The 57,671-nt window shown below is 59.8% G+C and carries 42 protein-coding genes (1 of these 42 cut by a window edge); 15 read left to right on the forward strand and 27 right to left on the reverse strand.

All coding sequences use genetic code 11. The features are described 5' to 3' along the window. Window positions 1–219 carry the 3' portion of an efflux RND transporter periplasmic adaptor subunit gene (locus HY962_15600; GenBank protein ID MBI5648355.1) on the forward strand. It extends 1,023 nt beyond the left edge of the window, so the window shows 219 of its 1,242 coding nt (coding positions 1,024–1,242); its start codon lies beyond the left edge, outside the window; it ends in the stop codon at window positions 217–219. Window positions 220–227: 8 nt separating this feature from the next. Next, on the forward strand, window positions 228–2,342 hold the full coding sequence (locus HY962_15605) for a cation-translocating P-type ATPase (protein MBI5648356.1): 2,115 nt from the start codon (window positions 228–230) through the stop codon (window positions 2,340–2,342). A gap of 355 nt (window positions 2,343–2,697) precedes the next feature. On the opposite strand, the gene HY962_15610 is transcribed toward HY962_15605, so the two are convergent. Next, complete coding sequence (locus tag HY962_15610; GenBank protein MBI5648357.1) at window positions 2,698–3,744, reverse strand: hypothetical protein; 1,047 nt, start codon at window positions 3,742–3,744, stop codon at window positions 2,698–2,700. Here HY962_15610 and HY962_15615 point away from each other — a divergent pair. The 8 genes from HY962_15615 (at window position 3,743) to HY962_15650 (ending at window position 14,822) form a co-directional block, all read left to right on the forward strand. After that, entirely contained in the window at window positions 3,743–4,882 is a 1,140-nt protein-coding gene (locus HY962_15615) for an Omp28-related outer membrane protein (protein ID MBI5648358.1), read from the forward strand. The genes HY962_15610 and HY962_15615 overlap by 2 nt on opposite strands. A gap of 367 nt (window positions 4,883–5,249) precedes the next feature. After that, window positions 5,250–6,350 carry a hypothetical protein gene (locus HY962_15620; GenBank protein MBI5648359.1) on the forward strand — a complete coding sequence of 367 codons (1,101 nt, stop codon included), beginning with the start codon at window positions 5,250–5,252 and terminating at the stop codon, window positions 6,348–6,350. 466 nt (window positions 6,351–6,816) lie between these two features. After that, window positions 6,817–8,103, forward strand: coding sequence for a hypothetical protein (locus HY962_15625; protein ID MBI5648360.1), 1,287 nt, complete (start codon window positions 6,817–6,819; stop codon window positions 8,101–8,103). A gap of 178 nt (window positions 8,104–8,281) precedes the next feature. After that, a complete protein-coding gene (gatB, locus tag HY962_15630; protein MBI5648361.1) occupies window positions 8,282–9,736 on the forward strand; it encodes an Asp-tRNA(Asn)/Glu-tRNA(Gln) amidotransferase subunit GatB in 1,455 nt (484 codons plus the stop codon). Continuing rightward, complete coding sequence (locus HY962_15635) at window positions 9,726–10,916, forward strand: glycosyltransferase (protein ID MBI5648362.1); 1,191 nt, start codon at window positions 9,726–9,728, stop codon at window positions 10,914–10,916. Before gatB ends, HY962_15635 begins: the two co-directional genes overlap by 11 nt. Window positions 10,917–10,918: 2 nt before the next feature. Next, window positions 10,919–11,755, forward strand: coding sequence for a methyltransferase domain-containing protein (locus tag HY962_15640; protein ID MBI5648363.1), 837 nt, complete (start codon window positions 10,919–10,921; stop codon window positions 11,753–11,755). Next, window positions 11,752–12,759 (forward strand): SPASM domain-containing protein, encoded by a 1,008-nt coding sequence (locus tag HY962_15645; GenBank protein ID MBI5648364.1) that lies wholly within the window; start codon window positions 11,752–11,754, stop codon window positions 12,757–12,759. Before HY962_15640 ends, HY962_15645 begins: the two co-directional genes overlap by 4 nt. 278 nt (window positions 12,760–13,037) lie before the next feature. Next, window positions 13,038–14,822, forward strand: a complete 1,785-nt coding sequence (locus tag HY962_15650; protein ID MBI5648365.1) for a SpoIIE family protein phosphatase — start codon at window positions 13,038–13,040, stop codon at window positions 14,820–14,822. Between the two features lie 259 nt (window positions 14,823–15,081). Here the strand turns inward: HY962_15650 and HY962_15655 are convergent, their stop codons facing one another. Together HY962_15655 and HY962_15660 are read right to left on the reverse strand one after the other, a co-directional pair. After that, window positions 15,082–16,428: an MFS transporter gene (locus HY962_15655; protein MBI5648366.1), complete on the reverse strand. Its 1,347-nt coding sequence runs from the start codon at window positions 16,426–16,428 to the stop codon at window positions 15,082–15,084. A 218-nt stretch (window positions 16,429–16,646) separates the two neighbouring features. Further along, window positions 16,647–17,003 (reverse strand): PqqD family protein, encoded by a 357-nt coding sequence (locus HY962_15660; protein ID MBI5648367.1) that lies wholly within the window; start codon window positions 17,001–17,003, stop codon window positions 16,647–16,649. Between the two features lie 145 nt (window positions 17,004–17,148). Here HY962_15660 and HY962_15665 point away from each other — a divergent pair, with 145 nt between their 5' ends. Beyond that, a complete protein-coding gene (locus tag HY962_15665; protein ID MBI5648368.1) occupies window positions 17,149–17,505 on the forward strand; it encodes a four helix bundle protein in 357 nt (118 codons plus the stop codon). Between the two features lie 126 nt (window positions 17,506–17,631). On the opposite strand, the gene HY962_15670 is transcribed toward HY962_15665, so the two are convergent. The 5 genes from HY962_15670 to apbC all read right to left on the reverse strand — a co-directional run bounded on the left by HY962_15670 (window position 17,632) and on the right by apbC (window position 22,907). Continuing rightward, window positions 17,632–19,689 (reverse strand): oligopeptide transporter, OPT family, encoded by a 2,058-nt coding sequence (locus HY962_15670; protein ID MBI5648369.1) that lies wholly within the window; start codon window positions 19,687–19,689, stop codon window positions 17,632–17,634. A 161-nt stretch (window positions 19,690–19,850) separates the two neighbouring features. Then, window positions 19,851–20,498 (reverse strand): thioredoxin family protein, encoded by a 648-nt coding sequence (locus HY962_15675; protein MBI5648370.1) that lies wholly within the window; start codon window positions 20,496–20,498, stop codon window positions 19,851–19,853. Then, window positions 20,495–21,448: an NAD(+)/NADH kinase gene (locus HY962_15680; protein ID MBI5648371.1), complete on the reverse strand. Its 954-nt coding sequence runs from the start codon at window positions 21,446–21,448 to the stop codon at window positions 20,495–20,497. Before HY962_15680 ends, HY962_15675 begins: the two co-directional genes overlap by 4 nt. An 89-nt stretch (window positions 21,449–21,537) precedes the next feature. Then, window positions 21,538–21,792 carry a NifU family protein gene (locus HY962_15685; protein ID MBI5648372.1) on the reverse strand — a complete coding sequence of 85 codons (255 nt, stop codon included), beginning with the start codon at window positions 21,790–21,792 and terminating at the stop codon, window positions 21,538–21,540. Between the two features lie 5 nt (window positions 21,793–21,797). After that, window positions 21,798–22,907 carry an iron-sulfur cluster carrier protein ApbC gene (gene apbC, locus HY962_15690; protein ID MBI5648373.1) on the reverse strand — a complete coding sequence of 370 codons (1,110 nt, stop codon included), beginning with the start codon at window positions 22,905–22,907 and terminating at the stop codon, window positions 21,798–21,800. Between the two features lie 160 nt (window positions 22,908–23,067). Between apbC and HY962_15695 the strand changes: the two genes are divergently transcribed. From HY962_15695 to HY962_15705, 3 genes are all read left to right on the forward strand, one after another. Then, entirely contained in the window at window positions 23,068–23,883 is an 816-nt protein-coding gene (locus HY962_15695; GenBank protein MBI5648374.1) for an SDR family NAD(P)-dependent oxidoreductase, read from the forward strand. After that, complete coding sequence (locus HY962_15700; protein MBI5648375.1) at window positions 23,870–24,580, forward strand: HAD hydrolase-like protein; 711 nt, start codon at window positions 23,870–23,872, stop codon at window positions 24,578–24,580. The genes HY962_15695 and HY962_15700 overlap by 14 nt, the downstream gene beginning before the upstream one ends. A gap of 112 nt (window positions 24,581–24,692) precedes the next feature. Next, a complete protein-coding gene (locus HY962_15705) occupies window positions 24,693–26,747 on the forward strand; it encodes a choice-of-anchor D domain-containing protein (GenBank protein MBI5648376.1) in 2,055 nt (684 codons plus the stop codon). Window positions 26,748–27,058: 311 nt separating this feature from the next. On the opposite strand, the gene HY962_15710 is transcribed toward HY962_15705, so the two are convergent. The 17 genes from HY962_15710 to HY962_15790 all read right to left on the reverse strand — a co-directional run bounded on the left by HY962_15710 (window position 27,059) and on the right by HY962_15790 (window position 53,143). Beyond that, complete coding sequence (locus HY962_15710; GenBank protein MBI5648377.1) at window positions 27,059–28,027, reverse strand: hypothetical protein; 969 nt, start codon at window positions 28,025–28,027, stop codon at window positions 27,059–27,061. 81 nt (window positions 28,028–28,108) lie between these two features. Continuing rightward, complete coding sequence (locus HY962_15715) at window positions 28,109–32,374, reverse strand: M6 family metalloprotease domain-containing protein (GenBank protein ID MBI5648378.1); 4,266 nt, start codon at window positions 32,372–32,374, stop codon at window positions 28,109–28,111. Between the two features lie 328 nt (window positions 32,375–32,702). Next, window positions 32,703–34,775 (reverse strand): SDR family NAD(P)-dependent oxidoreductase, encoded by a 2,073-nt coding sequence (locus HY962_15720; protein ID MBI5648379.1) that lies wholly within the window; start codon window positions 34,773–34,775, stop codon window positions 32,703–32,705. 243 nt (window positions 34,776–35,018) lie between these two features. Next, entirely contained in the window at window positions 35,019–35,723 is a 705-nt protein-coding gene (locus HY962_15725) for a noncanonical pyrimidine nucleotidase, YjjG family (protein MBI5648380.1), read from the reverse strand. A 184-nt stretch (window positions 35,724–35,907) separates the two neighbouring features. Continuing rightward, window positions 35,908–36,462: a GNAT family N-acetyltransferase gene (locus HY962_15730; protein ID MBI5648381.1), complete on the reverse strand. Its 555-nt coding sequence runs from the start codon at window positions 36,460–36,462 to the stop codon at window positions 35,908–35,910. A 205-nt stretch (window positions 36,463–36,667) separates the two neighbouring features. Continuing rightward, window positions 36,668–37,621: a pyridoxal-phosphate dependent enzyme gene (locus HY962_15735; GenBank protein MBI5648382.1), complete on the reverse strand. Its 954-nt coding sequence runs from the start codon at window positions 37,619–37,621 to the stop codon at window positions 36,668–36,670. An 85-nt stretch (window positions 37,622–37,706) separates the two neighbouring features. Beyond that, complete coding sequence (locus HY962_15740; protein ID MBI5648383.1) at window positions 37,707–38,201, reverse strand: NUDIX hydrolase; 495 nt, start codon at window positions 38,199–38,201, stop codon at window positions 37,707–37,709. Window positions 38,202–38,327: 126 nt separating this feature from the next. Beyond that, window positions 38,328–44,366: a right-handed parallel beta-helix repeat-containing protein gene (locus HY962_15745; GenBank protein ID MBI5648384.1), complete on the reverse strand. Its 6,039-nt coding sequence runs from the start codon at window positions 44,364–44,366 to the stop codon at window positions 38,328–38,330. Window positions 44,367–44,703: 337 nt separating this feature from the next. Continuing rightward, on the reverse strand, window positions 44,704–45,537 hold the full coding sequence (locus tag HY962_15750) for an FAD/NAD(P)-binding protein (GenBank protein ID MBI5648385.1): 834 nt from the start codon (window positions 45,535–45,537) through the stop codon (window positions 44,704–44,706). 64 nt (window positions 45,538–45,601) lie between these two features. Continuing rightward, a complete protein-coding gene (locus HY962_15755) occupies window positions 45,602–45,967 on the reverse strand; it encodes a four helix bundle protein (protein ID MBI5648386.1) in 366 nt (121 codons plus the stop codon). Window positions 45,968–46,010: 43 nt separating this feature from the next. Continuing rightward, window positions 46,011–47,030 (reverse strand): 4Fe-4S dicluster domain-containing protein, encoded by a 1,020-nt coding sequence (locus tag HY962_15760; protein ID MBI5648387.1) that lies wholly within the window; start codon window positions 47,028–47,030, stop codon window positions 46,011–46,013. Window positions 47,031–47,035: 5 nt separating this feature from the next. Continuing rightward, window positions 47,036–47,899, reverse strand: a complete 864-nt coding sequence (locus HY962_15765) for a 4Fe-4S dicluster domain-containing protein (protein MBI5648388.1) — start codon at window positions 47,897–47,899, stop codon at window positions 47,036–47,038. Next, window positions 47,892–48,380: a hydrogenase iron-sulfur subunit gene (locus tag HY962_15770; protein MBI5648389.1), complete on the reverse strand. Its 489-nt coding sequence runs from the start codon at window positions 48,378–48,380 to the stop codon at window positions 47,892–47,894. The genes HY962_15765 and HY962_15770 overlap by 8 nt, the downstream gene beginning before the upstream one ends. Window positions 48,381–48,572: 192 nt before the next feature. Beyond that, window positions 48,573–50,573 (reverse strand): CoB--CoM heterodisulfide reductase iron-sulfur subunit A family protein, encoded by a 2,001-nt coding sequence (locus tag HY962_15775; GenBank protein MBI5648390.1) that lies wholly within the window; start codon window positions 50,571–50,573, stop codon window positions 48,573–48,575. After that, a complete protein-coding gene (locus tag HY962_15780) occupies window positions 50,570–51,451 on the reverse strand; it encodes a CoB--CoM heterodisulfide reductase iron-sulfur subunit B family protein (protein MBI5648391.1) in 882 nt (293 codons plus the stop codon). Before HY962_15780 ends, HY962_15775 begins: the two co-directional genes overlap by 4 nt. Continuing rightward, window positions 51,448–51,999 carry a 4Fe-4S dicluster domain-containing protein gene (locus tag HY962_15785; GenBank protein MBI5648392.1) on the reverse strand — a complete coding sequence of 184 codons (552 nt, stop codon included), beginning with the start codon at window positions 51,997–51,999 and terminating at the stop codon, window positions 51,448–51,450. Before HY962_15785 ends, HY962_15780 begins: the two co-directional genes overlap by 4 nt. Before the next feature lie 772 nt (window positions 52,000–52,771). Further along, complete coding sequence (locus tag HY962_15790) at window positions 52,772–53,143, reverse strand: DUF4440 domain-containing protein (protein MBI5648393.1); 372 nt, start codon at window positions 53,141–53,143, stop codon at window positions 52,772–52,774. Window positions 53,144–53,503: 360 nt separating this feature from the next. Between HY962_15790 and HY962_15795 the strand changes: the two genes are divergently transcribed. Next, complete coding sequence (locus tag HY962_15795) at window positions 53,504–53,704, forward strand: cold-shock protein (protein ID MBI5648394.1); 201 nt, start codon at window positions 53,504–53,506, stop codon at window positions 53,702–53,704. A gap of 149 nt (window positions 53,705–53,853) precedes the next feature. Here HY962_15795 and HY962_15800 read toward each other — a convergent pair whose 3' ends face one another. Together HY962_15800 and HY962_15805 are read right to left on the reverse strand one after the other, a co-directional pair. Next, window positions 53,854–56,202, reverse strand: a complete 2,349-nt coding sequence (locus HY962_15800) for a putative Ig domain-containing protein (GenBank protein ID MBI5648395.1) — start codon at window positions 56,200–56,202, stop codon at window positions 53,854–53,856. Between the two features lie 346 nt (window positions 56,203–56,548). Further along, window positions 56,549–57,406 (reverse strand): hypothetical protein, encoded by an 858-nt coding sequence (locus HY962_15805; protein MBI5648396.1) that lies wholly within the window; start codon window positions 57,404–57,406, stop codon window positions 56,549–56,551. Between the last annotated feature and the right edge of the window lie 265 nt (window positions 57,407–57,671).

Below are 57,671 nucleotides of genomic sequence, written 5' to 3' on the forward strand. Positions count from 1 at the left end.
GTTTCGTACGTACTGGTATTCGAACGGCAGAAAAGTGAGAATGGAAAACCGTTCACAGAATACCGGTTCATCAAAATCCGTGCAGGCGCCTCCCGCGAAGGTTTGATTGAGATATCTCCGCTTGAAGAGGTCGATCTCCAACAAGCGAAACTTGTCATCAAGGGCGCATACGCACTCCTGTCCGCGAAAAGGAATGCGGGCGAAATGACATGCGGATGAGGTAGCGAATGACAACGAAGCTGAGCGATAGGATCACATGGCGCGTTGCCAATCTCGACTGCGAGAATGAGGCGCGTACTATTGAGAAGAGGCTCTCTGCATTTCCCGGACTCTCTGAACTATTAGTGTATCCACAAACGGCCAAGGTCTCGTTCATCGTGGGCACTGGCGCCCCCGAACTTGAATCGATCAAGGAAACACTATCAGAGCTGGGCTTTCCGATTCTGCATGAGGGAGCGGCGCCTGTGTACCCTCCCGTGTGGCGAAACAACAAGGTGATTGTCTCGGCTGGTTCAGGTGTGCTTTTGGGTGTTACCTACCTCCTTGAGTCGATTGTGCTGCCCCCATCACTGCTCTCTACGGTTCTTTACGGCATTGGCATGCTGCTCGGTGGCTGGTATTTCTTTCGCGAGGCAATCACCGACTTTGTCCGTGAGAGAATTGTCGGGATAGAGTTGCTTATGATGGTGGCCGCCATCGGAGCATTTTTGCTGGGACAGCATGTTCAAGCATTGATTTTGGTGTTCCTGTACTCAATTTCGGAGGCGCTTGAGGGTTACACGGTCGATAAAACACGAAATGCCGTTCGTGCATTGATGAACCTGGCGCCAGGCATGGCAACCGTGCTACGGGATTCTGTCGAGGTTGACATCCCTGTCGAGCAATTGGCAGTTGGTGATGTTTTTCTACTACGATCCGGCCAATCGATTCCGACCGACGGTGTGATAGTTGATGGAACCTCGCATGTGAATGAAGCCACACTCACTGGAGAGTCTCGGCCTGTATTAAAAACTATCGATGATCCTGTTTTTGCAGGCACGAACAATGTCGAGGGCATGCTTTCGATCAAGGCGACTCGTACGACAAGCGACAATACCCTGAGTAGAATCATCAAGCTGGTCGAGGATGCTCAGGAAAAAAAGGCGAATTCAGAACTGATGATTCGCCGATTCGGGCGTTGGTATAGTCCGGGTGTTCTCCTCGCCGGGTTACTTCTCGCTGCCGTTCCCGGACTGTTAACTGGGGACTGGAGTGAATGGACCGCAAGAGCAATGGTGTTTATCGTTTCAGCCTCACCCTGCGCTTTGATCATTTCGATTCCAATCACGATGGTGGCGGCGATTGGTACTGGGGCGCGGATGGGAATATTATTGAAGGGCGGGAACGTTCTCGAACAGCTTGCGGGAGTGCGTGCACTCGCTTTCGACAAAACCGGCACTCTCACAGTCGGCAAACCGAAAGTCACCCGCGTCATTTCCGTTGACGGCACCTCTGAAGATCTCTTGATAGAAATTGCTGCCTCGGTCGAGCGTTTTTCAAAACATCCGCTCGCAGAGGCAATTGTCAATGAAGGGCAACTACGTGGGATCATTCCAGGGACTGTGCGAGATGCGACGTCCATCACCGGGAACGGGATTTTCGCGCGATACCGTGATTTGGAAGTGTTCATCGGAAAGAAGGAATGGGTGGCTGCATCATGTGAAACGAGCATTGATGCGATATCAAGTTCTGTGTCGCAATCTGGTCATGAGGAGGATTCAGTAGTCTACATTGCCACGAGGGCTGCCCTGCTGGGAGCGATTCTCATTGGAGACGAAGTTCGACCGAATGCCGCTGAGACAATCAAGAACCTCAATCGCTGCGGCATCACGCATACTGCTCTGCTTACTGGAGATCATTTGGATGCTGCCAGTGCTATTGCCCATTTGACTGGAATTCGAGAGTTCCATGCTAATCTGTCCCCTGAGGATAAAATGGCGGTGATTGCTAACCTGCAAAGCACCTACGGCGCCACAGCTATGATCGGTGATGGTGTGAATGACGCACCGGCGCTAGCGAGTGCGACCGTCGGCATAGCCATGGGGGCGGCCGGCAGTGATGTCGCTTTGGAAACCGCGGATGTTGCGCTTCTGGCTGATGATCTATCCAAGATTTCTCAGTCCCTTCTGCTGGCAAAAAAAGCCCGCCGTGTTGTTCGTCAGAATCTGGTGCTCTCCATGGTAGTGATTACAGCGTTGATCACAGCCTCTTTCTTCGGGGCGACCCTACCGATCGCAGTGGTCGCGCATGAAGCGAGTGAATTCATCGTCATCCTCAATGGACTGCGCTTGCTACGCGATTGATAATAGCTGTGCAGCCTTCACGGCTTCTTCTTGAACAGAGAACGCTTCAACATTTCGGGTTCCTAGCGCTGATTCACGGCTCGGATACAGCGCTATCTTATCCGCAATCAGTATTTTTATCCTCCTCACATTCAATGTTGGGTTCGCGTGCAAGTCAGGTCATCCCGCACCTTATGAGGTTCACCTTAAGCGTCACCCAAGCAGGTTGCGACATCCACATTTCCAAATGACCATACCCCCGGCAGAATTGTGAAAGCATGCTTGGTCATCCGATCTCGCCCTTCATAGTGAGGTTAAATAAGGGGCGGGTTTTTGTCTCATCAATATAGGCAGGAAGGGCGGAAGGGTATCCGTGCTACGGCTGTCGATGTGCGGCGAGGAGTTCCAGAATCTGCGTCGAATACCGGTTGTTCTTTAGATTCCGTTCGTCATAAATGCCTAAACCATTCGCACGCTTGCGCTTTGCAGATGAAACTATACGCGTGGTGAGGTACGCTCTGGAATCGTCCTTCGTCACGTATGGTCCAAGCGATATCGTGACCATCTCTGCGCTGGGCCCTTTGAAACCGAATGATTGCAGGTAGCCATTGATTTGTAGATTGTACGCAGGGTACACACCCGTGCTGTCAAGAGTAGCAAGTTTTCGATCTGTGGCTTCATCCCACAATTCCATGACCCAGGTAAGTGTGTCCGGTACGGTGACCAGGCCGTTGATATCCTCGCTCCACATTTCGATCATCTTGAACATATGTAACTCCAATCCGGGCGAGAGTGAAAAGGGTTTCGAACGTGTGTTTTGATTCACGTAGTCATATGAAGTCTCGAAAGACCCCTCGGAAGTGTTCAGCCGTTCGTCACGCACCGGGCACTGTCCTCCCGGCAGCGAAAACAGCGTCTGCCATTCCACATCATCGTCACGGTCCTGACTGCCGGACTTGTGCAGTTGCAGTTCTCCGTACAGGCACGACACACGCACGTGCGGATACGTTGCAAGAAGGCGTCGATAGTAGAAGTGCATATCATCCTTCGGAAGAGAAGCAGTCTCGTTATCGTCGCTGATTTCATGCAGTGCTGCCATGTTCATTGATTCGATTCGAAGGTGAAGCAAAACAAAAAACACACATGCGACAGTGCCTAGCGCCACAATTCGAGCTACGATCTGCCTGAATACCGGGGCCGGGAGATTCATACCAGGTGCTCCTGTGAAATATTCCGCGATGTGAACTGTACACCCTGATAAGGTGCCATCACCTTTCGATGCGTCGAAGTGTGGCTCACGACTGGATGCGTGAATGAAGCCGCCGAACCCTGTCCGGAAGCAACACTCGTTTATTGTCGAAAAACTACTCACATTAAAGCCTGTTGTCAAAAACTTTTGTGACATCTGTGCGGCGGATGACATGAACACGACTCGTTTACTATCGGCAATGGGGCTCTGCCTGCTTCTGGCAACCATGCCACTCGCACGAGTGAAGGCGCAGGATGGCAATCGCAGTGCGGCGGTGGAGAGGATGGTGCTCTTCGAGGAGTTTACCGGCGAATGGTGCTCGCTCTGTCCTGCGGGCACGATCGAGATGGAAAACGCGCTGCATGCATATGCGGGTCGGGTGGTCCCCGTCGTGTATCACGACAACGATCCGCTCGAGATACCGGAACTGAACACGATGCTGGGAAGCATTCCCATCGATCCACTGTACCCGGGCGGAACCTTCGATCGTGTGCCGTTCGGTATCAGGAATCCGAAACACAAAATGTCCGTCGACCGTGTGGAATTCCTCACAACGCTCGGGGCGGCGGCGGCACGACCTGCCCATACATCCATCGAGGCGTCCGTGACCATCGACCCGGCTGCCCGCCTTCTCACGGTATCGCCGCGTATCGAATTTTTCGCCGCCGACACGGGCGACTTCCGCGTGCAATGTGTGGTGACTGAAAGCGGCATACGCCGCGACAATGTGCAGCGCAACGCGTATGACAAGGACTCGACCAGCTACCCCACCCTGTTCGGGGCGGGCGATCCGCTTCGCAGTTACAGACACAATCATGTGGCGCGCGCGCTGCTGGGCGGCGCGACGGGCAGATCGGGAGTGATTCCGGCACTGCCTCTTGCAGGCGGTGTGTATCAGACGACGTTCACGTACACCGTCCCGCAACAGTACGCACTCGACAGAATCGGCGTGGTGGTGTTTGCCTCACACTTTACGGCAGGGAGTCTCACCGGCAACGAGGTGCTGAACGCACGCGGGTATCTCGCGAGTGTCATCACCTCGCTGCCCTCTCACGCGTCTGCCGGGGACGACGGAATAACCCTCCACCCGAATCCCAGCGACGGCATGGTGTACGTCCGCTTTTCCTCCGCGCGGCCTCACACGCCGACGGTGGAGCTATTCGACATGATGGGCAGGCGCATGAATGTTCCACAGTACCGGCATTCGGATGGAATCCTGATGGTGGATCTTCACACCGTTCCTTCGGGAGTGTATATGCTGCAGTGTTATGACACAGGGCGGCTCAGCACGCGGCTCGTGTGTCGTCGCTGAGTTTCGCTGCACAACGACAATCCTTGCCGCTCTCGCGGCAGGAAAAGCACATGTAGAGGAGTAGTAAGTAGTTGGTAGATAGTAGATCGGTCTACTCTGTCCGCGTCAGGAGACAGGATACAGGAGGAAGGAGACACAGATTGTTTCAATGCCTGTCTCCTGTCTCCATTCTCCTGTATCCTCACACGAGCATAAGGAGACAGGATACAGGAGGCAGGAGACACGAATTGTGTCGATGCCTGTCTCCTGTCTCCTTTTTCCTGTATCCTCACACGAGCGTAAGGAGACAGGATACAGGAGGAAGGAGACACGAATTGTGTCGATGCCTGTCTCCTGTATCCTCACACGAGCATAACCCGGTAACAACATGACACGAACATTGATGATCCTGGTTCTCCTGTGCGGCACACCTGCACTTCCTGTGTTTGCACAAGTGACAGTGGCGGTATATAACGACGAGGGCGCGTGGAGCGACGGCATCACCGCCTTCGAAAAGTTTCTGGATTGGAAGGGCCTTACCCACCAACGGGTGAGCGCGGCCGACATCAACACAACAGCGCTCGATGGTACGTACAAGGTTGTATATTTTCCCGGGGGCTATGCGTACGACTATAAGCGCAAACTCACGGCGCGGGGGGAACAGCACATCCGTGATTTCGTAAACAACGGCGGCGCGTATATCGGGATATGCGCGGGCGCATTTTTTGCCGCGGACCGTGTGGATTGGGAGGGCGGATCGTATCCCTACACGCTGGGCCTGTTCAAGGGCACGGCGCGCGGAGCCCTGGATGTGATCACACCCTGGCCGGGTTGGGCAATGACATCGATCACCATGAGGCCGGACCATCCGATCACCGCAGGCAGGCGGTCGTCGTATACAACGCTCTACTACGGCGGACCCTCCTTCCATCCCGCCAGCGGCACACTGATCGACACACTCGCCACGTGGGACGCCGATGCCGCGTCACCCGCCATCATCACATTGACATACGGCAGCGGACGCGTGTTGCTTATCGGCCCGCATCCCGAGATCGAGGAGAACGACACACGCGACGGAACGGCCTTCGCCAGCGACCTGACCGACCCCGAGTCGGAATGGGGGATGCTGTGGACATCGATGGACTGGCTATTACAACGTCCTATCAGCGATACAACGGTGACCGGCATTGAAGCGGGCGCGGAACCAACCACGCCGGACGTCATCACCGTCTTTCCGAATCCCGCGGGGGCGTCCGCGACTGTCACACTCACGCAGCGTGTAACAACGACGGGGCGTCTCAGTCTCGTCGACGCGCTGGGACGTGAATGTATGGTGCTTCACGATGGTCCGGTGCTTCAGGGGCCTGCACATTTCCGCGTATCCATGCGAACGCCGGACGGAACAGCACTGCCTGCGGGGGTGTATCACGTTGTGCTTCGTGTTGGTGACGGGGTACGAACGGCGCGTGTGGTAGTTGGTAGATGGTAGTTAGTAGATAGTAGATCGGTCTACTGTGCCCCAGTGAGGAGACAGGAGACAGGAGACAGGAGACACGGATTGTTTCGATGCCTGTCTCCTGTCTCCTTCCTCCTGTATCCTCACACGAGCGTAAGGAGACAGAATACAGGAGGAAGGAGGCCATCGAGTCAAGGCCTGTCTCCTGTCTCCTTCCTCCTGTGTCCTCACGGGAGTGTGAGGACCGCAGGGAGTTTTGGTGGCGCTGAATGCAACCGGGTCGGTTACACAACTCCCCCTTCCCCCTCTTAAAAAGAGGGGGTTGTCCGATAATATTTTCAAACACGCGACTCCTGTCTCCTTCCTCCTGTATCCTCACACTCCTTGAATAGATCGATCTACCCATCTACCAACTACCATCTACCACCTACCACTTACCATCTACCAACCACCCTCGCCCTACGTGGAACGTTCCCAGACGGAACGTATTTTACGCTCCATGAACTCCCGCCCCATTTTCCGGCAATGGCTGCCGTTGGCGACAACGTGGCTGATGATGTCGGCCGAGGGACCGTTTCTGGCGGCGGTGATTGCGCGGCTGGTGGATCCGAAGGAGAATCTGGCAGCGTATGGAGTGGCCTTTTCCTTTGCGCTGATCATGGAGGCGCCCATCATCATGATGATGAGCGCGGCGACGGCGCTGGTAAAGGACGGACGGTCGTACAGGCGGCTGCGTAACTTTTCCTATGCGCTGAACGGGCTCATCACGCTGGTCATGCTGCTGTTCCTGCTGCCGCCGGTGTTCGACACCGTGGCAATCCGCCTCATCGATCTGCCCGAACATGTCGCGCGCCTGACACACATGGCGACACTCGCGCTGCTGCCCTGGCCCGCCGCCATCGGCTTCCGGCGTTTCTATCAGGGCATACTGATCAGCCGGCGGCTCACAAAATATGTGGCGTACGGCACCGTGGTGCGTATCAGCACCATGGGCGGCGCGGCCCTGCTGCTCGCACAAGCCACAGAACTGCCCGGTGCAGCACTGGGCGGACTCGCGCTCAGCAGCGCGGTGGTGATTGAGGCCGTGCTGAGCCGTTTCATCACGGCGCGGTCCATCCGCGACCTCCGCGTCTCGCCCGACACGGTCGATCCTTCCACGATCACCTATCCCGCCATCGCGCGTTTCTACATTCCCCTCGCACTGACGTCGCTGCTCGCTCTCGGTGTACAACCGATGATCACATTTTTTATCGGCCAAAGCCGTATGGCGCTCGAATCGCTCGCGGTGCTGCCCGTCATCAACGCGCTCGTTTTTGTGTTCCGCAGTTTCGGTCTCTCGTTCCAGGAAGTCGCCATTGCAAACATCGGCGCGAGGCATGAGGGTCTGCCCGCTCTGCGCCGCTTTGCGACAGTGCTCGCCCTCTCAGCCGCGGGCGGACTCTCGCTCATCGCCTTCACACCGCTCGCATCCTGGTGGCTCGGAAACGTGTCGGGCCTCCCGCCCGATCTCGCGGCCTTCGCCCTGATTCCGCTGCGCATTCAAACGCTCATACCCGCGGCCTCGGTGCTGCTCGCCTTTCAACACGCGCTGCTTGTACATGCGCGCACCACCACACCCATCACCTGGGGCACAGGCATAGAAGTGACCGGCATCATACTCATCCTTGTCGTCGCCGTGCCCTTCCTCGATCTCCCGGGCGCCGTCGCCGCCGCCTGCGCCCTGCTCATCGGCCGCGCCGCCGCAAACGTGTTCTTGATTCGGCCCAGTGCTGTTGCGGCTGCGTGAAGATTGGGTGTTTCACGCGTCATTGCGTCGCACGGTGTAGCAAGGTAGCAAAGTGGTAAGGTAGCAACGTGGAATGTCGCCATCTTTTACTTTGCCACCTTGCTACTTTGCTACACGACTTGTCACGTTCACACGTGGAACGTTCAAACTGACCGGCATTGATCCGTATATTGACGCTATGACAACGACGTACGAATCCGTGATAGGCCTCGAGGTCCATGCGCAGTTGCGCACGCGCAGCAAGGCGTTTTGCGCTTGTCCGAACGAGGCGGGGGCGGCTCCGAACTCCCGCACGTGTCCCGTCTGCCTCGGCCATCCGGGCACACTGCCGGTGCTGAACCGCGAGGCGGTGGATATGACCGTGTCGCTCGGCCTGGCCCTCGGTTGTTCCATACGCACCGTGTCGGGTTTTGCACGCAAGAATTATTTCTATCCGGATCTGCCCAAGGGGTATCAGATCACGCAGTACGAGGATCCGATCTGTCACAATGGCACCCTCGAGATAGAAACGGAGCAGGGAGTCCGAAAATCCGTTGGCATCATCCGCATCCATCTGGAAGAGGACGCGGGCAAGTCCATACACGACATCGGACGTGAAACACTCATCGATCTGAATCGCAGCGGTGTGCCGCTGGCGGAAATCGTGAGTGCGCCCGATCTGCGCAGTCCCGCCGAGGCGCACGCCTATCTCACCCTGCTGCGGCAGACGGTGATGTACCTCGGCATCTGCGACGGCAACCTCGAGGACGGCTCCTTGCGCTGCGATGCAAATATCTCGGTGCGCCTCCGCGGCGACACGTCGTTCGGCACACGCACGGAATTGAAGAACCTGAATTCCTTCCGCAACGTGGAACGCGCGCTCGCCTTCGAAATCGAGCGGCACATCGCCGTGCTCGACGCGGGCGGCACAATCGTGCAACAGACGCTGCTGTGGGACGCGGGACGCGGCGAGACCGTGCCCATGCGCGGCAAGGAGGATGCGCACGATTACCGCTACTTCCCCGAACCGGATCTGCCCGCCGTCGCCGTCGCACCCGAGCGCATCACGGCTCTGCGTGAACACCTGCCGGAGCTGCCTCTCGCGCTCCGCGACCGCCTCGCCGCACAGTACGGCATCCCGCTCTACGACGCGGGGGTGCTGACGGCCGAGCGTCCGATGGCCATGTATTTCGAACAGGTGGCGCGGGCGCTGAAAAGTCCCTCGCGGGAAACCTGGAAAATGGCCGCCAACTGGGTGATGGGTGATGTGTTGCGCGTGATGAAGGAGGAGCGCCGCGGCTTCGAGAATCCCGTCGTGCCCGCCGCGGCGATCGCCGATCTCATCGACCGCGTGCACGAGGGTGCCATTAGCGGAAAAATCGCGAAGGACGTATTCGAGGAAATGCGGACGAGCGGCGATTCGCCCGCCGTGGTGATAGAACGCAAGGGACTCGCGCAGGTGTCGGACGAAAGCGCGCTCGAGGCGCTTGCCCGCGCGGCGCTCGAAACACATCCCGATTCGGTGGCGCTGTACCGCTCGGGACGCACAAATGTGCTCGGATTTTTTGTGGGCGAAGTGATGAAAGCCACACGCGGCCAAGCGAATCCGGCCATCGTGAACCGCCTGCTGAAAGACATGCTGCATGGAGATTGACCTTTTCCTCGCGCTGTGTGTGATCGGCTCGTCCCGATTTTTTGTGGTCCTCGGCATGGGCTGGGCGCGTCTCGAAGGACGGGCGGCGATCTGCGACATCGATACACGGCGCGCAGCCGACACACCGCAATCCGGCGCGGACACACAACACGAGGGTGCGATCGACGCGGATTCGTCCGTTGATGTGACCGTGATCATCGCCGCGCACAACGAGGCGCGGCACATGCCGGCACTGTGCAACGCGCTCGCGCGGCAGACCTGGCCTCTGCATCGTTTCCGTGTGCTCCTCATCGACGACCGCTCCGACGACGGCACCGCCAGTGCCGCGCGCGCCGCCGCGCCGGCTAATCTGTCCCTGCGGATACTGCGCATCGACGCGGTGCCCGCGGGCGTCTCACCAAAAAAGTACGCGCTGCACACCGCCATAGAACACAGCGCAACCGAGAACCTGCTCTTCACCGATGCGGACTGCGAACCGGCGCCGCACTGGATCGAGTCTATGATGCGGCATTTCTCTGCAGGGGCCGATGTGGTGATCGGGCTCTCGCCCGCGAGGGGCGGCAGCGGCGTCGCCGCGCAATACGCCGCCTTCGAAAGTGTGCGAACCGTCCTGCTCTCCTGCGGCGCCGCAGGATGGGAACGTCCCTACATGGCAACCGGACGAAACTGGGGATACCGCGCCTCGGTGTACCGGAATATCGGAGGACTCACTCCTTTGTTCTCACAGCTCGGCGGAGACGACGATCTGCTGTTCCAGCGCTTCACATCCGCTGGTGCACGCGTGCGCGTCAACACCGATCCGGGCGGCATCTGTCCCACCGCCCCGCCGAAATCGCTGCCCGCGCTGCTGCGCGCCAAACTCCGCCACTTCCGCACATCCGCCTCCTACACGCGTTCCTCACAACTGTGGCTCGGGCTGTTCGTCGCCAGTGAACTGCTGGCGCTGGGCGCGGCGCCCGTGTGGTTCGCCGTCGTCCGCGGAGTCCATCCACTGCTGCTTGTGACGGGAGTCGTTGCAAAACTCCTGTACGACACGTCCTTCCTGCTGCCCGCGGCGCGGACTATGGGTTTCAGCCCCGGTCTCACGTTCCGCCTTCGCTTCGTTTTCCTCGAATGGATACACGCGCTATTTTCTCCCTTCGTCGGACTCCTCTCATTCGTTGTACGAAGCCGCTGGTGATCATGTCGACCTCGGACGTCTTTCATAGCGCCTATGCGCTGGATCCCGCGCATCCCAATGCGGAGCGCTGGCAGCGCGCGATCGACGCCGCGCTTGCGCGGGGAGGTCTTGTTGTGCGGCTGCTGGAACACGCGGGTCTCGCCCCCGGCTCCGCTGTGCTGGATCTGGGCGCCGGCGTGGGAGGGACGGCGCAGGCGCTTGCCGTGCGCGGGTATCAGGTCACCGCCCTCGACCGCGATCCCGCGCGTGTCGCGGCGCTGTCGCGTCTCGCGGCATTCCGGGTGGAGACGGGAGATGCCGCGTGTACGGCCTTCGTGGACGCCTCCTTCGATGCGGTGGTATTGCAGGACATGCTGGAACACTGCGCGGATCCGGCCGCGGTGCTGCGCGAAAGCGCACGGCTGCTGCGGCCCGAAGGAGTGTTGTACATCAGCACGCCGAATCGATTCGCCCTGCTGACTCTGGCGGCGGATCCGCACTGGGGCATCCCGCTGCTCGGTCTGCTGCGCAGATCCGCACTGCGCAGGGTGCTACGTCTCCTGCGTCCTCATGACGCCGTGCGTGAAGATCTTGCGCAGCTTCTCTCGTGGTCCGAACTGTCGTCCATGCTCCGCGGCGCGGGACTTCTGCCGACCCTGCACACGCGTGCTGTGACCGACGCGCTGTTCGACCATCCCGGCGAAGTGGTGTGGAGCGATTTCCATCGGACCCTCGTGCGCGGCGCGTCGTTCCTCCGTCTCGACGCCGTTGTGCGCGGAATCGCGCGTGATACGGCGTCACCTCTGCAGCGTCTGCTTGTGCCCTCCTGGCATTGCATCTGCAGGAAGGCGCGGCCGTGACGATCCGCACCCTCCGCAATCTGCTCCGCTGTGTCACGCCGCGACGCCTCTTCAATATGGCGGCCGTGCTGGTGTCGTACACGATATCCGATCTGACAAAACGGAGCTTGGTGTGGGGCATGCCGTACACCGTCACGCTCGAACCGACAAACCGCTGCAATCTGCGCTGCCCCGAATGTCCTTCCGGCAACGGCGAGATGGTGCGTCCGCTCGGCATGATGGACTACGATGCCTTCACGACGCTCATCGACGAACTCGCGCCCGAGACGTTTTACGTGCAGCTTTTTTTCCAGGGCGAGCCCTTCATCAATCCGCGCCTTGCCGACATGATCCGTTACGCGCGCTCGAAGCGGATGTATGTGTCGGTGAGCACCAACGCGCATTACCTGCGCCCCGACACTGTGCGCGCGCTGTTCGCGAGCGGACTAGACCGGCTCATCGTGTCGATCGACGGCATGAGCGAGGCGACGTATCAGGAATACCGAGTGGGCGGTTCCCTTGCGAAAGTACTCGCGGCACTCGATCTGCTCGATGCGGAACGCGCCGCCTCCCCTTCCTCGATGGAAGTGGTGCTGCAATTCCTCATCACACGCGCAAACGAACACGAGATCCCCGCGCTACGCGCCCTTGCGGCGAAACATCGCGCGGCCGTGGCGCTCAAGACGATTCAGGTCTATTCGCTTGAATCGGCAGAGCAGTTCCTGCCACGCGAGGAGAAATACCGCCGCTATACCATCGAGGCGGGCGAGCTGCGGATGAAAGGCGCGCTGCGCAACCGCTGCGTGCGTCTCTGGGAGCGCAGTGTCATCACGTGGGACGGTGTTGTAGTACCCTGCTGTTTCGATAAAAACGCCGCGTATCCCCTCGGCACCGTGAATGGCCGGCGCTTCCGCGACATCTGGCGTTCGGAGGAATATCACGCGTTCCGCCGCCGCATCCTCGCCGGCCGCCGCGAGGTGCCGATGTGTACGAATTGTACGGAGGGGCTGAGGGTGTATCGGTAGGGAGAAGCTAGAATTCAGAAGCTAGAATTCAGAATTCAGAATCCAGAATCCAGAATCCAGAATTCAGAATATCTACGATCAACGAGCATCGTGGGGATGGTACGTGTGCCGGGCGGAACAATCGTTAGACGGGCGTTACCGCAATGCGAATCACACTGCATTCTCGAATGTGATATTCTGGATTCTGAATTCTGGATTCTGGATTCTAGCTTCTTCTTTCGCGACGTTTCCGTTTCGACGGCGTGTCGCGTACTTTGTACCGACCATCATCCACACACATGTCCGACCGTCCGGTGCAATCACATACCGTCCATGGAGGAATCTCCGACAGCGCGGCGCTGCTCGAGCTGAGCGGTGTTTTGAATTCGTCGCAGAGTCTCGACTTCATTTTGGGGAATGTGCTGTTGACGGCGATGGGCAAGCTGCTCATCACCAAGGGTGTGGTGCTTGTGGCGGAGACCGATGGCGGCCGCTACCGCGCGCGCGCGTTGAAGGGTTTGGCCGACACACATTTTGCCGCGATGTATCACATCGAGGGCGACTGGCATGGTCTGCGGCGCGTGGACGACCTCCGCAGCGCCGCCGATGCGGCCCGCGAGGATGCGGGCTCCGCGGATGATACCTGCGCGTTGCTCGATGCCTGCGCCACGGCGGGCCTGACGGCGCTTGCGCCGATGATACTCAACGGCACGATGGTGGGATTGGTGGGAGTCGGTCCGAGCCTGCACGCGCGGCCCTTCGGTCAGCCCGAGACGGAATTTCTGGAATCGCTCGCGGCCATCGCCGCAACGGCCGTAAACAATGCCGTGACCATCGAGCGCCTGCGCGGCGCGAACCGCCGTCTCGACACAAAAGTGCAGGAGATGAACACGCTCTTCGAATTGAGCCGCGAGATGAACGCGTCCTTCGACGACCAGGCCATCCTCCGCACGCTCGGATACGCGCTGATGGGCCAGCTCCGTGCCACGCGGCACCTGGTCTTTGCCTGGGATGGCGCCACGATGCAGCCCGTGCTGGTGCGTGTTCCGGGCTTCACGCCCCGCGTGGAACTCTTCGGCGCAATTACCGACATAACGGATCCTGTTCTCCTGCATGAGGACGACGCTGATGCCGAGGACTTCCGGGCCTGGGCATTTTCGCAGGGCCTGCGTGTGCTCATCCCGATGCGATCGCAGAACGAGACCCGCGGCCTGCTCTGCCTCGGCGAACGGTTTGGTGTGTCGGACTACGGCGCGCAGGACGTCGAATACCTGCTCGCGCTCGCGAACATCACCATCACCGCGCTCGAGAATGCGCGGCTTGTGCGCGAGATGGTCGAGAAGCAGCAGCTCGAACACGAAATCTCGCTGGCGCGCAGCATACAGAAGGGGCTGCTCCCCGCGGTGCTGCCGACACCGCCCGGGTACGAGATTGCCGCGGCGAACGAGTCGTCGCTCCAGGTAGGCGGCGACTATTACGACGCCATCGCGCTATCGAACCACGAGTTCATACTCGCTATCGGCGACGTGTCGGGCAAGGGTATCCCGGCGTCGCTGCTCATGGCCAACGTTCAGGCCGCCTTGCGCGCCATCGCCCCTCTGCGGCTCCCGCTGGCCGAGGCGACCGAGCGTCTCAACGCGATCGTGTTCACCAACACCGACTCCGACAAGTTCATCACCTTTTTCTGGGGCCTGCTCGACACGGAGGCGCACACCTTCACCTACGTCAACGCGGGTCACAATCCGCCCTGGCTCGTCTCGGCGGACGGACGCACGCGTCCGCTCTCCGAGGGCGGCCTGATACTCGGCATACTCGACGAAGTTCCGCCGTACGACATCGAGACCGTTCCGCTCGAACCGGGCGACACCATCGTCACCTACACCGACGGCGTCAACGAGGCGCTCTCCGTGGACCTCGTCGAATACGGCAACGACCGGCTCGAGTCGCAGCTCATCACCCTGCGCGACGAATGCCCCGCCACCATCATCGATCACATCCGCCGCGACATCCTCACCCACACCATCGGCGCCAAACAGAGCGACGATATAACGATGCTCGTCGTGAAGCGGCTGCCAGGGGCGTGACACGTAACACGTATCCACGTTACACGTTGCATGCAGGATGTAGCAAAGTGGAAAGTAGAACCGAGCGGTTTTTCTACTTTGCTACATTCAACGTTGAAAGTGGAAAGTAGCAAAGTGGAAAGTAGAACCGCGCGATTTTTCTACTTTGCTACATTCAACGTTGAAAGTTAAAAGTAGCAAAGTGGAAAGTAGAACCGCGCGATTTTTCCACCTTGCTACTTTGCTACCTTCTACGTTGAACGTGTAACGTGTAACGTCACTACACTGCCGCCCTCTCCAGCCCATGCCCATCCGGCCGGGCGTCCGCGCGGCGGAGGAGCAGGGCAAACAGAAAACCTACCACTCCGAGTGCGGCGAACATGAGTATGGTCCAGGTGTAGTCGTACGACATGGTCCCGGCGGCGAGCGCGTCTTCGGTGATGCCGGGATTGGTGGCGTCGAGAATGGCGCCCGCAAGTATCGGGAAAGCCCAGAGGCCGAGATTCTGCAGCGAGGCCATCACACCGTAGGCGGTGCCGAGACGCTTCTCCTCGACGATGAGGGCGACGGCGGGCCACATCGCGGCGGGCACGAGCGAGAAGGCGATACCGAGTATAAACATCGCCACGTAGGGCGTGATGGACGTGAGAGCGAGGACCAGATGTGTCACGATGAGCAGGAAGGAACCCAGCAGCATGAGCGAGGCGCGGCGCCCGCGTTTATCCACAAACAGCCCGAACATCGGCGTGAACACGATGGTGCCCCAGATGATGAGACTCGAGAGTATCCCGCTCCACTCGATGTCGAGGCCGAATTTGTTGTGCAGCAGATCAGGACAGTACGCCTGGAACGGGAACACCGCGGAATAAAACGTGACACACAGCAGTATCACATACAGAAAGGATTTGTTCTTCAACAGCGCGGTGATGTCGCTGAGATGGAATTCCTCGTCGGCGCCGAGAGCACCGTCGCGCGAGCCCTTCGCGGTAAAGGCGGCGTCGTACATCATGTACACGAGCCACACGAGGAAACCGGCCGACATGGCGATGGCGGCAACCCAGAGCGCCCAGGTCCATCCCGACGGATCCGCGATGAGCTGCGGCGAGAAAATGAGCGCGGCGGCGGTGCCGATACGCGCGATGGCGATGTTCACCGCAAAGGCCAGCGCCAGCTCCCTGCCCTTGAACCATTTCACCATCACCTTGTTGATCACAACGATGCTGGTTTCCGCGCCGAGCCCGAACAGCAGCCGGCCGAGCATCATCATTTTCAACTGCGGCGAGTACGACGGGAATATCGCGGAGATCGCACCGTGGCCGAAGCCGCCCGAAAGGAAGGTCTCACTCGCGCCGTAGGCCGTCACCACCGCGCCGAGCGCGCAGAATAAAAGAAAAAGGAATCCTGTTTTCCGAATCCCCCACTTGTCCAGTATGATGCCGCCCAGTATCGACATGAGCAGGAAGGTGTTCGGGAACGAGTAGAACGAGACGATGAGTCCGTAGTCGACATTGCTGAAGCCGAGTTCGGTCTGCATCACCGACTTGATCGACGACATCGCGTCGTACACGTAGTAGTTCGTCGCGATCACCACACTCACAAGCGCGAGCACGATCCAACGCGTCGACATTTTCACTTCTCTCATTGCTGTAGTCACTTTTTCGGAATCCTATCGCGTGTGTGGGAAGGGGCAAGGGGGAAGGGGGAAGAGAGAAGAGAGAAGGGGGAAGAGGGAAGAGAGAAGGGGGAAGAGGTAGAGGATGAAAGAACTGTTCGATTATCGATTCACTCCATTTACCCCATTCACTCCATTTACCCCATTTACCCCATTCACCCCATTTACTCCATTTACACTACTTCCCCTTCGGCCGTCTTGAGTGTGACAAACGCGCGCCGCTGCAGAAGACGCATGAAGGCCGCCACGCGCGCCTCGTGATCCTCGACGGCATCGCCGAATTCTGCCCGGAGAAGTTCCGCCACTTCCAGCACCGTCCGCACGCCGTCGATCTGTTTCCACACATGTGAACCAAAACGATCGAGCTTCACGCGGATGTACGGATACTTGGCACGCGGCACGAGCAGCCGCTGCATCCACGCCACATGAAAACGCGGCATGTCCACCGTCACCACTCCCTCTTCATCCTCCGACCAGCCGAACGTCCGTGTAGGTATTAAGGTCAGCAGATTTATGTCCTGTTTTTTCATGCGGGAAGATACTGCTGTTTGATGACAGCGTGCAAAGTGGAAAGTAGCAAGGTGGAAAGTACCAGTGGGAATGTGCATGACTGGAACGATGATCAGGATCGGGAACAAACGGAACCCGACATGCGTACAAGGGCGGGAGGGAGGCATGTACGCAAGGCAATTTGAGGAATTGGATGTGTGGCGCAATGCGCGGACGCTCTGCACGGCTATCATCGCAGTATCCCAACGTGGTCGATTTCGAGCGGATGATGTATTACGCAAACAGATCTACCGCGCGGCACTGTCGATAGTGTCGAATATCGCGGAAGGCTTCGAGAGCAGAACCATCGGGCTCAATCGCGAATTTCTCGGCCGGGCAAAGGGTTCAGCGGGAGAAGTTCGCGCACAATTGCATATCGCACGGGATCTTGGGTACCTGGACGATTCTGTTTATGCCGAACTTCTTGCGAAGGTTCGCCACTGCAGCGCTCAACTGCAGCGATACATGGCCCGTTTGCACTGAGACATATTGCTGCATGCGCACCTTGCTACTTTCCCACCTTGCTACTTTCCCACTATCTGTAAAAAAACGGACCCCGCAGCTAACCCACGGGATCCGTTTCATTCCACCGCGTTCAGCGGGTATATATCACGTCATTGCACGCGGGGGTGCGGGATCGTCGGGGTTGCCTGCATTTTTGGTGGGGATGCGGACGAGCAGCCAGCCAACCAGGATGAAGACGAGGATGGACGGGATGAATTCGAGCATGGTGCCGTTCTGCGGGAAGATCGCCCAGTTCTTGTAGGGGATGTTCGCCACGTTGAAGAACGCAAACAGCAGACCGATGAGGGCTTCGCCCGCGATGAGTCCTGCCGCCAGCAGTGTGCCGTTGTTTTCGACACGCGCCGCCTGCGCCTCGTTGAACTTGCGCTTCGCGACAACCTTGTCCATGATGCCGCGGATAAGGCCGCCGATGAAGATCGCGAACGAGGTCTCGAGCGGCAGGTACATGCCCACACACACGAGCATCGGACTCTTCACGCGCAGCAGAATAAATCCGATCGCCATCAGGATACCGACGATGATGAGCGGCCACGCCATGTCGCCACCGACGATGCCGCCGGCGAGGATGGCCATGAGTGACGCCTGCGGTGCCGGGAAGGCCTTGCCGCCGAGTCCGGTGCCGCCAACGTTGATGTCGCCCTGATGGAGGATGTACAAGGGGAAGTACATCACCGCCGCCGAGAGGAACACACCCATAAAATCGCCCATCTGCATCTTCCACGGCGTGCCGCCGAGGATGTGCCCGACCTTCAGATCCTGCAGCATCTCGCCGGCCACGGCCGCCGCGACGCAGATCACCGCCGCCACACCCAGCACGGCCGCAACACCCGCGGTGCCCTTGACGCCGAGCACCACCATGAGGATGGCCGCGACGATGAGTGTGGAAATGGTGAGACCCGAAATCGGGTTGTTGCTCGAGCCGATGAGTCCGACGAGGTAGCCCGACACGGCCGCGAAGAAGAAGCCCGCGATCACCATCACAACGGTGGCCGAGAGGGCGGCGACAACATTGTACTGGCTGAAATACAGGTAGATGAAGAACGTCGCGATCGAGGCCAGGATGATGCCGATGAACACCCACTTGAAGGGCATGTCGCGCTCGGTGCGATCCTCGACCACCGCGCCGCCGGAGGCCGCGCGCTTTACGTCGCCGATGGCGCGGCTGAGGCCGGCGCCAAGGCTCTTGCGCATACGGAACAGCGTGAACGCCGCGCTCATGAGCATGCCGCCGATGGCCACGGGACGCACGATGGAGCGCCATACCTGCACGGCCATGCCTATCATGGAATGGTCGTTGACCGGTGTGTTGCTCGCGATCATGCTCGCTTCGATCTGCGGACCGAGGAAGTACAGAAGCAACGGTACAAACAGACCCCATGCGAGAAGTCCGCCCGTGAAGTTCAAGGCCGCAAGCTGCGGTCCGATGATGTACCCCACGCCCATGTAGGCGGGAGACACACCCGGCGTCGAGATCAACGCGCCGCCGCCGCCCTTTACTTCCACGCTGCCGAGTTTCAACGTCTGCTTCGCAAACGAAATGAACGCCTCGCCCGCGGACGCAAAGAGCTGGAATTCCTTGAAGAACTGAATGGCCGCGCCGATGCCCATGGCGGTGAAGAGGAACTTCGCACCGCTGGTGCCGCTGCGTCCGGCCTTGTGAATTTCAGCAGCCGCGACCGACTCGGGGAACGGCAGTTCGCGGTCCTCCACCATCACGCGGCGGAGAATGGTCACAAAAAGAATACCGATGAAACCGCCGACGAGCATGATCACCGTGGCCTTGAGGTAATTCTCGAAGGACAGGAAGGTGGTGCCCCAGAGCGGAAGACCTTCCGAATCCTTCGCGATGAAGAAGGCCGGAATGGTGAAGATGGCGCCCGCCGCGATCGACTCGCCGATGGAACCCACGGTACGCGTGATGTTCTCTTCGAGGATCGATCCGCGGAACAGACGCAGCGCCGCCATACCGATGACGGCTGCGGGGTACGTCGCCGCGATCGTCATGCCTGCCTTCAGGCCGAGATACGCGTTCGCCGCACCGAGAACAACGGAGAGAACGAGTCCGATCAGGACCGCCTTCACCGTGAACTCGTGCATCTCCATCGTCGGAGGGACGTATGGAACATGTTTGGTTTCAGCCATACACTTCTCCTGCTAGAGTTTCGGAAACAGAATCACTATGAATGTCGGGAACTGCCGAGAAACGGAAACGGAGGGAACGCCGCTCGCGGGTACGACATGCGGCGTATCATGTGAAAATAGGGACGAAGCGGCGCTTTCGCAAAGAAAGCGGCCGGAATTCGTCACTTCGGTTGTGGCGGCTGCACGGTGCCGTCGGCGCCCGGTTTTGCGGTGTCGGGCTTCGCACCATCGGGGGAAATGACGTGCGGGGCCGGCGCCACCACGGGCGGAGGCGGATTGTCGATGATCAAGCTGTTCGGCGCAGGAGCGTTCATATCGACTCCGAGAAGAATGCCCAGCAGATCGCGCTCGAGCATCCCGACGGGTGCCTCGACGATGCGTCCGATCTCTTCGCCCTTTCTCTGAATAATGAAGGTCGGGACCTTCTCGATGTTGTACAGCGCGTGCTCGCCGCCCGGACTCTTCTTGTCCTTCGTCGTACCGATCAACACAAAACGCGCGGGATCGAAGTCGCGCATCGACTGCAGGATGCGCACCATGCGCGGAACCTCGCGGCGGCTGTCCTCGCACCAGGTGCCGAGCACACACACGATCGTGACATCCTTCATCTGCGCGGGCAACTGGTCAAGCTCGGCCTGCGAGGGCGTGTAGCGGATGAATTCGGTGCCGAACCAGCCGCGCAGATCGAGAAGTTGATCGAGCGTCAGCGGACCGACGAGTACTTTTTCTTCGGGCTCGTCCTGCGCGCGGAGTGATCCGGCGAATGGAAGCGCACAGAGGGCGAGTACGAGTGCAAGGCGTCTGATCATGTTGTGTATCCTGCGTTCGTGGGTGTCATGGAATGTGCCTGCCGCTGCGCTTCGGCTTCGAAACGATGATCCTGCGCCCAGCGCAGTTTGCGGCGCAGCATGTCGTAGTAGGTGGGTCCGACGTCCTTGATGAGCCGCAGCGACTTTGATCCGCGGCGCACGGTAAGTGTGACGGACGCGCTGGCTTCGCGCGCCGTCTGCCCGTCGGCCATCACGAGCACGCCGCCGTCGACCGTTGCAGCATGCAGGAATAGGTGGCTCGATGCGGGAAGAATGATGGGACGCGCGGTGAGCGTGTGCGGGCTGATGGGACTCACAACCAGCACGTCGCTGGACGGCACCACGATGGGTCCGCCCGTCGCCAGTGAATACGCGGTCGAACCCGTGGGTGTCGCGATGATGATGCCGTCGGCGTAATACGTGGCGAGGAAGGCGCCGTCGACGTAGGCCTCGACGCGTATCACGCGGGCCGAGCCCGACTTGGAGACCACAACGTCGTTGAGCGCGTGGTGGCGGTCGCGGTCGCCGTCGAGCAAGGCCGTGAGTGTCATGCGTTTTTCGATACGGTACTCGCCGCGTAACACGCGGTCCACCGCGGCGATGGCATCGTCGGCGTCGATGTCGGCGAGAAATCCGAGCTTGCCGAGATTCACGCCGAGTATGGGTGTGTCGGATCCGCGGGCTTCACGCGCGGCGGCGAGCAGTGTGCCGTCGCCGCCATACGTGACGATGAAGCGTGCATCGCGCGCGATGTCGGCTCGATCCGCGATTTGTGGAATACGCACACGCGCCTCGCGCGCTGCGGGAGCGAGCAGCGCCGCCACCTCGGTCTCGACCACGGCGGGCACACGCTTGCGCGCGAGAAAGCGCAGCAGCGGCAGCACGGCCGACAAGGCCGACGGCTTGGTCACATTGGCAAGAATGCCGACAGGGCGCGATTCAGCGGTCATGGTTCCGCCGACGGAATGGGAATGGGATCAGCATAGCGGCGCGATCTTCCGTGTTTGAAAACGGAAAATAGGCAGTTTCCCTCGAATTGTCACTCCCGAACCATCATGACACGGTGCACGCCTGGTACCTCGAGTTTCATCATCGCCTGTATGCCCGCCTGCAAGGTCATGATGTTCAGCGAACAGGTGGCGCATTCGCCGAGGAAACGGATGTACACGATTCCGTCCTCGGCCGACCACGACACAAACTCCACGTCGCCGCCGTCCTGCTGCAGATACGGCCGCGTGACGTCGAGCACCTCGTGGATGCGCCGCTCGCGATCGGCCTTCTCTTCGGGAGTCATGCCGCTCATCCGAGTGAGATGTCGATGGCCGGCGGCGGGGTGGATGTAAGCAGGCGCGCGCTGATCGCGCCGGCCATACTCATCGCCGTCTCCACGAAGCTGCGCGCGAGGGCGCTCTCGGGCTCCTGCTCCACGATCGGCACGCCCGCGTCGCCCGCTTCACGCACACGAGTCACGATGGGGATTTCGCCGAGGAAGGGCACGCCCAGTTCGCCGGCCGCATTCCGTCCGCCGCCGTGGCTGAAGATCTCGTCGCGTTCGCCGCAGTGTGAGCACACGTAGTAGCTCATGTTTTCGACAATGCCGAGTATGGGCACCGAAACTTTCTCGAACATGCGCACGCCCTTGCGCGCATCGGCGAGGGAGATGTCCTGCGGCGTCGTGACGATGACGGCGCCAGTCAGCGGCAGCGTCTGCGAGAGTGTGAGCTGTATGTCGCCCGTGCCGGGAGGCATGTCGAAAAGCAGATAGTCGAGTTCATCCCAGTCCACATCTGTGAGGAACTGCTTGAGTGCGCCGCTGGCCATGGGTCCGCGCCAGATGACAGCGGAATCGGGCTCGATGAGAAAACCGATCGACATGACACCGACGCCATATCGTTCGATGGGAAGCAGGCGTGTCTTGCCGTTCTCCACATATGCGCGGGGCTGTTCCGTGATGCCGAACATCAGCGGCATGCTGGGTCCATAAATATCGGCGTCGACGAGACCCACACGCGCGCCCGAGCGCGCGAGAGCCACTGCGAGATTCACGGCCACGGTGGATTTGCCGACGCCGCCCTTGCCGCTGGCGACGGCGATCGTGTTGCGCACGCCGGGGACCGGTGTGGCCGATTGTGCCTGGCCCAGACCCGGAATGTTCACGCGAGTGGCGATGGACACCGCGCCCAGCACGGGGAAGTGTTTTTCGAGCGCGACGCGGACGTCCGAGAGCAACTGCTCCTCGATTTCCCGCGGCGGAACCTTCAGCTCGAGCGTGAAGGCGAGATTTGCACCGTCGATGACGATGTCGTGAACCATGCCGGCGGAGACGACGTCGAGGTTCATGTATGGGGCCTGCAGAACGCGCAGGGCGTTCAGCACGTCGTTTTCGTTGAAGACAGGTGCGCTGCTCATTATTGCCTCAAAATGGATGCGTCAAAAAGGAAAGCGCCGCCGCTGCGGCGCACAATCATGAAACATATCCAAGCGCGGAAAGATTTCCAATGCCGCATCGCGCGGACACGCGCCCGCGTGGGCCCGCGATTGTGTATATTTCCGCAAGATCCCGACAGCAATGGACCGACCGTCACACACGCGCCGCCTCGCCACCCGCACCGCCCTCATCACCGGGGCGACGCAGGGCATCGGCCGCGCCACGGCCCGGCTCTTCGCGGAGCAGGGCTGCGCGCTCCGCCTGCTCGCGCGCAACCCCGCCCGGCTCGACGAAACCTGCGCCGAACTGCGCGCGGAATACGGCGCCGATGTGCGCGGGGCCGCGGTCGACGTACGCGACATCCCGCTGCTGCACGATACCATCGTTGCGTGGGACGCGGAGACGCCCATCGACATCGCGGTGCTCAACGCGGGAATCGGACAGTTCGGTCCTTTTTACCGCTCGCCCTGGCACGACATCGAGCCGGTGCTGCGCACAAACATCGACGGCGCGCTCGCCGCGGCGCACGCCGTGCTGCCCGGCATGACCGCGCGACGGCGCGGGTCCGTGGTGTTTGTGTCGTCGGTGCTCGGCAAACGCGCGATTCAATGGAATGCCGCGTACTGCGCGAGCAAGTTTGCGCTGAACGGTTTCGCCGATGCGCTGCGCCTCGAAGTGCGCCGCTCGGGCGTGCATGTCGGACTCGTGATGCCCGCGCGCACACGCACCAGTTTTTTCGAGAACATGCGCTACTCGGTGCCGCAGCACAAGCGCCGCGCCGTGCCCGACTCCGATCCCTCCGTCGCCGCGCGGGCCATACTGCGGAACGTGCTGCACAGGCGGCGCGAGACGGTCGTGTCGCTCGGCGGCATCTTGTACGCGCGGCTCGGACTGCATTTCCCACGAATCTCGGACCTCTTCCTCACTCTCGCCGTTCCCGACAATGACAAAACATAACACCCGCGGCCATCTGCGCCTCGTACTCTTCGACATCGACGGCACGCTGCTCAGCACCAACGGCGTCGCCAAACAGACCTTCGCCGAAGCGGTCGACACCGTGTTCGGCCAACGCACCGTCGCGCGCGAGCACGACTTTGCGGGCAAGACCGACACGCAGATCTACCGTGAAATCCTCGTCGCCTCGGGTGTCGACGAGGAACTTATCCAGCAGCGCCAGGATGAAACGCTCGAGCTGTTCCTCGACATGCTCGAAAAACGTGTCACACCGGAATCGTTGACCGTGTTCCCCGGCGTACGCGAACTGCTCGATACACTGAACGAGGAGACGGTCACCACCATCGGACTGCTCACAGGAAATGTGATACGCGGCGCGCGTATCAAACTCGGTCCCGCCGGACTCGGGTCGTATTTCACTTTCGGCGCCTTCGGCAGCGACGCCTACCACCGCCAGGATCTGCCCTCCATCGCGATAGAACGCGCGTATCATCGCACGGGCTACGTCTTTCGCGAGAAGGAGGTCGTGATTGTCGGCGACACGCCGCACGACATTTCCTGCGGCCGCCACCTCAACGTGCGCACCATCGCCGTCGCCACCGGGAAATCGTCGGAGGCCGACCTCGCCCCGCACAATCCCGACTATCTGTTCGCGGATCTGTCCGACACGGCCGCCGTGCTCGAAGCCATCATCGAATAAGGGCGGGAGTGATACCATGGTTGCAACGAGAAATTCCCGCGAATCACACGGAACAATACGGACCCCGGCTCCTCCTCCGCCATCCCGTTCGCTGTTCCCCGCTTCATCCTGGATGCTGACTTCCGGATTCTGGATTCTCCTGCTCTCCGTCACCGCCACAGCACAGATCTCCCTCAACTGGCGCGAGACCGTGTGGAACGACGATTTCACGCGTCCAACACGCGCGCACTACACACTGGGGCGCAACAGCGGTTTCGACACTCTCGCGGGCAATGCGCTGCTGACGCCTTTTGTGGCGGCACAGACAGGGCGCCTGTACTTGATGCGGGAGCGTGACATCGAATATTTCGACGCACGCTTCGACGCATATTTCGGCGTGCGCACCACGCAGAACAATCTTGGCGCCGACGGCATCGTGTTTGCGTTTGCGCGCGAGACGGCATACCCCGAAAGCGGCGGCGGACAGCTCAACTTCAACGGGAGCAATGGACTGGGCATCGAGTTCGACACCTACGAAAACGCCTCGGAGAACGACCAGGGTGAAGAGCATGTGGCGCTGATTGCGCTCTCCACCGCCAATCACGTGCGTGCGGCGCAGCTCCCGCGCGGCACATTAAAAAACGGCGGCTGGCATACCATGTCCGTGAGTTTCGCCGCCGGCGCTCTGCGTGTATCCATCGACGGCGTGGACGCGCTGGTGTATTCACAGACGGGTTTTGTCCCGTATCGCGGTTGGTTCGGTTTTACGGCCTCGAGCGGATTCAGCTTCAACGAACACCGTGTCGACAACGTGACGGTGTCACTCCCCACCGCGCGAGCGGAAAACCTCGGCATATATCCGGCGTGCGACACGGTGCGTGTCGACCGTCTTGTGCGTGTGCGCAACAATCATCCGTCGGGCGCGCCGCTGTCGCTCACGTCCGCGACACTGCGCGAACTCGACGGCAGCGGCGAATTCACCTTCCCGGTCAATCCCCTGCCGATGGTTGTCGGCCCGGGCGACAGCATCGCAATTCCCATCCGTTTCATCGGCACCGGTGCGGGATTGCGCCGCGCCGTGCTCGAGATCAACTCGTCGATCGGAGAACGGATAGTCGACACGCTGTTCCTCGACCTTGTCCTTCCCGTGGCGCAGGCCCTGCCCGCCGCGCTCGACTTCCCCGGCACGCAGGTGGGCGCGGCCAACGATCTCGCCGTGACGATTCGTAATACGGGAACAGTGCCGTACGTGCTGCGCGCAGCGGCCATCTCGCATCCGGCCTTCGCCTTTGTCGCCGCGCCGTCATTGCCCGCCACTGTGCGCGCGGGCGATTCGCTGCGCCTGCTGCTGCGCTTTGCTCCGACCGCGGCCGGCTCCGTAAGCGGCACGCTTGTACTCACGGAAACGTGCGGCACGCAGATCGTTGTGCCTCTCACTGGCGAGGGAAAAATCACTCCGTGGATCGTGCAGCTCGGTCAGGGAGTGTTCCCGCATCGAATTCAAACGCTGATGCTGCATCCTGGCGGCAGGGGTGATGTCGAGGTGTTTCTCACGACACAAGTGATGGATGTGCAGGCGCGCGGCTTCGACGCGGACATCCGCTACGATGCCTCGATCGTGCGCCCTGTGGGCGCCACGCTGTTGCGCAGCGTGTGGGACGCGGGCGCGTTACTCGTGTACACCACGCCTTCCGCGGGCCTCGTGCGGGTGTCGATACGGTCCGCCGCACCGCTGCAGCAGATGGGACGCCTCTTCACGCTGGAATTTGCCGCGGTCACTTCCGACACCGGTTGCACGGCCGTGGAATGGGATACGGTTGTCTGGAATCCGCAGGGCCCGTCGCCCGGTGTGCCACCGACGATCAATCTCGACGGACGCATTTGCATCAATCCATCATGCCGGACACCCAACGGCGTACGCAGTCTTGTCCTCCCCGATCTGTCCATTCGTCCGAATCCTTCCAACCCCGGCACGACGTTTTTCTTCACCCTCCCCTCCGACTCACGCGTCGGTCTTGCGGTCGTCGATGCGCTGGGACGAGTCGTCGCAAAACTCATCGACGCGGAATATCCCGCGGGTGAACACCGTCTGTACTTCGACGCGCAGGCGCTCGCGAGCGGCTCGTACCTTGTCGTACTCGAAACAAACGCGGGCAGCATCGTTCGACAACTTCTGCTGCTGCGTTGACGAGGCGGGCGATCGGCGGTAAAGGCGTAAAGGGCGTAAAGGGGTAAAGGGGTAAAGGCGTAAAGGGGGAAAGGCGTAAAGGGGTAAAGGGGTAAAGGCGTAAAGGGGTAAAGGGGTAAAGGCGTAAAGGGGTAAAGGGGTAAAGGGGTAAAGTAGTCGTTCGCTCAGCGTGGATACGAAACTCCGTGTGTTGTATCATGGAATGCAGTGATACAACACACGGATTCGTCTCGGACCGTTTTCGGGAGGAGCCGAACTAGATCCTAGCTCCTAGATCCTAGCTCCTAGACCTAGACCTAGCTCCTCGCAAATCAATTCGAATGCTTGTACGGAATCCCCCACACGACGCTCGAGAAGTTCGTTGTGGCGTTGTCGTACAGCGATTCTTTTGTGGTGGCGGAGACCATAAGATTCGCGTATTTCTTTGCGCTGCCGCTGATGGTCCAGGTATGTTCGAAGACGCGCAGGTATTTCGAACCGCTCTGCGTCTCGGACACCATCGTCAGAGGTGTATGGTGCAGCCCGAAGGCGCCCGGGAGTTTGTGTAACGTGACGATATCGGCTTCGGATTTTTCACTCAACACCGTCACTCGCAGCGTCACCTGCAGGTTGTTCAGCACGGGAAGGCCGCGCAGCCAGCGGCGGTTGAACTGCATGAAGTACGTCGTGGGATCCGTGACGGTGAGAGTCTCGTTGGGCAGCACAACGTCCACCTGCTGGATTGCAATATTGCGGATGGTGGGCATCAATGGATCGCCTGTCCCGCCGGAAAGCACGTTGATTGCATCGAGACGCCAGTTCAAACGCGGACGATTGGTGTGGGCGATACGCTCGAAACGCAGACTGCGCGACACGATCTCCGTGTACGGCTTTTGAATCACGACGGTATCAACGCCCGAAAGTGCCTGCACGATGAAGCGCCCGTTGAACGTGGTTTGCACGGTGGCGATGGCGATGGTGTCGCCCTGCTTCACGATGGGACGCAGCAGCACGCGGCGCACGGAATCGATGCGGCGGCCCCAGCGGATCGGTGTCACGGGAGCGGCGGTTGATTTCCGCAAACCGCTGATCAGCGCCTTTAACTCCTGTGTCTCGTCCAACGCCTCCATATCCGTGACAAAGGCGTCCTTTGTGTCGGTCTCGTTCCCGGCGCCATAGCTCAGGAACAGCGCTTCCTCGTTTTCGTTGGCATCAACCGGATCGTCCTTTGAACAGCCCGTTATCAGAAGCATCGCCAGGGCGTTCACGGCAAAAAACGCGGAAAATCGGATGTGTCGCATGGGAGTCCTCGAAATGGTGTAGGATGATGTATTCGATTCGTCCCTTTGATCCGGCACGACGGGAAAAAGTTTAATGCCCTGCTAACGGCGCACGGGAATGAGGCGCTGCGACCGCTGTGGCGTGGTGCCGTCGCTGGGTACAACATCGAGCACGGCGAGATACATGCCAGAGGGAACATTCGCACGCCAATGTGCGAGATAGGTGCCCGCCTCGGCTGTGCGCTCGTCGAGCGTCGTCACGAGCCGTCCATGCAGATCATACACGGCCAGACGTACGGTCGATCGTGTGGCAAGTGCGTACGGAAGCGTGGTGTGTCCCGCGACGGGATTCGGATAATTGGGTCCGAGATATGCGGTACTGGGTGCAGCCCGAACGGGAGCGACATCGAGCGGCACACGCGAGACCCCTGCGTCCTGCAAAATCTCGTACGCAAGACGCGCCGCGTCGGTCTCCTTCAGGAAGTACAGCGGGAAGCCGAGCACGTAGGCAGCGGAGGCCGGTGTGACATGGCGGAGCCCCACAGCCGCCCCGCGGTACGCGGGAAAAGCACTCGCCGGATCGTTGGCGTAGGTGTACAGGATGCTGGTGTTGACGGGAACGCCGGTCATCGTGGTGATCTGCGTCAGGCGGCCGTTATACGGTGCCGGCGATATTTTTCCGGTGTCGACCGATACGGCCGTGAATGGCGCACGCCCGTCGGCGCGCACAAAGTCGCCCGTGTCGGCCACGGATTCGTCGATGCCCGCGAGTCCGAGATACTCGCGCGCAAAGGTTCCCTGCGCAAACGCGCGCGGGAAAGGTTTGCCCCAGTCGAAGGAAGGCAGCGCGCGCCAGCCGCTTACGAGAAGCGTGCCGCCCGCATCCATGTATTCCTCCAGCACATCGGTGATCTCGATACGTGATACGGCATGCGGCACCTGCGTGGCACAATGATCGCCGTGTATCACCACAAAACGATGGAGCAGCAGGTACTCGAGTTTCGGCGTGCCGTACACCTGCATGTCCCACTCGCCCGAGGGTTGAAATGCGGAACGGTACAGCGCGTCCACTGTGCTGTCGTTGATGCCCAGTTCCTTGAATGGCGCGGACTTTTCATCGGTGGCATCGATCACCACCACGGCGCGCGAGAATCGCTCGACGCGCCGTCGCACGGCCTCGTCCCAGCGTGTGGCGATGCGGATGCCGTCGGCGGTTGCGCCCGACACGCCGCGGTCCAGAGCCAGAAGTTTCACCGCGCCGATTTCGAGCGGCGCCACACGGGGCAGAATCTGTATCAGATCGGGCTCGGGTTCGAAGGGCCCGACGGGAGGATTCACCCACATCGCCAGTGTGTCGGCGTCATCGGGTCCGACGCTCGTTTTTACGACGATGAGGTAGGTGCTGTCCTTCTCGAAGGTGTATCCGCTGCGGATCTGCGGCGACGCGTCGGGGTAAGGCAGGCCCGCACCAAACGACAGCTTTCCTCCGCTTTCCGCTACAAAAACCTGCACGGGAAGACCCACACTCTCGGGTGTGGCATCCAGCGCAAGGACACTCCGTGAGCTGTTATCGGCGGATGTCACCCGCAGCATAGCGGCCATGTACACGCTGCCGTCGGTGACGGAGCTGAAACTGTGCGCGGCGCCCTGCGCGGGACCTGAATTGCCGGTGATCTGCGCGGCCCGACCGATGTTCGAGCCGATATAGGATGGATAAAAGAGTCCTTCGTCCGATATTGTGATCGACGGCGCGCCGCCGCCGAACAGCGCCGTCCAGCCGTGCAGCGACACGCTGCCGCCCGGCGGATACGGGAAATTCTCCTCGAAGAGCAGCGCCGATCCTGCCTGAGGCAGTTCATAGCCGAAGAGCCGGTTGGGTGTGCCGAGCAGGGTGCCGCATAATGAACGCGTTCCCGTGACAACATCGACCGCTATGCAAAGTCCGCCCGCGAGTCCGTCCACCGATGTATGCCCGATGTCCTGTAGCACGTCGTGGAACACGCCGCTGTGACGGCCGTCGAGTGCGCTGAGTCGATGCAGGTACTGCGGCTGACCGGGTCCGCTCCCCTTGCTGAACACCCAGAGATAGGGATCACCGGTGCTGAAGGCGTCGCAGGCGATACCGATGATGTTGTCGATGCCGTGCACGGCCGAATCGATGCGCCGCAGTTCCGTGCCTTGCAACGAAATAAGCACGAGATCGCTGCCCTGCGTGCCGATCCACAGCCCGCCCTTGCCCGCGTCGGCGGTAGGATCGTAACTGATAAAGTCCGCGCGCACCGGCGCCATGATCTGCCCGAAACGGTTGCGCGTGATCGGGTGTATTTTGGGCAGACGGTCGGATCCGGTCGCGGCGTACACGGTGCTGCCGTCGAACGCCATCGACTTGATGCCCACCGCCCCGCTGATGTAGAACTCGCCCACCATGTCGCCGTCGCGCGTCCAGTTCATGAGGGCGTCGCTGCTTGCGCGCGAAGTCCAGAACTGCCCGTTGAGGAACACGATGCCGGTGTTGTCGCGCGCCTTGGTCGTGTCGGTCACGTCGTAATTGAACTGGATGGGATAGAAGGGCGGACAGATGGCGAAGCTGCAACTGTCGCGCACCGAGGGATTCGCGGCGTCGGTGATGCGCATGCGGCAGAACCGCGAGGGAGTGTCGGGCACGGTCCAGTACAACGCGTTGCGCGCGGCGCCGTCGATGGTGCTCCATGTGACGCCCTTGTTTGTCGAGTATTCGACGCGCAAAGTGCGCTGCATGCCGAAACTCAACCAGCCGATTTTTTTCTTCGCGCCTGCCACGAGCTGGCTGCCCGCGACGGGCGAGGTGATCTGCACCAACAGTGTGTCGAGGCCGACGTCGAAGGATATCGTCCCGCCGGGTGTGCCGACGTTGAACAGATTTAACCCGCCCCGGTTGCCGTTGGTGAGAAAACTCGACGGACTGGTGATGTCGTTGATGGCCGTGCGTCCCGCGGTCGCACTGTAGAAGGCCTGCGCGGGCTGTCCGTTGGCCTTCAGTGTGCCACCCGGACGGTAGATGTACAGCTCGTCGGGGGGTCCGCTCGCATTGCCGCGGTACACGGTGTTGATGCGGTACACAAGCAGTCCGGTCCCCGGAATCGCGGCCTCGAACAGTCCGCCCTTCCGGCGGTATTCGACGACAAAATATTCGGTGGTGGAATAGGGGGATGGAATCTTGTAGCAATTGTTTGTCGGTGATGTCAGCGGCGAGACGGTATAGGTGCCCGGTGTGCGGATTTCGGGGATGGAAGCGATCCACTTCCCGTACTTCCACTTCATGTAGGCGGTCATGTGCTGCGGTGGATTCGCGTTCGCCTCCATGAGATCCCATGAACCCGCCGGCTGCAAACCGTCGTGGTTGTAATGGTACAAGTCGGGGCCGCCGAGGGAATGGAACATCTCGTGGCACACCACGCTCACGCCCGCGTAATTGGCATAGAACGATTGCAGCAGAAGATTGTAGGTGCGCAGCCGCGCGCCGTTGATGGTGATGGCCGGTCCGCCGTAACTCGTCGCATGCGGCCACAACAGCGTGGCCCACGCGGTGGGTGTGCCGGAGATGATGAAGGAGACGTTGTCGATGAAACCGTCCTTGTCACCGTCCACCGCCAGTGTATCGGGGATCTGCGACGCGATGTATTTCATGGCGCCGCCGACAAGATTTTGTTCGAGCGCGCCGGCATTAGTGTAGCCGGTGGGATTCGTTGTGGCGTTATACGGCATGTAGCGCGCGCGCGGAAGCGAGTCCTGATACGACAGCACCGTCGCACCGGTCGGCACGGGATAAAATGTCGTGCTTACGGTGAGCTGCCCGTACGACACTTCCTCGAAGTAGGCGCGCATCGAGTTCGCGGCGGGTTTGTTGTACTGCGCGTTGTAGTACTCGATCGAGTCCTTCCATTCCTGCTCGTCGCTGAATCGTATAAAGACGACGATGTTGTTGAGCCGGCCCTTGGTCGGCGCTGCGATAATGGGAGTATCGCCGCCTCGTTTTGCGAAGCCGGCGATGCCGTTCATACGCGACGCGTCAAATTTCAACCAGGGTTCCACACCGAGCACGGCCGGATCCTGCACACCCGCCACGGCGCCGCTCGGCACGAGTCGGCCATCACGTTTGAGCGCGTAGGTGTACCAGCCGGACATTTCGTCCTGAATGATCGTGTAGCCGTTTTTATCGTGTAACCAGTTGTAATGTTCGTCGCCGCTCGCATAACAGAGCAGCACGGAGCCATCGGGTTGCACGAGGCGCTGCGGCACAAACGACAAGGGCGCTGCGGCAGTGGCGGCGCCGAGCAGAACAAACAGTGCAAGGTGGAAAACCGCGCGACGAGGGGAGATCTGGTGCATGGCGGGATCCTATATGGCGGGGCGAACGAATCGGAACCAGATTCCCGAAGGTACAGCGAATCCCGATGAATGGAAAGAGCAACCAACTGATACACGTTACACGTTGCCACGTAACACGTATCCACGTGCTGTAACAAAGTGGCAAAGTAGCAAAGTAGAACGCTGCGAGCCGCGTTCTTTTACTTTGCTACTTTGCTACTTTGCTACCTTCCTACTTTTCCACCTTGCTACTTTCAACAACAACGTGTCACGTGGATACGTGTAACGTGGCACGTAAAAAAAGGGCCGGCGAACCGGCCCTTCGTTGAAACGTTGGAGCGTGAGGGATTTACCCGAGCTTCGCGATAATCGCGTCCGTCATCTGCTGTGTCGTTGCAGCGCCCTTGGCGAACACGCCGGCGCCGCCAGTGAGTTTAAGCATGTCGTAGGTGCGGACCTTGCCCTCGGCGACGACGTCGGCGATGGCCTTGGTGATGCGCGCGGACATGGCTGTTTCGCCGAGGTGATCGAGCATCATACATGCGCTCATGATCATGGCGATCGGATTGACGATTGACGGATCGAGCTTTTCGTACTTGGGCGCCGAACCGTGCGTCGGTTCGAACACGGCAACCTCACGGCCGATGTTGGCGCTGCAGGCAAAGCCGAGTCCGCCGATGAGTCCCGCGAAGCCGTCGGAGACGATATCGCCGAACATGTTGCCCGCGACGATGACACCGTAGTCTTCGGGATTTTTTGTCAGCCACATCATCTGTGCGTCGATGTTGGTGCTCCACAGCGCGATGCCGGGATATTCCTTCGCGATGATGGCGGCCTCGGCCTCCATCATGCCCGAGGTCTCGCGGATCACGTTCGGCTTTTCACACACGGTCACGTTTTTGTAGCCGTACTGCTTCGCGTGTTCGAAGGCGGCGCGCACGATGCGGCGGCAGGCATTGCGCGTGAAGATGCGCGTCGATATTGCCAGATCCTCGCCGGGCACGTTTTTGAAGGCCTTCATGCGCGGATGTGTTTCGAACGCCGCGCGTACATCGGCGGGCGGATTTGTCCATTCGACGCCTGCGTAGAGGCATTCGGTATTCTGACGGAAGATCGCCGTGTCGACGACGGGTTCTTCAAATCCGCCCGCGGCGGATTTGCGGATGAAGTTCAGCGGATTGCCCGGAAAGCTCTTGCAGGGACGCAGGCAGATGTCGAGGTCGAAATGCTGCCGCATCGTGACGATGGGGCTGTAGTACACAAAGCCCTTGCCGTGCAGTTCCGGCGCGAGTTCCGCGGCGGCCTTGTCCTTGGGTTTCGACGTGATGGCGCCAAAGAGGCCGATCTTGTGTTCGGCCAGAAGATCGATGGTGCGCTGCGGAAGCGCGTTCCCTTCGGAACACCAGAAGTCCCAGCCGATATCGCCGTTGACGTATTCGGCGTCGAAGCCCGCTGCATCAAGCACGCGTATCGCTTCGGGAAGGACAACTTTGCCGATGCCGTCGCCCGGCATCGCTACGATGGTGCGTTTCATGTGGCTCAATCCTCTGTTTGATATATGGGGGTGGGGTGTGCCGAAGAGAGTCATGCAAGATACGAGGACCGGCATTGAAATCAGAGCACAACACCAGCCCCTTCCGCCAAGAACCGCCTTCACCGCCTTCACCCCTTCACCCTTTCTCGCACTCCGCATCGCCATATCAAAGAGCCAGTTCGGCACGTGACGGACAAAACGGGTAGCCCACACGATAGGCCAGGGGAATTGTACAACACGTCGTCTTCTCTCGATACGCCGGCGTATGATACGCGCAGCACGTGCGGGTTCCAGCAGGAAAGGCATGTGGAATTCATTGCGCGCCGTCATGTCGGTGCGCACAAAGCCGGGACGGATGGTCACGATACGAATGCCCTTCGGGCGAAGCTCCACGCGGGCGGATTCGAGCAGGGCGCTCGCCGCGGCCTTGCTCGCACAGTACGCGGCCGAACCCGGATATCCGCGCGCGTCGGCCAGACTCGACACTCCCGCGATGATGCCGCCGCCCTGCGAGCGCAACAGCGGGACAAAACTTTCGAGTCCGTGCGCGAGGCCCTGCACATTGACGTCCATCACATCGCGGAACTCCGCGCTGTCGAAATCTTCCATCCACGCCGGAACACCGATGCCCGCGTTGAGTATCACAAGCTCCACATGCCCGAGGCATTTTTTCGAGTACACCGCGGCCGCCCGCATCTGTTCGCGGTCGCGCACGTCGCAGCGCTGGTAATACGCCGTGCCTCCCGCGGCCTTGATTTCATGGGCAAGCGTGCGTATGGCATCCACATCCCGCGCAAGCAGTACCACGGCCGCGCCGTGCTGTGCGTACTCGCGGGCAAGAGCCCTTCCGATCCCGCGTGACGCGCCGGTTATCACGATGGTCGACATGTGTGGCTACCTCATTGTGAGTGGGACAGCGGGACAGCGGGACAGCGGGACAGCGGCCGAAGGCCGCAAGAAAATACCTCCGTTTCCTCCGTTCCTCCTGTGCGCCTTTTTTCTTCGCGCAACACACGATCCCGGGACACCGGGACAGCGGCCGAAGGCCGCAAGAAAAAACCTCCTTTCCTCCGTTCCTCCTGTGAGCTGTTTTTTTCGCGCAACACACGATCACGGGATTGCGGGACATGATTAGGCATCGGTGGCGAGGAGCCATGTGGTGATTTCGGGGAGGGTGTGCGCGATGAAAACGGGTGTGTATCCTTCCGGCACGGAGAGGCCTGCAGGATTGTACCAGCAGAAATCCATACCGGCGTTGCGTGCGGCGGGCATGTCGCTGCTGGTGCTGTCGCCGATCAGAAGCACGTCGCGGGCCGTGATGCCGTGTTTTGCGAGGACGGAATAAAAGATACGCGGATCCGGTTTTGCGGCGCCTGCTTCTTCCGAAATAACGATGTCGCTGAAATACGGCGTGATGGGCGAGTCCGACAGCCGTCCGCGCTGCACCGATGCGATGCCGTTGGTCACGAGCACAAGCGGATACACGGCCGCGAGACGCCGCACAAGATCGAGCGCGCCGTCGAGGAGCTGACTCTGCCGCGACAGTGTGGTGAGGTACCTGGCGCTCATCAGCGCGGGCAGGCCGTCGCTGCTCCAACCGACCTCGTCGGCAAGGCGACGGAACCGTTCCACCTTCAACGTGGCCTTGTCCACCTCCCCGCGTTCATGCGCGCGCCACATCGCCGCGTTGTGCGCGCGATAGGCCGCGAGCACCGCTTCCTCGTCACCCTGCAGCGTAAAGGCGCGCACACAGTCCATCAATGCCGCGCGCTCCGCTGCGGGATAATCGAGGAGCGTGTCGTCGGCATCGAGAAAGATCGCTTTGTAGGAATACATGGCGCTGTTGTGTCGGTGGAAAGAGATGGGGTGTAGGAGCGAGGAGTTAGGAGCTAGTATCTAGGAGAAAAACAGCATGTATTCTGTGCCCTTGCTCGGCGCCTTAGGCGCCATCGAGTTCCATCTCCACTCATTATTCTAGATCCTACCTCCTAGATACTCGCTCCTTCAGCAATACCCAAATTCAGATATCGGTAAGCAGTGAATACAACACGGCATCATGCGGCACTCCGTTCACAAGCAGTCGCGCGCGCAGCCGGCCCTCCTCCACTGCGCCGACATGAACCGCCACTTGTTGCGAGGGACGATTCCCGACACCACAGATGATTTCGATGCGCCGGAGCGGTATCGTATCGAAGGCCCAGCGTGCAAGAAGGGATGTGGCGCGTGTTGCTATGCCTCTGCAGGTCCGTGTACTGCGCACCCAATACCCCAGATTGCCGGTCTGATACATGGCGTCGATCCGGTTGATGCCGCAGCCGCCGAGAAATGTGCCGTCCACGGAGGAGCGGATGCAGAACGAGTACTCGAGAGCCATGTGCCAATCGCGCATCGTGCGCTCGATGTACTGCTCGCTGTCGGCCAGCGCATAATGCTCGTGGCACCACGGCATCCATGGGCGCATATCCTGTATCGACTCGCGCGCCGCCTCGAAGAGGTCCCACGCGTCCGACGGCTCGTACGGCCGCAGCACGATCTCGCCGTCGCCGATTCCGCTCCGCGATATTTCGTCAGCCATTGGAGTAGGAAGGAGCTAGGAGTTAGGAATTAGGAGCTAGGAGGTTGGAGTAAGGAATTAGGATCTAGGAGTGTGGAATCCGGTGCTGGAAAGAAAACAGCATTTAAATGTCTTGAAGCGTGCTCTATGATCCAAGCAACTACCTACTCCTTACTCCAACCTCCTAGATCCTAATTCCTAGATCCTCGCTCCTAGATCCTCGCTCCTATCTCCCAGCTCCTAGTTCAACATTTCCCCCCGACAAAACCACCCCCACCCGCTTCCCCGCGAATTGGTCGGGATGAGAAAACACGGCGGCCAGTGGTACAGCCGCCGAGGGTTCCACGACTATTTTCATACGTTGAAGTATCAGTTGCATCGCTTCGAGAATTGATGCCTCGTCCACTGTCAGTATCTGTTCGACGCGGTCGAGGATGATCGGGAAAGTCCGCTCGCCAAGAGAGGTGAGCAGACCGTCGGCAACGGTCACGGGATTGTTGGAGGGAATGATGTGGCCTGCCGCGAGCGATCTGCAGGCGTCATCGGCCGCGGCGGGTTCGGCGCCGAATACGCGGGTGCGCGGATTCACCTCTGTCACTGCGAGCGCCGTGCCTGCGAGCAATCCACCGCCGCCCACAGGTGCAATGACGATGTCGAGTTCCGGTGCGTCCGCCAGCAGTTCCAGGGCCGCGGTGCCCTGTCCCGCAATGATGCGGGTGTCGTCGTAGGGATGGACGAGCACGCAGTGATGTTCGTCGATCAGAGCGGCCGTGGCCGCCTCGCGCGCGGCGAGCGTGGGTATACAATACGTGATGCGCGCGCCGTACCCGGCAGTCGCCGCCTTTTTCACCGCGGGTGCGTTCGACGGCATGACGATGCGGGCCGTGATGCCGCGCAGCCGCGCAGCAAGAGCCAGTGCGCCCGCATGATTGCCGCTGGAATGCGTCACGACACCGCGAGCCGCCTCCTCGTCGCGCAGTTGAAAGACGACGTTGGTCGCGCCGCGAAATTTGAAGGCGCCCGCCTTCTGAAAATTCTCGCACTTGAAATACAGCGACGCACCCGTACGCGCATCGAGCGACGCACACGTGAGTACCGGCGTGTGATGAGCATACGGCGCGATACGCGCGGCGGCGGCCTGAATGTCGGCCAATGTAACGCTGTGTGCAGAGGCGTCCATGTCTCTAGAGCCGTATCAGTACGGCGAGTTTGGACAACACTTCGTGCATCGTTCGCTCAGGCAACGACCGGATCCTTTTCTCAACCTATTCGTGATGCAGTTCGCGTATCTGTTCTGCGAATACTTCCAGCAGATCCAGCAGTCCGCGTTCGGCGATGGAGGCGCGCGCCTCATCGAGCGATACCCAGCGGCGCTGCCGTATCGCGCGTTCGTCGTACTCCTCGGCCACGCCCTGCACCAATAGTGCGTACATGTCGACGTGACAGATACCGCCCCACTTCTCGAAGCTGTAGCTGCCGAGCGCCTCTTCGGTCACGGCACCGAGCACACCCGCCTCCTCCCACGCTTCCTTCGCGGCCGAGTCCCGCGGATGCAGACCTGTTTCCACGATGCCCTTCGGAAAAATCCATCGACGGCCATTCCGGCTTGTCACAAGCAGCAGCTCGATCCCCGCGGCACCCACGCGGTATGGAATCACTCCTGATTGAGCAATAACAGGCGGCTCCTTCTTTTTTTCTGATTGCCGACGGTGGCGGCGGAGGATGTTTTCCTTGACGTAGCGGGGAGTGTTTTTTGGCATGGCGGGGTGTCTGCGGTACGCGTGTTCTTGCGGAGCAATATACACGACACGGCGCAAATACCCTGTGTCATTTGCACGGGATGATGACGGTTGTTCACGCGCACGTAGTGCGCCTCCAACGTGGTATTACTTCACTTTCAGCAGCAGACCCGTGCGCCGCGCGCTCGGCGTTTCGACGCTGCATCGATACACACCAGCCGGCAGTCTGCCGGGAGACACCGGAAAACTGTGCGTGCCAGCAGAAAGCAGCCCCTCGTACACGGTGAGTACTCCACGCCCAGCGGCATCATACAGACGCACCGCAACATGCTCCTCCACGGGAAGCGCAAAGGTAATGGTGGTGCGTTCGTGAAAGGGATTCGGATACACCGCGTACAAGCGGAAACCGGCCGAGGCAACTGCGACGCGCACTTCGGACGAATACTCGAAAGTCCCGTCGCGGTCCACCATACGAAGGCGGTACACATACTCCTCCGCGGGCGGTAGCTGGGTATCCTCGAATACGTAATTGTTGCGGATGTCCGACGATCCGCTCGCCGGTACGGTCCCGATATACATCCAACCGCCGGTGCTTCGGCGCTCGACATCGTAGCGCAGTGCATTCAGTTCGCTGAGAGTGCTCCACGACAGCGACACACGCCCCGCGCTGAATCGCGCGCGAAGATATTCAAGTTCGACGGGCAACGGACTGGTATTGTCACTCAATGTGAAGTCCGAGAACGCCGTCATGCCGCCCTGGCGCACTGTCCGCGCAACAGTGTCGATGGTGGATGCGGCATGGTGTGTCCATACACCGCCCGAACGCCGGGCCAGCCGCGCGTCGGCCTCGGCGGCAATCGAACCGAGCATGGCGGGTGTATAATGCAGCACCAGCTCGTATGTGTAGCCGCTTCCCCCCCACGCATCGATGCTCCAGTACGCGGAAGCGTGCGCACCCTGCGTCACCGCGGGAGGTGTTGTGCCGGTGCGTACGCGCGCGTGGAGGGAGTCGGGCACTGTGCCGCTTGAACCCCAGAGGAGTTCCAGCATCGTCCGGCCGCCCAGCGTGTACGTCGTCATCTGTCCGGTTCCAAGCAGTCCCTCCTGCCGCAGCATGGGTGGTGTAACCGAAGTCCCGAATTCATCGGAACCGAGATCGGTTCCGTATCCGCGCGTGCGCAGCCGTGTGCAGTGCCCGTCGATATCCGCATCGAGCGTATCGGATTCCACTCCCGCAATTCCATTTCCGTTCAGGAACCAGCACGTCCATCGCGTTGTGTCCACTGCGAGATTGCCCGTAGTGACTGCCGGGAACAGATCCGTCACGGAAATCTGCGATGTCGAACTCGGACTTCCCACCGAAGCGGTCAATGTCGCCACGTCGTTGTTTTCGACTGCTGTTTTCCAGGCGTGTGATGCGAGCGGAGTGCCCGCCCAGTCCGCAAGGCGTGTGGTGTCGCGCGCTGCAAGGAATTGATGGTTCGACGTCAGCGCCGGAACCCAGGCGTTGCCCATCCATCCCGACGTCTGAGCCGTGCCTATCGCATAATGGTAGTCGAGCCAGCCGCTCGACTGCCGGCCATTGATGAAGACGTTGTTACGCAGCCGCGTGGTGCCGCTGCCACTGCGCAGGAACGCGTGTGTCGCTTGTGTCGCCGCCCCGCCGGCTGCGCCCGTGATCACAACGGTATTATGGAGAAACACACACAGGGAATCTGATGCGTGATCGATGCCCCTGAATCGTGTGTCGTATCCGAAACCCTCGCCGAGTGTCACCTGATTGTTGGCATACTGCCCGCGTCCTCCGAGAATCTGTATACCCGTCACCGAAGGTGCATTGACGCCGGAGTACTGATTGTCGCTGCCGACATCGTATACGCGATTGCCGCGTATGATACTGCCCGTTCGTGCACCCGTGACGACAAGCCCGTATGCGCCTCTCGGCGCGGATGTGGTGCTGCTGTTGTGTATCGTGCGTACGGTATTTTTTTCGATACGCAGAACGGCATCCCCCCGGATGCGCATGCCCGCGAGTGGCTGCGAGGAGGAAGTGACACTCAATCCGCTTGTATTCGATTCGAGGTCGGAAATGGTATTTCCGTTTACCTGCAGCACGCCTGATCCGCTCACCGCGATACCCGTAAGCCGCGCGTCGCCTCCAACAGTATACACCGCATGACCCACGATATTGTTCTCGACAAAAACAGTGTCGTTCGATGTGATGGAAAGGAGATCCGCGTTTGCGCCGACGGAAATGGTATCACACGGATTCGATCCACCGCCGAGCACATTCCCGCTTACGGTCCCGACCACCGCCTTGCCTCCGGTGATGCCGAGAAGAATGCACGAATCAGCGCCGCGGGAAGCGATGTTGCCGATATGGTTATTCTGCACACTCACGGGAGGCCTGCCGGGATCGTTCCCTGCCGCGATCACAATGCCCCGCACGGCGGTCGACGAGGCGAGCGGTGCACCGCCCCGGCTCGAATCGCTTCCGCCGATACTGTTGTCGTGCACGATGTGCCCCATGCCGCCATCTTCCAAAACAATCGCGGAGAGTTCGCCCGCAACAACAGTACTGCGTGGCCGGTAGAAGTTGTTGCCCGCAATGGTCCAATCGTCGCCGTTCCCCGCGGGACCAAGCCACACGCCCCGGTATGAAAAATCCGTCAGCTCGTTGTCCACAATGATTGTCGAGGAATTCTTTGCCGAGGATGACGCGCCTGCATATATACACACCGCGTGTGCGGAATCGCTCCAGATATGGGATCGGAATAGATTCTCGCTCACGAGTATGCTGTCGTTGCCGGTGGATGTGCCCGCGCCGATGTGCAGCAGTGCGGCGGTGCTGCTGCGGCCCTCCACAATGCAGTTGCGCACGGTATTACGCGAGGCATCGTTCACGAACGAAAGCACGGACTGCGCCGTGGCGGCATTCACGAGACGAAGGTACCGTCCTCCATTGGCGTATCGGCCGTCGAACGATACATGGTCGGCGCCATTGAGACGCAGCATCGCGTTTGCTGACATCGACCCGTGGATGACACGCACACGCGCGGTGTCCGGACGAATAGTGATGGTGTAGGCGGCCGTCGCGGGAGTCCGTGCCACGGTGTTCAGCGCCACGGCGCCGTCCTCGAACAATGAATCCCGTACAAGCACGGTGAGATCCGCGATGAGGGATTTGTTGTTCATGTCCGCAAAAAAGCCGGAGCTGCCCGTGAGCGATGGATATGTTCCGGGAATAGTCACCGTGCCGCTGATGGTGTCGGCGATGATGTAGGAGTGCGGCGTGCCTCCTATCGGAAACGCGGCGGTGGTTAATGCCACCGATGCGGGGGCGCTTGCGAATGTGCCCGCGTTGATGGCGACGTTCGGAACCGCGGCGCTGTCCTGCGCGACCACAAAGTATTGTATCACATTCCCGAGAGACACGCCTGTGCCGTTGAAAAGCAGCGAATAGTCGATCGTGAAGGAATACGGCGAGCTTGTTCCCGTCGCCTCCACCCATTTCCACCCGTCGGACGCACTGTTGTTGTTGCCCAGTGCGTTTGTCTCGGTGCTCTTTTTGAAATAGACACGAGGGCGCGTACCGCTCAATCCGCTCACACCGCTCGGATCGGTGATGGACACGTGCGTAAAGGGTCGCGTCGAGGTTGCCGCGCCGGGTGGCAGAGGATTATATACAATCTCCGGACCCGCGTTGTCGGACCGATTAAAATTCCCTTCATCGGCTCCGATGTCGGGCGCAGTGCCGGTACCACCGTACCCCGAGGCGCCCTGCCGCGTCTGTCCGTCGTAATCGGACGTGATTCCCGCCACCGCGATGCCCGCACTTTCACACATGTTCACGCGCACGGTGTCGAGATGCACATCGTACGGCGTGGTGCTGATGTTGACAAAGGGCGGCAGACCGCTGAGTGAGAGCGTGTCGCGCGGAGCAACCCGGGCGCGGAACGCAGCCAGTGTTTGGTCGCCATTTGTCCCGTCCGTGAAGATCAGGCGTGTCGATGAAGGTGTGCCGACATAATACAGGTTGTTGTTCGAACTGCTGTCGTAACTGCTCAGCACTGAGCCATACCGGCGGTATGCCGAGGCGGTGCCCGATGTGCTTCCATGTCCGGCGAGATTGATGAAGATGTTGTTTTTCGCTGTGTACCGCGTGCTGTCGTCCACAAACACCGCGGCTGTTGACGCATTGGCGCCGCTCAACGATCCGTCGAGGTACACGGTGTTGTACAGGAGCTCTGCGCGCGTGCCGGTGACCGATATTCCGGCAAGCAGAGGTCCGACGTACGAGGGCGACATGTTCGGTGCGTAGAGTTCCGCGACAATATTGTTCGAGATTGTGGCGTTTCCACCCTCTCCTCGGATGCCTTGCACGAACGAATTAACGCCACTCCCGTTCAGGTCTCGTATAAGATTCCGCGTGACGGTGATGCTTTTACATGTGTAGTTCCACCACACACCGACGGCGCCACCGAGATCAAAATTACTGATCTGGTTCCGGTGAATCTCGATCGCGGAATCACCGCTGAAGGAGAGCCCGTAGGCACCACCCGAATTGGTGAAGTTGGTGATGCGACAATCCTCGACTATGGCAACGGAGCTGTTCAGCAGAGTGATGCCGTTCGTACCAATGCGGCCGTGCAACGCTGTAATTGTATCACCACGAAATACCCGACGCGGTTTCGATACGGTGGACGAGTACACCGCGTAACACAGCGTGCCGTTCAGGTCCTCGAATCTGTTGCTGTCGAGTTCCTCCAACATCGGGGATCCATTGTTGTAGTAGCCATAGGTGTATCCCGCGGTTGTGTCGACTGTGTGCAGATTCGAGCCAATCAGGTTGTGATGCAGGCGCAGTGTGTCGGCAGCCGCGTACACGCAATAGAGGTTTCCGGCGATGCCGGTCTTGCTGTTTCCGCTGACGGTGTTTCTGGTGGCAAGCACATGTGTCAGACCGCCGCTGCCGCCGAGATACAGCAGGTACATCATGCCCGTACCTGCAAGACTGTTGTTGGTGATGCGATTGCTGTCCACAACGAGTACCGCGACAGCTCCCGCGTTAAAGAAGCCGTAGAGCGCACCCGATGTGGCGGAGGAGTAACTGCAGCCGGAGATGGTGTTCCCGTACACGTCGATACGGCTGCCGTCGCCGCTGAAATTCACCGAGAGACCTATCAGACTCGATGTTGTGCCGTCGCTTGTGACCGTGATGGTATTGTTTTCCACCCACAGACGCGCGGAGATACTGCCGGTGGCGAGTATGCCGTAGCAATTTGTTGTTGCGCCATCACCACCGTCGATCGTGTTGTAGGCGATGCGCATGGAATCCTGATACACCGCATAGATTCCGTGCGGTGCCGTGGTGGATCCGTAGCCGAAACCCGTGATGGTGTTGCCCGTCACGGTGCCGATCTCCACAAAGTGATCATATCGGTTGAACGGAGCGACCGCCTGGTTGTAGCCACGGGCTCCGATGCCGACCAGGGCGTTAACAATGGTGTTGCCCTGAATGGAGATCGACTCGTGCCGCCCATCCTCGTTGGCGACAGTGACACCGACCGCTGTTGTGTCGGTGGATGTTGTCGCGACGGAGGTCGGCACCATGTTCGAAATCATGATACCGGTCGCGTACCGGTTCGACTTTGCTAGTGTGACCGTGCAGTTCCGAATCGTGACATGTTTGCACCCGTTCGATGCGTTGGCCTTCCTCAACAGATACCCGTACTCGTAGCGGCCGTGATTAATGAACGATACCGTGTCGTCGGCCGCGTCGATGCCATCGAAGGTGATGTAGTCGCCGCCTGTGATCTGAATCACCGCGTCGCCGTTGCCAAATTGTGTGCCGTTGCGCATTCCGCGTGTAGCCGGCACGACGATGGGATTCGCGCCGGTTCCGATGCGTTCGAAAACAATGGGTCGCGAGATTGTGCCCGTCGCTGTGATGGGCTGCAGTGTTTCGCGAAACGTCACCCCAGCCGAAACAAGAAACGTGACACCCGTACCTCCCACGCCGGATGCGTTCAGGGCATTTATAGCGGCGCCGAACGTAGTATAGTTGTTAGTGCCACTTCCGGAGGGATTGATCGTCTTTGTGCCCGAGAGTTGCGCGGTTGCAACACCAGTGCAGACGAACAGCAACACACACGCGGCCATGCTCCGGTTAAGATTACCGTACATGACACGTCCCTTCTTTCGTACGCCGCCTCCATCGAACATGCACGACTCGCGCAGACTGCTACAGGCTACTTCTTTGTCTGAAGATACGCCTTATTGTGGTGATAAGGAACCGAGAGACCACGATGCGCCCCTGTTGTCCCGTCGCACCTCAACAAGCTCGGTGTGACACCACTTTGTTGTCCCGCTCTCCCGCTGTCCCGCTGTCCCGCTGTCCTGCTCTCCCAGCTTCTATCTCCTACATCCTAGATCCTAAATCCTACTTCCAATCTCCTCCAAAAAAAACGCCGGACCCGCTGGCAACGGATCCGGCGTGTTCCGGGATCGTGTTCTTCTCTTCCTAGAACTCTTCCGGAAGTTCCTTGAGCTGCGTGTAGTTGAAGACGGGGCCGTCCTTGCAGACGTACACGCTGCCGATATTGCAGCGCCCGCATTTCCCGCAGCCGCATTTCATGCGGTTCTCGAGTGTGGTGATGATGTTTTCGTCGGTGAATCCGAGCTTCTGCATCACAGGCAAGGTGTATTTGATCATGATGGGCGGACCACAGATGATAGCAACACTGTTGTCGCCCGACGGCGCGAGTTTCTCGACTACGGTGGGCACAAATCCGACCTCGCCCTTCCAGTCGGGCGTCTCCCCGCCCGGATCCACGGTCACCACCGTCTTGACACCAGCCATCGCGCCCCACTCCTCGAGTTCGCGTTTGTATACAAGATCGTTTACCGAACGCGCGCCGTAGACGATGGTCACATCCTTGAAACGGTCGCGCAAATCCAGCACGTTCCAGATGATGCAGCGCACGGGGGCGAGTCCGATGCCGCCCGCGATAAACACGACGTTTTTCCCCTCCATTTGCTCGAGCGGGAAATAATTCCCGTACGGACCGCGCAGCCCGATCACGTCGCCCACATTCAATCGCCGCATGGCCGTCGTCACGCGGCCGTATTGTTTGAACGAACATTCTATATAATCCATCCGCGTGGGCGACGACGCGATACAGAACGTACATTCACCCTCGCCGAACACCGAATACTCGGCGAACTGTCCCGCGCGGAACGAAAATGTCTCCGCCACCACCGCATCCTTGAACTGCAGACGGAACGTCGTGGTGTCGGGGGTTTCCTGAATGATGTCTTTTACGACGAGGAGATGGGGAGTATAGAGGTTGGGCATGGCGGCTGACGTGAGAATTCAGAATCCTGAATCCAGAATTCAGAATGGTAATGAAGAAGGTCGTTTATTTGTCGTTTCGAAGTATTGTCGACATGTATGATTCGAGGAGTTTGCTGGTTTCTTCGAGAAGTTCCTTTGCAAGTGCAATCTCACTGTACCCGAGATCACGTGTGAGAATCAGAAAATACCGGCATTCTTCCAGTGAGCCCTGAGCGATATTGAGATATCGGACTTTGTCCGCTTTCGAACGTTTCTTGAATCCCTCGGCGATGTTCGCCGGAATCGACGAGGATGCACGGCGTAATTGCGAACTCAGGCCGTATAGTTCCTCTTTGGGAAATAGACGCGTCATTCGATACACTTGGAGGACAAACGCATGCGCCTTTTGCCATACGATCAGATCCTCAAATGTTGTCGCTGGTTCTCGCATCAATATTCTGGATTCTGAATTCTGGATTCTGGATTCTTCGAGGTCACTGACACTTCGCGTGAATGTCACCAACAATCTCCGCAATATCCACCCCCATCGCGCAGCCACGGGAGCAGCGTCCGCAGCCGGTGCAGAGGATTTCGCCGAAACGTTCGGGGTAGTAGCTGAATTTGTGCGAGACGCGCTGGCGGTAACGTTTGCCCTGGTCGTCGCGGGGATTGTGACCGGAGGCGTGTTTGGTGAACAGACCGTGCTGGCAGGCGTCCCAGTTCTTCATGCGCCGTCCCTCGAGGAAGCCCTCGGACTCGTCCACAATGTCGAAGCAGTGGCAGACGGGACAGGCGAACGCACACTGCGCGCACCCGACACAATTTTCGCCGAAGCTCTTCCAGGTCTCGCTCTCGAAATTGTTGCGGATCCACTCGCGCACACCCACGGCATCGAAGCGTTTTTCCGGTCCCTCGGCGGCGGCGGGCTGATCTTGCACCGCGGTGCCGTCGGCAAACAGCGCCGGAAACTGCGCAAGCAACGACGCGCCCTTCGGTGTGAGTACACGCACGGCGTATCCGCCACCCTGCTGCGGCTCGAGGAAAATATCTGAGCCCTCCATCGAGACAGGAGACAGTCCGACCGACGTGCAGAAACAATGCTGATCGCGGTACGTGCAGGGCATGCCCACTATCACCGTGTTGTCGGCGCGTGTGTTGAAGTATTCATCCTTGTAATCCCAGTTGAATACTTTCGACAGCGTGCCGATCGACTTCGCGTCGCAGGGACGCGCGCCGAACACGACGGTGGTGTGTGTGGGGAGCTCCGGCTCGAACAACACCACATCGTCGGCCGACTTCCTGTAGTAAAAGACGGCTTCCGTTTTCGGAAACACCTGCGATTTGAATGAAAGCTTCGTGGGTGTTTCGCCCGCGCGGAAGCGCAGCGCCTCGCCGTTCCGCACGGCGGTGAATTCACGTCCGTCTGGCGATTCGCCGATGACGATGTGGCCCTTCGCGACGAGGCCGTCGGCGAAGGCCTGAAGATTGTCGGCGGTGATTGTATACTTTTCCATGGCGCTCACTTTATATACTCTTCACGGTCGGACGCATTGTACGTGCCCACGAGCGTGGGAGACGCCGGATCCATCCCGGCCACGTAGTTGAATTCCGCGCGCGCGGTCATGCCCAGCGTGCGGTTCAGGAGAGACAGCGGTATGTCGGCCGGGCAGGCGCGCTCGCACTCGTTGCATCCCACGCAACGTCCGCCCAGATGGAAGGCGCGGATGATGTTCCACGAGGTGTTGCCGCGCAGCGACGCGCTGGTCTCGATCCACTGCGGCATGTTCTTGTCGGCGATGCATTGTTCACAGTAACACATCGGACACACCTGCCGGCAGGCGTGACAGCGAATGCAGCGGTCGAACTCGGCCGCCCAGTACGCGAACCTGTCGGCGGCCGACATCGCCGCCAGCTCGCCTATCCGCGCGCCCTTTGTATCGGCCGGCTTGTCATACGCCGCGGCTTCGCCCGCCACCGCATCGGCAAAAAAGGGTGCCTGCACCGTGCAGTGTATACACTTCGCCGCCGCGCCGCAGTTCGCCCAGTCCTGTCCCATCGTCTCCGTCACACCGCCGCAATGCACGCCGATGACAAAGACGCTGTCGCGGTCGATCTGCTGTTCCTGTATCAGCATCACGATGGCGCGCGCGTCACAGCCCTTTGCAACCACGGCCACCTTGCCGGCACCGGGACGCTTCTGGCGCGACAAGTACACCGCGAGATTATTCAGGGCGCTGTGATTAAAGACGAGGCGCTCCGCTTCCTCCGCGGTGCGCGCGATCAACGGACGCGTGTGATGAGGCCCTGCAGCTTCATACCCGATCACTGCCTCCACCGCGCCGCTCGAAAGCAGGTCGCGTGCGATATCCTTCACGTCAGGCATGGAGCGCTGCCTCCTTCCGTTCCGCGACGGCAAGCTCCGCCGGGAACTGGAACTGTGAGTTGATCATCCTGTATTGTTCGAAGGGCCCCTGGCGGCGCACTTCCTCGATCACACCATTGACGACATCGACCCACTTCTTTCCTTCCGAGGCCGACACCCACGAGAAATGCAGCCGCGTCGGATCGATCCCGACAAAATCGAGCAGCGAGCGGAACAGGGTCCACCTGCGGCGCGCATGGAAATTGCCCGTGTTGTAATGGCAGTCGAAGGGATGGCAGCCCGAGACGAGCACGCCGTCGGCGCCGCTTTCGAAGGCCTTGATGATGAACACCGGATCGATGCGTCCGGTGCAGGGCACGCGGATGAGCCGCGCGTTCGCCTCCTGCTTCAGGCGCGATGTGCCCGCGAGGTCGGCGCCGGTGTAGGTGCACCAGTTGCAGACGAAGGCGACAATTTTTGGAGACCAGTTCGGTTCGGACATTGTTGGTATTCTATAGTTCGTGTGGTCGGTTTCTTGGAGAATCCAGAATCCAGAATTCAGAATTCAGAATATTGGATCCGCAAACATGCGGGATACGCATGTCCAGATGTACATCGTCATTTCAGATACAATCGACATCGTAGATGTTCTGACTTCTGGATTCTGGATTCTGGATTCTGAATTCTCTTTCTCTCATGCGAGCGCCTGAATCTCCGCCCAAATCTGCTCGTCGTTGAAACCGATGAGCTCGACGGACTTCGACGGACACGTCGCATTACACGTGCCGCATCCCTGACACAGCCCCTCGTTGACGTAGGCGACGATTTTTTTCAGGTTGCCCTGGCGGTCGCGGATCTCGCGGCGTTCGACAGCGTTGTAGGCGCAGACCTTCTGGCAGTAGAAACATCCGGCACAGGTGTGATCATTGACCTTCGCAACAACCGGCTCGCGCTCGAGCATGTCGGCGCCGAACAGCACGAGGGCTTTCGCCGCAGCGGCCGACGCCATGGAGACCGACTCGGGAATGTCGCGCGGCGAGTGGCAGGCGCCCGCCAGGAAGATGCCGCCCGTCGAACTTTCGACGGGACGCAGCTTGGGATGCACTTCCACAAAGTAGCCGTGGCTGTCGTACGACACGCCGAGCGTCTGCGCGAGCTTGCCCGATTCGGGCTGCGGCACCATGGCCGTTGCGAGCACCACCATGTCGGCTTCGATCTCGACGGCCATGCCCGCGATGGTGTCTTCGCCGCGCACGATGTATTTGCCGTTCTGCTGATACACGCGCGACACGCGACCGCGCACGTATTTCACATGGTCTTCCTCGATGGCGCGGCGCACGAATTCCTCGTACATCTTGCCGCCCGCGCGGACGTCCATGTAAAACACATAGGCCTCGCCGTCATGCACCTTGTGTTTGTACAGCATCGCGTGTTTCGCCGTGTACATACAGCAGATTTTGCTGCAGTACGAGATGCCCTTCGATTCGTCGCGCGAACCGACGCACTGGATGAACACGATTTTTTTCGGAACCTTCTTGTCCGACGGACGAAGTATTTCACCCGCGGTCGGACCCGAAGCGCTCGCAAGGCGTTCGAACTGCAGGCCGTCGATCACGTCCTTGTACAAGCCGTAGCCGTACTCGCCGTAGCCTTTGTACTTCGAATCGTCGGGTTTTTTGTCGATGCTGTACAGTTTGTACCCCGTGGCGACGATGATGGAACCGACTTCCTCGGTGACAAAGCTGTCCTGCTGCTCGAAGTCCACCGCCTCGCGGCCGCAGGCCTTGGCGCAGGCCTGGCACTTGCCGGTCTTGAAGTAGGTGCACACCGTGCGATCGATGACGGGGATGTTCGGCACGGCCTGCGGGAAGGGCACGTACATGGCGGGTCGGAAAGCGAGACCTTCGTCGAATTCGCTGTAGGCCTTTTTCTTGATCGGACATTTCTGCACGCAATCGCCGCAGCCGGTGCACAGATCCTCGCGCACCGAGCGCGCTTTCTTGCGGATCGTCACCGAGAAGTTGCCGATGAAACCCTCGACCTTTTCCACTTCGGCATAGGTCATAAGTTTGATCTTCGGGTGCTGATACACTTCCACCATGCGCGGCGTGAGAATACACTGCGAGCAGTCGAGCGTGGGGAAGGTCTCGGAGAGCTGGCTCATGTGACCGCCGATCGACGGTTCTTTCTCGACAAGCACCACTTCGAATCCGGCGCCCGCGATGTCGAGCGCCGCCTGTATGCCCGAGATGCCGCCGCCGATCACCAGCGCGCGTTTGGTCACGGGCACACGGATCGGTTCGAGCGGCTGATTACGTTTCACCTTCTCGACGGCGATGCGGACGAGATCGACCGACTTCTGCGTGGCGACGGGAATGTCGTCGTGTATCCACGAGCAATGTTCGCGGAGGTTCGCCATTTCGAACATGAACGGATTGAGTCCCGCGTTCGCGCAGGCCTTGCGGAAGGTCTTCTCGTGCATGTGCGGCGAGCAGGAACCTACCACCACGCCGTCGAGTCCATGCTCGCGGATGGCGTTGATGACGAGGTTCTGGCCCGGATCCGAACACATGTATTTGTAATCGACCGACACGGCCACGCCGGGTATGGTGGCGCACTGCGCGGCGACGGACGGACAGTCGACGGTGCGGCCGATGTTCTCGCCGCAGTGGCAGATGAAGACGCCGATTTTCATGCGACTGCCTCCTTCTTCGACGCCTTTGCGAGCGCAGGCGCGGGGTTGATGAAGTGCAGATCGAGCCCGAGCTTTTTATGCTCCATGCCGAGCGCGAGTCCGACGAGTTCCGAGAGATAGAGCACGGGCAGATCCTGATGCGCGCTGTCGCGTTTGCGCATCGAGCGCTGCCGCATGTCGAGATTCGAGTGGCACATCGGGCAGGCCACGAGCACCAGATCCGCGCCCGCCGCGCGCGCGTCGTCGAGGATTTTTTTCGAGAGGTCGATCACGATGCCGGTGTGTGCGATCGAATGCGCGGCGCCGCAGCATTCGGTCTTGAAGTTCCACTCAACCGTCTTCGCGCCCGTCGCGGCCACGATGGCTTCCATGCTCACCGGCGCCTCGGCGTCGTCGAACTTCAGCACCGCCGAGGGACGCACGAGCAGGCAGCCGTAATAACAGGCGACCTTCAGTCCGTCCAGCGGCAGCGTCACCTTCTCCTTCACCACATCGGCGCCGATGCGTCCGAACAGTTCCAGGATGTTGAGCACACGCACGCCGTCGTGATAGGGCTCCTCGAGCACGTACTCGACCTTTTCGCGCATGCCCGGTCGTGTGGCGATTTCGTGCGAGGCTGCGACGAGGCGGTTGTAACAGGCCGCGCAGGGCGCCATCACCTCGTCCATCTTCTGTTTCGCCGCAAGCAGGAGATTGCGCGCGGGCAGGGCAACCGAGAGCAGGTGGTTTGTCGCATGCGCCGACGACGCGCCGCAGCACGACCAGTCGTCGATCTCCTCCATCTCGACGCCGAGTGCGGCAAGCACTTCGCGCAGCGAGCGGTCGTATTCCTTCGCGGTGCCCGTCAGCGAGCAGCCGGGATAATATCCGAGTGTCATTCGTGTGTGCCCTCCTCTTTCGCGCGGATGAAGATGCGCTTCATCACGGCGGGATTATGGACGCGGTGCGGAAACACGGCGAGTTTTCCCTTCAGAAACATTTCGGGCGCGACATCGACGTCCTGCATCAGGTGACCCGACGCGAGTTTGTATTCGGCCACAAGCCCCATCTCGTATGCGCGTCCGTGCTGCTCGATCTGGTGCAGGAAGGCGGCATGGAATTTCTGCACGTCCTTTTCCGCCGCCGTTTTGCCTTGAGCGCGCGCGAGCTGCCTGACAGCGTCCATAAATCCCGCCAGGTCGAATTCCTTCGGACAGCGGGTGGAACACGTCATACATCCGGCGCAGAGCCAGGCCATGGCCGCCTCGAGTGCCTGATCGTCGAAGCCGAGCTGGACGAGCCGCACAACGCGATTGGGCGCGCAGTCGGTGTACGGTCGGACCGGGCAGCCCGCCGAACACTTGCCGCACTGATAACACTGCGCGGGGTCCTGCCCCGTCATCGCGGCGATGGTGTCCGCGAGTGTGTTGCTTGAATGTGAGTGCATGGAGAATGTTTCCTGGAGGAAGAGAATCGGACTCGTGTGTCAGAAATACACGAACACGCCGCGGCTGCGATGCAACCGGGCGTGCGAGTGTGCTTCCATCGATGTGGAAGATGAAACGAAATACTCTGCGGGGAGGAACAGCGAAAGGGAAAGGAGGTGCGGTTGAAACAAGGTGCGTGCTACGACGATGTGATGGAACACCAACATCTGATAGCAACAAATTTCACGTATCAACCACTAAGAAACAAGAAAAAAAGAAAAACCCACCGAAATATCCGCCCATATTCGGACAAATACGATCTCACCAAGCCGATAATAGACAGATAATGCACGTTTGTTGTAAAAGTCCACACTAACAAAAACACAACCGCTTCTTCCGAATTTTCCACGGAAGGTGTACTCATAAAAGTGCTGTCCCGTCGTGCTTTCCCGCTTCGCGGGACTCAGCGTGACACTATTTCGTTGTTCCGCTCCCGCTGTCCCGCTCTCCCGCTGTCGCACCACAGAGTGTTGCACGAAGAAAACAGCACACAGGAGGAACGGAGGAAACGGAGGTTTTTTCTTGCGGCCTTCGGCCGCTCTCCCGCTGTCCCGCTGTCCGGTGTCCCGTCGCGCTTCGACAAGCTCAGCGAGACACTATTGCGTTGTCCCGCTGTCCCGCTCTCCCGCTGTCCCGCTCTCCCGTTCCCTATCCGCGCGACGCGGAAGAAGTATGATCGGCAACAATCTTCCATCCCGTCTCTGTGCGACGGACGAGAAGCGTGAACAGTCCCTACGGCGTGTCGGTGCTGCGTCGCAGTATCCACTTGCCAAAAACCAGCGCCGCTTCGTCGTTCAGTATCTTGATGTCGATGTCGGTATAGACAAGGGTGCCCATGGTCTCGGCATCGGGATACGCCCGTTTCATGCGGTCGCGGACCGTCTTCCAGCCGAAGGTTACCGTCCCTCCCGATGCAAAACGTACAGAATCCGATTCCTCATAGACACGCATGTATCCGTCGAGATCCGCATTATTCCACGCGTCGGCTTGTTTTGTGAGCGTCTCGGTGATTTCCTGCCGTATGGCGGATTCGTCAATCGTGGAACAGGAGGCGCAGAAAAGGACGAAAAACAGCGGAGCGGCGGTGACAAGGCGAGACTTCATGGCGGTGCTTTTTTGTGCGAATCGTCCGCGCCCGAGCGCGGCGGAGTGAGCAAACATTGGTTTTTCGCCCGTTCTAAACAAATCGGACGAGAAAATTCTTTTCATTTTCGCTTTTTTTTGTTGCCTTTGCCTGAAAATCCGTGTAAGTTATCGCTGCATAATTCACCAACGTGGTTCATGTTTTCCGCTGTTAGTTTGATGGTTCGATTGAGGGTTGATGACGCTGGACTCCAGTGCTGTGGTACCCGTGTCACATCAACACACACAGCGCGGCAGGGTACGCGCTGATAGCGCATACCGGGTCCGCGACACTGGAAAACACTGCTCCTCTATGTAACACTCAATCGAAGGATGACAGTCATGGAAAAAGGTACTGTCAAGTGGTTCAACGAGACCAAGGGTTTCGGATTTATTCAGCGTGAGTCGGGTGACGATGTGTTCGTTCACTATCGCTCGATCAACGGCAAGGGCTTCCGCAAGCTGAACGGCGGCGACATGGTCGAGTTCGAAGTGGAAGAAGGTCCGAAGGGTCTCCAGGCGGTCAACGTCACAAAGATCTAACCCGGCACACACCGCAAACGATTGCATAGAACCAACGCCCCGCGGCACACTCCGCGGGGCGTTTCTTTTTTCCCACGCCCGAAAAAAAACGCGCGACCCGAAGGCCGCGCGTTCTGTATCGAAGGATGTACGCGGTGTGCGCCGGGGAATCAGCGCACGATGTTGAACGGACGCGTCAATGTGACCGCGCCTGCGCGCAGCGTAACGTAGTACGCGCCCGCGGGCAGGGCCGCCGTCTCGAACATCGCGCGGTGTGTGCCCGCTTCAACGCTGTTGTTGATGACGGTCGACACCGTGCGGCCGGCCGCGTCGCTGATCGTCACAAGAAGTTGTGACGCGGAGGGGACGGTGTAATCGAAGGACGCCGCGGCACTCGAAACAGAGACGGGATTCGGGTACACACTCGAAAGCGTAAAGCCCTGCTCCGACACGAGACCTTCCACACCCACCGGATCAGACACGTCGATGGTGAAGGCCTGGTCGGCCTTGCCCACAGGATTCGTAGCGGTGACGGTCACGTTGTGCCGGCCCTTCTGCCCTGTTACCGGAGTCCACGTGATCAGTCCGGTTGTGGGATTGACTATCAAACCCGTGGGCGCCACGGTCATGCTGAATGTGGGTGCGGGCTCGGCCTCGGCCGTCACCTGATAGCTGTACGGCTTGCCGATAGTGGCGGTGAAGACTTCCGTGCTGGTGATGCGCGGGCTTGCTTGGACAAAAAGGGCGTACGGGAATTCGACGCTACCGGCGGAATTACGCGCTTCGAGCGTGACGGCATTGCTGCCCCTGTCGTCTCGTGCCGGACTCCATGTAATGATGCCCAACACCGAATCTACACGCATGGTCGGCGGCCCGGATTTGAGGAAGAACCTTGGTGCGGGTGTGCCTGACGCGGTGATCGTGTCACGGAAGAGCTGTCCGGCAACGGCGATTATCCGCGGTGAGCGGGTGAACACCGGCAGTATCGCCCCGCTGCCTACGGTGATCTTATACGTCTGCTCGTCTATACCGAGGCGGTTTTCCGCGCGGACCTTCACGTCCACCTGCCCCTCCGCCGTCGGGGTCCACGTGATAATCCCCGAGTTGGCATCGATCTTCATCGAAGGCGGAAACACTTGCAGCGAATACGTCGCCTGCGGATTGCCGAGCGACGACACCTGGTACGTGTACGGAACGTTCACCGTGGCGGCGGTACGCGCCTGCGAGGTGATCTGCGGGCCGTATGCCACGGACTCGATCTTGAGTGTGAAACTCTGCACATCACTGCCCACATCGTTTGTGGCGGTAATGCCCACGATGTGTTCGCCTACCTGCTGCGCTGTGGGCACCAGGGTCACCTGACCCGTCAGCGGATCGATGGTGATACCCTGCAGCGATGCCTGCAATTTGAATGTCGGATCCGGACCGCCCGTCGCCGTCACATTATAAAAGTACGGTTCACCGGTGAGGGCCATACGTTTCGGGTACGACGTGATTTTCGGCGCGGTCGGATCGGCGACAACGATGGTGTAGCTCTGCCTGTCCGTTCCGTTTGTATTCATCGCCTCGATGGTCACCGACTGATTCCCCTTGTCGGATGCGCCCGGGGTCCAGCGAATCGCTCCCGTGTTATGATCGATCGTCATCGACTGCGGACCTGTGACGATGCGGTACGTGGGCCGCGGATTACCCGACGCGTGCAGATCGTAGCGGTATTCCAGACCGACAAAACCCTTGGTCTTCGCCGCGGTCACAATCTTCGGCCACGGATTCGACGTGGCTGTGTCGGCGAACGCGGTCATATACAGATACGAGAAAATCGGTTTCTGCGTGCCGGACTCGACAAGTGTGCTGTCGAGTGTAGCAAGCTGCAGATCGCCGCCCGAGGTGTTCAGCATGATCACACGCGTTTTCTCGAGCGTGCGCGCAGGCAGTTCGTGGAAGTCGCCCGCGACGGTCACCGTGTTGTTGGTGCCGCCCGTGAGCGTAAATTCGACGGAGATAAAAAATTCCTTCGGAACAGTTTTGCCGTTGAAGACGATGGTGTTCCAGGCATTCTGCGCGATGGCCGTCGAGGGGATGAACAGCGAATCGATGGCTGGTGAGAACTGCGGCACATAAAAAGTGGACGAACCAAAATTCGCCGGCACCGCGGGATATACACGGAACGACACCGATCCCGGCGTCAGCGCCGAAATAAACACCTGCATGGAATCGAGGAAGCCCGCGTTGTTCGGCAGCGTGAAGCGCTGGAACAGCATAAGGTTCATGAACGAACCGTAATCGCGCGGCATCTGCCAGTTGAAGCGCGGCAGCGTGATATCGTGGTACTTCATGGCGACGGTTGTGCCGGCCGCGGGTGCGGGCGGCTGCGTGCCGAGCGGGGCCGCCATACGCGTCAACGGCGACGCTGCGGGCACGGCCGTGGGGACAGTCGCGACAGAATTCTCGATCCGTACCTGCGCGTACGCCGCGGAAGCCAGAAGGAAGACAACAAGCAATAAGTACGAACGCTTCATGAGTCACTCCGGAATGAGAATGGGCGGGCGGGTGAAGAAAATGAAATTTGGATGCGCGCCTGGAAAAAAACAAGCGAGAGGCGTCGGGGAATGGGAACGGGGAACGGGGAACGGGGAACTGGGAACTGGGAACGAGAGGGGAAGAACGAAATTATCGGACCAGCACATCTTTTAAAGAAACCGCCGGAAGGCGAACCTCGCGCAGGCAATGCTGAACGCACCGAGGAATTCCCGCTGTCCCGCTCTCCCGCTGTCCCGCTCTCCCGCTGTCCCGCTCTCCCGCTGTCCCGCTCTCCCGCTGTCCCGCTCTCCCTACTCCCAACTCCCCACTCCCTACTCCCAACTCCTAGCTCCCAGTTCCTAGCTTCTCTACCCACAGCAGCTCCGGTTTTAATCCTCCGCAACGCTGGCGGCTGCTGGCCAGATTTTCGTCGGACATAAGCCAGAGCAGTTCGGGCATGATGGTGGAATAATGGCGCAACGTATCCAGCTCGATGTTGAACGCGCGGTCGACGGCATCGGAAAATCGTGCGCCCCCCGTCCATGTACGCAGAAAGGCGATCGGTGAGTACAAAGTAATATTATTGACGCCGGGTGCTCCTGACACGGCTGCGAGACCCGCAGTTTCCCAGGTTGCAATAGCAGTTGCCGCGTGACAACATGTCTGATAGAGAGCGCGGACGCCGAGCCGTTCGCGGCTGATAACCGCTGCCAGATCCGCAACAGCCGCCCTCCCATCACTGAACAGGAGAGTGGGACCATCGGAGTGCAGATCGAAGATCAGATCGACCGCGAGACCTCGCGACGACATCGCCCGGATGGAATCCAGCAGGATGCTGCTCCGCGCGCTGCCATCGGTCAGTGCGCAGAAGCTTGTGTAGCGTCCCTCAGCAACCTTTTCCAGTTCGCCGATCATCCACGGTTCGCCATACGCCTCGAGGATGTCGTTGAGCAACATGCCGCGCATCGCCGCTGTATCCACTCCCAGAATTCCGCCGAGCACCTGCAGCACCTGCGGCCTCCGCATCTCAAACGCGAGTTCCAACGCCGATCCTCTCTCGCCGTCACTGTTCTCCACAACCGCGATGAGTCCGGCGGGACCGCAGGCATACACCACGGGTTCGCGTGGAGCAACCGGATCGTCACCGCCGCAACCAAGCAACACAACAACGGTCAACAACAGCAGCACGGCAGTTGCTCGCATGAGACCTCCTTTGGAAAGAAAATGTAGAGGAAGAGATGGGATCAGGCCGCTACGACCCGAACGGCAAAAACTATCACGATCCGCTCACAGGGAAAAGGCGAAAGAACATCCGGTCCTGCCTTCGCACCAACGCCACCACCAACGAACAGATACCGCTTCCACCACTTTACCCCTTTACCTCTTTACCCCTTTACCTCTTTACCCCTTTACCTCATTTCGCCAAGAAAAAAGTATCACGCGCTGATACCATTTCCGGCCATCAAAT

It is taken from the genome of Ignavibacteriota bacterium (assembly GCA_016218045.1).
Classification (GTDB): domain Bacteria; phylum Bacteroidota; class Ignavibacteria; order SZUA-365; family SZUA-365; genus JACRFB01.

Excerpts from the sequence above, each read along its gene's own strand:
- HY962_15745 (MBI5648384.1), bottom strand. The coding sequence starts at position 44,366 with ATGTACGGTAATCTTAACCGGAGCATGGCCGCGTGTGTGTTGCTGTTC.
- HY962_15725 (MBI5648380.1), bottom strand. The coding sequence starts at position 35,723 with ATGTATTCCTACAAAGCGATCTTTCTCGATGCCGACGACACGCTCCTC.
- HY962_15765 (MBI5648388.1), bottom strand. The coding sequence starts at position 47,899 with ATGCCTGACGTGAAGGATATCGCACGCGACCTGCTTTCGAGCGGCGCG.
- HY962_15675 (MBI5648370.1), bottom strand. The coding sequence starts at position 20,498 with ATGATCAGACGCCTTGCACTCGTACTCGCCCTCTGTGCGCTTCCATTC.
- gatB (MBI5648361.1), top strand. The coding sequence starts at position 8,282 with ATGACAACGACGTACGAATCCGTGATAGGCCTCGAGGTCCATGCGCAG.
- HY962_15800 (MBI5648395.1), bottom strand. The coding sequence starts at position 56,202 with ATGAAGCGTTCGTACTTATTGCTTGTTGTCTTCCTTCTGGCTTCCGCG.
- HY962_15710 (MBI5648377.1), bottom strand. The coding sequence starts at position 28,027 with ATGCGACACATCCGATTTTCCGCGTTTTTTGCCGTGAACGCCCTGGCG.
- HY962_15685 (MBI5648372.1), bottom strand. The coding sequence starts at position 21,792 with ATGACTCCCGAAGAGAAGGCCGATCGCGAGCGGCGCATCCACGAGGTG.
- HY962_15625 (MBI5648360.1), top strand. The coding sequence starts at position 6,817 with ATGAACTCCCGCCCCATTTTCCGGCAATGGCTGCCGTTGGCGACAACG.
- apbC (MBI5648373.1), bottom strand. The coding sequence starts at position 22,907 with ATGAGCAGCGCACCTGTCTTCAACGAAAACGACGTGCTGAACGCCCTG.
- HY962_15670 (MBI5648369.1), bottom strand. The coding sequence starts at position 19,689 with ATGGCTGAAACCAAACATGTTCCATACGTCCCTCCGACGATGGAGATG.
- HY962_15705 (MBI5648376.1), top strand. The coding sequence starts at position 24,693 with ATGCTGACTTCCGGATTCTGGATTCTCCTGCTCTCCGTCACCGCCACA.
- HY962_15775 (MBI5648390.1), bottom strand. The coding sequence starts at position 50,573 with ATGAAAATCGGCGTCTTCATCTGCCACTGCGGCGAGAACATCGGCCGC.
- HY962_15635 (MBI5648362.1), top strand. The coding sequence starts at position 9,726 with ATGGAGATTGACCTTTTCCTCGCGCTGTGTGTGATCGGCTCGTCCCGA.
- HY962_15740 (MBI5648383.1), bottom strand. The coding sequence starts at position 38,201 with ATGCCAAAAAACACTCCCCGCTACGTCAAGGAAAACATCCTCCGCCGC.
- HY962_15730 (MBI5648381.1), bottom strand. The coding sequence starts at position 36,462 with ATGGCTGACGAAATATCGCGGAGCGGAATCGGCGACGGCGAGATCGTG.
- HY962_15660 (MBI5648367.1), bottom strand. The coding sequence starts at position 17,003 with ATGAAAAAACAGGACATAAATCTGCTGACCTTAATACCTACACGGACG.
- HY962_15700 (MBI5648375.1), top strand. The coding sequence starts at position 23,870 with ATGACAAAACATAACACCCGCGGCCATCTGCGCCTCGTACTCTTCGAC.
- HY962_15665 (MBI5648368.1), top strand. The coding sequence starts at position 17,149 with ATGTACGCAAGGCAATTTGAGGAATTGGATGTGTGGCGCAATGCGCGG.
- HY962_15655 (MBI5648366.1), bottom strand. The coding sequence starts at position 16,428 with ATGTCGACGCGTTGGATCGTGCTCGCGCTTGTGAGTGTGGTGATCGCG.
- HY962_15795 (MBI5648394.1), top strand. The coding sequence starts at position 53,504 with ATGGAAAAAGGTACTGTCAAGTGGTTCAACGAGACCAAGGGTTTCGGA.
- HY962_15650 (MBI5648365.1), top strand. The coding sequence starts at position 13,038 with ATGTCCGACCGTCCGGTGCAATCACATACCGTCCATGGAGGAATCTCC.
- HY962_15605 (MBI5648356.1), top strand. The coding sequence starts at position 228 with ATGACAACGAAGCTGAGCGATAGGATCACATGGCGCGTTGCCAATCTC.
- HY962_15785 (MBI5648392.1), bottom strand. The coding sequence starts at position 51,999 with ATGCACTCACATTCAAGCAACACACTCGCGGACACCATCGCCGCGATG.
- HY962_15735 (MBI5648382.1), bottom strand. The coding sequence starts at position 37,621 with ATGGACGCCTCTGCACACAGCGTTACATTGGCCGACATTCAGGCCGCC.
- HY962_15790 (MBI5648393.1), bottom strand. The coding sequence starts at position 53,143 with ATGAAGTCTCGCCTTGTCACCGCCGCTCCGCTGTTTTTCGTCCTTTTC.
- HY962_15805 (MBI5648396.1), bottom strand. The coding sequence starts at position 57,406 with ATGCGAGCAACTGCCGTGCTGCTGTTGTTGACCGTTGTTGTGTTGCTT.
- HY962_15615 (MBI5648358.1), top strand. The coding sequence starts at position 3,743 with ATGAACACGACTCGTTTACTATCGGCAATGGGGCTCTGCCTGCTTCTG.
- HY962_15620 (MBI5648359.1), top strand. The coding sequence starts at position 5,250 with ATGACACGAACATTGATGATCCTGGTTCTCCTGTGCGGCACACCTGCA.
- HY962_15770 (MBI5648389.1), bottom strand. The coding sequence starts at position 48,380 with ATGTCCGAACCGAACTGGTCTCCAAAAATTGTCGCCTTCGTCTGCAAC.
- HY962_15640 (MBI5648363.1), top strand. The coding sequence starts at position 10,919 with ATGTCGACCTCGGACGTCTTTCATAGCGCCTATGCGCTGGATCCCGCG.
- HY962_15750 (MBI5648385.1), bottom strand. The coding sequence starts at position 45,537 with ATGCCCAACCTCTATACTCCCCATCTCCTCGTCGTAAAAGACATCATT.
- HY962_15760 (MBI5648387.1), bottom strand. The coding sequence starts at position 47,030 with ATGGAAAAGTATACAATCACCGCCGACAATCTTCAGGCCTTCGCCGAC.
- HY962_15680 (MBI5648371.1), bottom strand. The coding sequence starts at position 21,448 with ATGACCGCTGAATCGCGCCCTGTCGGCATTCTTGCCAATGTGACCAAG.
- HY962_15780 (MBI5648391.1), bottom strand. The coding sequence starts at position 51,451 with ATGACACTCGGATATTATCCCGGCTGCTCGCTGACGGGCACCGCGAAG.
- HY962_15715 (MBI5648378.1), bottom strand. The coding sequence starts at position 32,374 with ATGCACCAGATCTCCCCTCGTCGCGCGGTTTTCCACCTTGCACTGTTT.
- HY962_15720 (MBI5648379.1), bottom strand. The coding sequence starts at position 34,775 with ATGTCGACCATCGTGATAACCGGCGCGTCACGCGGGATCGGAAGGGCT.
- HY962_15695 (MBI5648374.1), top strand. The coding sequence starts at position 23,068 with ATGGACCGACCGTCACACACGCGCCGCCTCGCCACCCGCACCGCCCTC.
- HY962_15610 (MBI5648357.1), bottom strand. The coding sequence starts at position 3,744 with ATGTCATCCGCCGCACAGATGTCACAAAAGTTTTTGACAACAGGCTTT.
- HY962_15755 (MBI5648386.1), bottom strand. The coding sequence starts at position 45,967 with ATGCGAGAACCAGCGACAACATTTGAGGATCTGATCGTATGGCAAAAG.